Genomic DNA, 56,096 nt, shown 5'->3' with positions numbered 1-56,096 from the left:
GCTTCAACGATGCGCTGTACCAGCGGATGGCGCACGACGTCCTTGGGCTGGAAATGGGTGAAGCTGATCCCCGGCACTTCCTTGAGCACTTCAATCACATGGTGCAGGCCGGACTTGGTGCCGCGTGGCAGGTCGACCTGGGTGATGTCCCCGGTGATGACGGCCGTGGAACCGAAGCCGATCCGGGTCAGGAACATCTTCATTTGCTCGACCGTGGTGTTCTGGCTTTCGTCGAGAATGATGAAGCTGTTGTTCAGCGTACGGCCGCGCATGTAGGCCAGCGGCGCGACTTCGATCACCTGGCGCTCGATCAGCTTGGCGACGTATTCGAAGCCGAGCATTTCGTAGAGCGCGTCGTAGAGCGGGCGCAGGTACGGGTCGATTTTCTGCGACAGGTCGCCGGGCAGGAAGCCGAGCTTTTCACCCGCTTCGACCGCCGGACGCACCAGCAGGATGCGGCGAATCTGCTCGCGCTCCAGTGCATCCACCGCGCAGGCGACGGCGAGGTAGGTCTTGCCGGTACCGGCCGGACCAATGCCGAAGTTGATGTCGTTGCCGAGGATTTCTTTCACGTAGCGCAGCTGATTCAAGCCGCGGGGGCGAATCATGCCTTTCTTGGTGCGCAGCGCCACGGACGGTTCGGCGGGGGAGTGGTTGTCCAGCTGTTCCACGGCAGATTCCTGCAGGAACAGGTGCACCATGTCCGGCGACAGCTCGGTACCCTTGGTTTCCCGGTACAGGCGGCGCAGGAGGTTTTCCGCGGAGGTGGTGTGTTTGGGCTCGCCGATCAGCTCGAACTGATTGCCGCGATTGCGGATCTCGATGGTCAGGCGTTGTTCGATCAAGCGCAAATGCTCGTCGAATTGCCCGCACAGATTGGCGAAGCGGCGAGCTTCAAAAGGCTCGAGGATGAAACGATGTGGTTCTATGGGTGCGTTCAAGGTCGTATTTAGCCGCCCTGGGGCAATTGAGATGAAATCAAGGATAACGCCAGAGGGCTGGGTGCGAAAGCTCTTAAATGAGGCAACCCGATTCCCGCCTCTGGCGCTGTACCTGTGGGAGCGGGCTTGCTCGCGAAGACGGAGTGTCAGTCGACATTAATGGTGCTGACAGACCGCCTTCGCGAGCAAGCCCGCTCCCACAGGGATATTCGGTGTTATTGGATCAGCGAACCCCGCAGCGAATGCGGCTGCGCGGCATCGATGTGCACGTCCGCGAACTGGCCGATCAGGGTCGGATTGTCGCAGCGGAAGTTGACGATACGGTTATTCTCGGTCCGGCCTTGCAGCTCGCCCGGGTCTTTTTTCGAGTAATCGGTCACCAGGATCCGCTGGATCGAACCGACCATTTGTCGGCTGATCTCGAAACCTTGCTGGTTCAGGCGATGTTGCAGGGCATTCAGGCGCTCTTTTTTCAGTTCTTCCGGCGTGTCATCGGCCAGGTCGGCGGCCGGAGTGCCCGGGCGTTGGCTATAGACGAACGAGTAGGAAAAGTCGAAACCGACGTCGGCAATCAGCTTCATGGTCTGTTCGAAGTCTTTCTCGGTCTCGCCCGGGAAGCCGACGATGAAGTCCGAGCTGATGCAGATGCCCGGCACGGCGGCGCGCAGCTTGCGCAGTTTGGATTTGTATTCCAGTGCGGTGTGGTTGCGCTTCATCGCCGCGAGGATGCGGTCCGAGCCCGACTGCACTGGCAAGTGCAGGTGCTTGACCAGTTCCGGCACATCGGCGTGGGCCTGGATCAGGCTGTCGGAGAACTCCAGCGGATGCGACGTGGTGTAGCGGATGCGGTCGATGCCATCGACGGCGGCAACCACGCGGATCAGCTCGGCCAGATCCGCCAGGCGCCCGTCATGGGTGAGGCCGCGATAACCGTTGACGTTTTGCCCCAGCAGTGTCACTTCGCGCACGCCGTTTTCGGCCAGGTGAATGATCTCGGCAATCACGTCGTCGAACGGCCGGCTGACTTCTTCACCGCGGGTGTAGGGCACCACGCAGAACGTGCAGTACTTGCTGCAGCCTTCCATCACCGACACGTAAGCGCTCGGGCCGTCGATGCGCGGCTCGGGTAAATGGTCGAACTTTTCGATTTCCGGGAACGAGACGTCGACTTGCGGCAGCCTGGTGATGCGCGCGGCGTCGATCATTTCCGGCAGGCGGTGCAGGGTTTGCGGGCCGAACACCACGTCGACGTACGGCGCGCGATCGCGGATGGCCGCACCTTCCTGGCTGGCCACGCAACCGCCGACGGCGATCACCATGTCCGGGTTGGCCAGCTTCAGTTCGCGCCAGCGCCCGAGTTGGGAGTAGACGCGGTCCTGCGCACGTTCGCGGATCGAGCAGGTGTTGAGCAGGATGACGTCGGCGTCTTCAGCGCGCGCGGTGACTTCCAGGGCCTGATGTTCGCCCAGCAGATCGACCATGCGCGAGCTGTCGTACTCGTTCATCTGGCAACCGTGGGTTTCGATGTAAAGCTTCTTGGCCATGGAAAGAGTCATCACGTGATTCAAAGAACCGCGCATTATAGGGAACATGTCCCGTGGTTCCTACCATTGCGCGTCCGACGGCTGTGCTATAGTTTGCGCCCTCATTTTTACCCCGATGTGTTACCCGCCCACCATGACCAAACGTGAAGCTCCAATCTACAAGGTGATTTTCCTCAACCAGGGCCAGGTGTTCGAAATGTACGCCAAGCAGATCTATCAAAGTGATCTGTGGGGCTTTCTGGAAGTGGAAGAGTTCGTCTTTGGCGAGCGCACGCAAGTGGTCGTCGATCCGAGCGAAGAAAAGCTCAAGGCTCAGTTCGAAGGCGTGGTGCGCAGTTTTGTGCCGATGCATTCGATCGTGCGTATCGACGAAGTCGAGCGTCTGGGGACCCCGAAAATCAGCGAAGCCCGCGGCGCGGTCGGCAATGTCATGCCGTTTCCGATGCCGATGCCTGAGAAGTAAGGCTCAAGATCGAGTCGCCCTATCGCGAGCAAGCTCGCTCCCACATTTGACCGTATTTCCATGAGAAAACTCGGTTAACTGTGGGAGCGAGCTTGCTCGCGATGGGGCCAGACAGATCACGCAAAAATCAGGGAAGCGGCGCGAAAGGCGTACGCCCATCGGCGCTCTGCAGCTCCATCAGATACTTACGGAAAATTTGCCCGAGCACCTGGGTGGCAACTTCCAGTTCTTCGCGGGGCATTTTTTCGGTGACTTCGTCAGCGGTGTCCAGTGCATCTTCGGCGCCGTTGACCGCCGCCATCTTCAGCAGGATATACGCCTGAACGTTATTGGCCGGTACACCTTCGCCGTGGAAGAACATGGTACCGAGCTTGAATTGCGCCTGGGCGTGGCCTTGCAGCGAGGCCTTTTCGAAATAGCTCAGGGCTTGATTGAGGTCGCGCGGTGCGTTTTTGCCTTCGTAGTAGAACTCACCCAACTCGTATTGCGCTTGCGCATCCCCTTCATCCGACGCTTTCTGGCAGGCGGCGATCGCCTGTTCCAGGTCTTGCGGCTGGGTATTGAGGGTGCAGCGACCCATCGCTGGGATCAACAACGAGTTGCCGCCTGCTTGTGCGTGCGCGAGCAGGGGCTGAAGAAGCAACAGGCAGCCCAGTGCAAGGGTGCGGCCGGTGCGGTTCATGGGAATCGACTTACCTCTGAAGGGCGCGCGGACCCATCGAGGGATCCAATAAGCGCGCATTATGAAATAAGCAGGGCCAACCTTACAAAGTCTTTACTCGTTTTTCTGCTGCGCGGGAAATATATCTCCCGTTTTGCGGAGGATTTTTGCTGAAAGTGTAGGAATGCAGGCGGGCGTGTAGGTGAAAGCTGACGCTGGCAATGGCCAACGTCAGCGCTACAGCGTTATTTCAATGCAGCGAAGGCACGCTCGGCGGCGTCCAGGGTCAGTTTCAGTTCGGCTTCGCCGTGGGCGATCGAAGTGAAACCGGCTTCGAAGGCACTCGGTGCCAGGTACACGCCACCTTCGAGCATCAGGTGGAAGAAGCGGCCGAACAGGGCGGCGTCACTGGCCATCACGTCATCAAAAGTGACGATGTCGTCAGCACCACTGAAGTACAGGCCGAACATGCCGCCGGCTTGTGTGGTCACGAACGGAATGCCCGCCGCATCGGCGCGCTGTTGCAGACCGTCGAGCAGGCGAGTGGTGTAGTCGGTCAGCTCGGCGTGGAAGCCCGGACGGCTGATCAGGCGCAGGGTGGTCAGGCCGGCGGCCATCGCCAGCGGGTTGCCGGACAGCGTGCCGGCCTGGTAGACCGGACCCAGCGGGGCGATGCGCTGCATGATTTCACGCTTGCCGCCGAAGCAGCCGACCGGCATGCCGCCACCGATGATCTTGCCGAAGGTGGTCAGGTCCGGCGTCACGCCGTAGTACGCCTGGGCACCGCCGAGGGCGACGCGGAAACCGGTCATCACTTCGTCGAAAATCAGCACCACGCCGTGCTTGTCACACAGGGTCCGCAGGCCTTCGAGGAAACCCGGTGCCGGCGGCACGCAGTTCATGTTCCCGGCCACTGGCTCGACGATGATGCAGGCCACATCCAGGCCGACTTCGGCGAGCATGGTTTCAACGGCGTCGATGTCGTTGAACGGCAGGGTCAGGGTGTGTTTGGCGAATGCCGCCGGTACGCCGGCCGAGCTCGGTACGCCCTGGGTCAGTGCGCCCGAGCCGGCCTTGACCAGCAGGCTGTCGGAGTGACCGTGGTAGCAGCCTTCGAACTTGATGATGCTGTCGCGGCCGGTGTAGCCACGGGCCAGGCGAATGGCGCTCATGGTCGCTTCGGTGCCGGAGCTGACCATGCGCACCATTTCCATCGACGGCACGAGGGAGCAGACCAGGTCGGCCATCTGCGTTTCCATCTCGGTCGGCGCGCCGTAGGACAGGCCGTGCTCCAGCTGCTTGCGCACTGCGTCCAGCACATCCGGGTGGCTGTGGCCGAGGATCATCGGGCCCCAGGAGCCGACGTAATCCACATAGCGCTTGTTGTCCTCGTCGGTGACGTAGGCGCCTTCGGCGTGCTTGAAGAACAACGGCGTGCCGCCGACGCTCTTGAACGCGCGAACCGGCGAGTTCACGCCACCGGGAATGTGTTTCTGGGCATTGGCAAACAGCGTTTCGGAACGAGACATGATCGGGCTCTCAGATTTTAAGTAATTCGTTAAAGGCGCGGGCACGGCGGGTGACTTCAGCCGTGCTCTCGGCGCCGAACAGGCCATGCACCACGGCCAGCAGATCGACCCCATGGGCCACCAGCGGGGCGGCGTTGTCCAGGGTGATGCCGCCGATCGCGCAGATCGGCAAGTGCAGTTGCTGGCGGGCCTGATCGAGCAGTTCGAGGCTGCAGGTCGGTGCGCCGGGCTTGGTGTTGGAATTGAAGAAACGACCGAAGGCGACGTAACTGGCGCCTTCTTTTGTCGCTTGTTCGGCCAGTTCGAGTTGCGCGTGGCAAGTCGAGCCGATGATGGCTTTGGAACCGAGCAGGGCGCGGGTCGGTGACAGTGGGCCATCGGTCTGGCCCAGGTGCACGCCCACATTGAGGCGCGCGGCCAGTTCTGCATCGTCGTTGATGATCAGCTGGGTCTTGTAGCGTTCGCACAGCTCGCGCAAGGCTTCGGCCTCACGCAGGCGGCGGGCCTCATCGCTGCTTTTGTCGCGGTACTGCAGCAAGGTGACGCCGCCTTCCAGCGCCGCCTCCACGTACTTGAGCAACTTACCGTCCAGCAAATGGCTGTCGGTAATGGCGTACAGGCCACGTAGTTTCATCGGACAAGCCTCACCGCATTACAAATGGAAGTTACGAACAGAAATCCAGCGGCAGGCGGCGCGGCACAAACTGGCCTTTGCCCAGCTGCTCGGCGTCACGCAGGGTGCGCCATGTGTAGTTAAGCGCGCTCTGCACGGCGCTGGCGAGGTTTTCACCCTGGGCCAGACGACCGGCCAGCGCGCTGGCCAGGGTGCAGCCGGAACCGTGATAACTGCCAGGCAGGCGCTGGCAGGTAAAGGTTTCGCGCAGGCCGTCGCGACTGTACAGGCGATTGTGGATTTCGGTTTCGTCGCCATGGCCGCCGGTGATCAGCAGGTGTTTGACGAACGGCAAGAGTTTTTCAGCGCACTCGTCCGCGGTGCCTTCGGGCAGTTCGGCAAGGATCCGGGCTTCGGGAAGGTTGGGGGTGGCAATGATCGACAAGGGCAGCAGGCGTTCGCGCATGGCGTAGCCGACTTCGTCCTTGCCCAGGCGTCCGCCGCCGCCGGCGCGCAGCACCGGGTCGCAGACCACTGGCAAGTGCGGGTGCGCCGAAAGCAGTTCGACTACAGTGTCGACCATTTCCAGGGAACCGAGCATGCCCAGTTTTACCGCCGCGACTTCGGAATCGTTGAGCACGGCATTGGCCTGGGCCAGTACCCACTCACGGTCGAGGACGCGGAAGTCAGTGACATTGACGGTGTCTTGCACGGTCAGGGCGGTGACGGCCGGAGCCGCATGGCAACCCTGGGCGAGCAGGGCTTCGATATCTGCCTGCAAGCCGGCGCCACCACTTGGGTCGTGGCCGGAGAGACAGAGGACAACGGGGCGAGAGCTGTAGATATTCATGGTGCGCGAGCTTACCACCAAACAACGTTTTTCGGGTGTGCGTGCACGTCGGTGTGAGGCGTAGAAAAAGGCAAAAGATCGCAGCCTTCGGCAGCCCCTGCAAGAACGGCGGATCGACGCAAACCTGTAGGAGCTGCCGAAGGCTGCGATCTTTTGATCTTTTGCAAAAAAACAAACAGCTCTATCTCAATAATCTTCGCCGGAACGCCCGTCCTAGAGCCTTTTCATGAAAAATTTCAATGGTGTTTAATGGCCATCAACGGCTATGCTAGAGTGGATCCAAACCAATAACAGGTGATACCGGTTTTACGTCTGCTCAAAAGGAATGGGGGGCTTCCTGACAGAACCGGACAGGCCACGCTGGGGCTTCAATGCGCTATTTGCTGATGTTGCTGTTGTGTTTGCCCCTCCTGGCAAACGCCGTCGAGTTCGATGAGTTCACTCAGAGCCTCCCCTTGGGCCGAACCCTGCAGGTCTATGAGGACGCGGGTGGTCAGGCAACCATCGCGGATATCCGCGCGCAAGCGGCGGCCGGCAACTTCAAGGCGCACAACAAAGACACGCTCAACGCCGGGTACTCGCGCTCGGTGTTCTGGCTGAAAATCGACCTGCATTACCGCCCGACCGATCCGGCGGCGCAACGGACCTGGCTGCTGGAACTGGCCTATCCACCCCTCGATCATCTCGATCTCTATTTGCCCGATGCGGCCGGCAACTATCAGTTGGTCAGGCAGACCGGCGATGCCTTGCCCTTCGCCAGTCGCGAGATTCGTCAGAACAACTATCTGTTCGACCTGACGTTCAAACCTGAGCAGGCCGAAACCCTATTCCTGCGCTTGCAAAGCGAAGGCTCGATCCAGGCACCGGTAACCTTGTGGTCGAGCACCGCCTACCTCGAAGAGCAGCCCGTGCGCCTCTACGTACTGGGGCTGATCTACGGCGTGTTGCTGGGGATGCTGGTCTACAACCTGTTCATTTACCTCAGTGTGCGCGACACCAGTTACCTCTACTACATCTTCTATATCGCCTCGTTCGGCTTGTATCAGCTGTCGGTCAATGGCGCGGCGGTGCAGTATTTCTGGCCGGACAACCCTTGGTGGGCCAACGCCGCGACGCCGTTTTTCATCGGCTGCGCGGGCCTGTTCGGCAGTCAGTTCGCCCGCAGCTTCCTGCAAATGGCTACCCACAGTCGCTGGCTCGACCGCTTGTTGCTGGCGCTGGTTGCCTTCGGTGCGCTGGTGGTCGGCCTGTCTTTGATGACCAGCTACGCCCTGGCGTTGCGCCTGGCCACGGCCCTGGCGCTGACGTTCACGGTGGTGATTTTTGCCGCCGGGATCTTTGCCTGGCTGCGGGGTCTGCGCGTTGCGCGGTATTTCATCATTGCCTGGTCGGCGTTTTTGCTCGGTGGCATCGTCAATACGTTGATGGTGCTGGGATACCTGCCGAATGTGTTCCTGACCATGTATTCCAGCCAGATCGGCTCGGCCATCGAAGTGGCGTTGTTGTCCCTGGCCCTGGCCGACCGCATCAACGACATGCGCGAGCAGCAGGCGCAAACGCTATTCGACGCCGGCCAGAAGCTTGAAATCCTCAACCAGCAACTGGCTCGCAGTAACAAGCTCAAGGACGAATTCCTGGCCACTCTGACCCACGAATTGCGCACGCCCATGAACGGTGTGATCGGTTCCCTGGAGCTGATGCAGACGGTCGAAATGGACCCGGAGCTTGAGCAGTATCAGCAGACGGCTTCGGGGTCGGCGCGGGACATGATGCGCATGGTCAACGGCATCCTGACCCTCACCGAACTGCAGGCCGGCAAACTCCAGGCCTCGGCCGACACCTTCAGCTTGCGCGGCATGGTCGAGGCACTGCGCACGCAGTTCGAGGGCAACGCTTCGAGCAAGTCGCTGGACTTCAAGGTCGACATCGCATCCGGCGTGCCGGATCGCGTGCACGGCGACAACACCAAGATCGCGCAATGCCTGGAGTGCCTGCTGGACAACGCCATCAAGTTCACCCGGATCGGCGGCCTGGCCTTGCGGGTGACCGGCAAGGCCATTGAGCCCGACCGATTGGCGTTGAGCTTTGCGGTGATCGACACGGGCATTGGCTTCACCGATCTGGGAGAGGCCACGATGTATCAACGGTTCTTCCAGGTCGATGGCTCGATGACCCGTGAATACGGTGGTCTGGGTGTTGGCCTGGCGATTTGCCGACAGTTGGTCGAATTGCTCGGTGGACGCCTGACGCATCGCTCCGAGCCAGGACGCGGCAGCCGGTTTCAGCTGGATGTGGAAGTCGGGCTGCCGGTGGCCGAACGTCCGGTGACGCCGTTGATGACCCGGGATTTTCCGCGCCTGCGCCTGCCTCAGGATTGTGCCGTGTTGTTGGTGGATGACAACAGCATCAGCCAGTTGGTGATGCGCGGCATGTTGCTCAAGCTGGGTTTCCGCGTGCGTACGGCCGACGGAGCCGATGTCGCGCTCGATCTTCTGCAACGCGAAGTGTTTGACGCGGTGCTGGTCGATTGCCAGTTGCCGCGTCAGGACGGTGAGTCGCTGTGCTGCCGGATCCGTGCGTTGCCGGGCTATGGCGAGCTGCCGTTGTTCATGATCGCCCTGGGGGGTGACCGTGAACGCTGCCCGACCGGCGCATTGATTGATTACCTGAGCAAACCGGTGAAATTCGAAGACTTGCAGGCCGCGCTCTACCGTCGGGTGCTCTGCTCGCAACAGGGCGAAAGCGCCGACAGTTAGGCGGATATGACACTTTGTTCGGCTGAGGGGCGGTGCTTAACTGAAGTCCCTTGGCCGACCAAAGGAGCCCAGTCATGAACCTGCATCAGTTTGCCGAAACCCACGAAGTCACCAACCAGCCACCGTCACTGGACGGCGCCAACCTGTACCGCATCGACTTGCCGTTGCAGGAATGGTCGCGGCGGTTCGGGGCCGGTTGGGCCGAATCGCGGATCGACGCTTACGGCGCACTGGCCGGTGGCCCGTTGATGGAAGCCGGGTTCCTCGCCAATCAGAACAAGCCGGTATTCAATAGTCATGACCGTTTTGGTCATCGCATCGATCTGGTGGAGTTTCATCCGGCCTATCACCAACTGATGCGCACGGCAGTCGAACACGGCCTGACGTCGTTGCCCTGGGCGCACCCGCAGGACGGCGCTCATGTGGCCCGCGCCAGCATGTCGTATCTGCACAGCCAGGCCGAAGCCGGCAGCGGCTGCCCGCTGACCATGACCTTCGCCAGCGTTCCGGCCATGCGTCTGCAACCGGACCTGGCGCAAAAGTGGTTGCCGAAAATCCTCGCCACCGAATACGACCCGCGCAACGTCGGCATGGCCCACAAGGCCGGGGTCACCATTGGCATGGCCATGACCGAGAAACAGGGTGGCACCGATGTGCGGGCCAATACCACCAAGGCGTATCCGGTTGGAGCCAGCGGTCCGGGCCAGGCCTATGAGTTGGTGGGGCACAAATGGTTTTGCTCGGCGCCGATGTGCGACGCCTTCCTGACACTGGCGCAGACCGACAAGGGCCTGACCTGTTTCCTGCTGCCGCGCCATCGCCCGGACGACACACGCAATCAGTTCTACATCCAGCGCCTGAAGAACAAGCTCGGCAATTGTTCCAACGCTTCCAGCGAAGTGGAGTTCCGCGGCGCACTGGCGTGGATGGTCGGTGAAGAGGGGCGTGGCGTTCCGACGATCATCGAGATGGTCGCCATGACCCGCTTCGATTGCATGGTCGGTTCCAGTTCGCTGATGCGTCAGGCGCTGACCCAGGCCAGCCATCACTGCGCCCACCGTTCGGTCGGCGGCAAGCTGCTCAGCGAACAGCCGTTGATGCAGAACGTGCTGGCGGATCTGGCGCTGGAAAGCGAAGCCGCCCTGGCCTTGAGCCTGCGTATGGGCCAGGCGCTGGATCATCTGGACGACTCGCAGGAAGCCCGGTTCGCCCGGTTGGTAACGGCGGTGGGCAAGTACTGGATCTGCAAGCGCGCGCCGGCGATGATCAATGAAGCCGCCGAATGCATGGGCGGCACGGGTTATGTCGAAGACAGCATTCTGCCGCGGCTTTACCGCGAGGCGCCGGTGAATTCGACGTGGGAAGGTTCCGGCAACGTGCAGTGCCTGGACGTGTTGCGTGCCCTGTCGAAAGAACCGGGCGTGCTCGATGCACTGTTCAGCGAGTTGGGCGATGGCCATGGCGACAAGCGCCTTGCCGCGCACATCCAGCAATTGCAGGCAGCCTTCAAGGACACCAGCGACATCCAGTACCGCGCCCGGCAACTGACTGAAGACATCGCCTTGGGATTGCAGGCCAAGTTGCTGCTGGAAGCCGGGAATTCGGTGGTCAGTGATGCCTTCATCGCCAGTCGCCTGGACGGTGGCGGCCGAGTGTACGGCGCGTTGCCACGCGGCCTGGACGTGGAAGCGATTGTTGCCCGATCGACCCCGCAAGGTTTCTGATCCCAGGTGCGAGGTCACCACTGGGCCAATGTGGGAGCGGGCTTGCTCGCGAATACGGTTTCACATTCAACCTTGATGTGACTGACTGGCCGCTTTCGCGAGCAAGCCCGCTCCCACATTTGATCTGCGGTGCGCCCCGGGGTTTGTGTAGCAATCACTGTTCCCGTGAAGCGACGATGCAGGCAAGATGAAGGTCTGCAAGTCAGAACACAGGATGCTGATCGTGACCGAAGCTTTTATTGTCGTTCAAACCGCCGAGCAAGCCGTGGATCGGCTCGCACTCTTGCACAATCGTGCAACCACCGCGCTGAGTCAGGCGCTCAAGCGTTACCTCAAGGATCGCGTCGAGCCTGATGCCGAGCAGCGGGCGTTGTTCCGTTATCCCGAGCTGCGCCTGACCTACCACTGTCAGGGCGAAGTCCCGCAGACCACGCGTGCCTATGCCAAGGTCCAGCTGCCGGGCACCTACAGCGTCACCGTCACCCATCCGTCGGCTTTCCGTAAGTACCTGCTGGAACAACTGGTTCCGTTGATGCACGACTTCACCGTCACGGTGGAAGTCGGTGTCAGCCAGCAGAACATCCCGTATCCGTATGTGGTCGAGCAGGGCGATGAGCTGGGAGGTTCCGGCGTCACCGCCGCCGTGCTGGCGCGGGTGTTCCCGAGTACCGACCTGTCGGCCGCGACCGACGGCATTGCCGACGGTTTGTACGACTGGGAAAACACCGATCCGCTGCCCCTGGCGCTGTTCGATGCCGCACGGGTGGATTTCTCCCTGCGCCGACTGGTGCATTACACCGGCAGCGACTGGCGCCATGTGCAGCCGTGGATTCTGCTGACCAACTACCACCGCTATGTCGACCAGTTCATCGTCCACGGCCTGGAACAATTGCGCCAGGACCCGCGCTTCGTGCGCATGGTGCTGCCGGGTAACGTGATCATCGAAAAGAGCATGGATCACGGCGAAGCGTCGGCGATTGCCGCCGGCGTGGTCTGGCACCGTTACCAGATGCCGGCCTATCACCTGATCGCCAGTGACGGCCACGGCGTGACCCTGGTCAACATCGGTGTCGGCCCGTCCAACGCCAAGAACATCACCGACCATCTCGCCGTTCTGCGTCCGCATTGCTGGCTGATGATCGGCCACTGCGGCGGCCTGCGTCAGTCGCAGACGATTGGCGACTACGTGCTGGCCCACGCCTACATGCGCCGCGACGGCATTCTCGACCGGGTCGTGCCGCCGAACATTCCGATTCCGGCCCTGGCCGAAGTGCAGCTTGCGCTTCAGCAGGCGGCGGCCAACATCACCGGCGAGAAGGGTGACGAGCTGAAAAAGCGCCTGCGCACCGGCACCGTGCTGACCTACGACGACCGTAACTGGGAGCTGCGCTGGGCGCAGGAACGGCCGCTGATCAACCTGTCCCGCGCTGTGGCGGTGGACATGGAAAGTGGCACCATCGCTGCCCAGGGTTATCGTTTGCGGGTGCCGTACGGCACGCTGCTCTGCGTCTCGGACAAACCGCTGCACAGCGAAATCAAGTTGCCGGGCTCGGCCAACGCCTTCTATGAGCGCGCGGTCAGCCAGCACTTGAAAATCGGTATCGAGGCGGTGGATCTGTTGCGCACCGAGCTCAACTCACTGCACTCGCGCAAACTGCGCAGCTTCGACGAGCCACCGTTCCGCTAACGGTTGTCATGGTCATTTGACGGTTGGGGCACTAGCATTGGCAGCCCTGACCGTTAGATGTTTCCTTTCTCATGTCTCGTCCTCCTCAACGTCCCGTTTCCCGCCGCCCTGGCACGAAACCGTCGCCTGCAGCCCCGCGCCGTGTCGCCAAGGCACCACCGGCCGAGCCGAAGCTGATCCTGTTCAACAAACCCTTCGATGTGCTGACGCAATTCAGCGACGGCGAAGGGCGCGCGACGCTCAAGGACTACATCGATGTACCGGGAATCTATCCGGCGGGACGGCTGGACCGTGACAGCGAAGGCTTGTTGCTGCTGACCAACGACGGTCAGCTTCAGGCACGGATCGCCGACCCGAAGCACAAACTGGCCAAGACCTATTGGGTGCAGGTCGAGGGCGAGCCGAGCGCCGAGCAGTTGCAGCGTCTGCGTGACGGCGTTGAATTGAACGATGGCATGACCTTGCCCGCCGAGGCGCGGCAACTGGACGAGCCCGAGCTATGGCCGCGCAATCCGCCGGTGCGCTTTCGCAAAAGCGTGCCGACCAGTTGGCTGGAGTTGGTGATTCGCGAAGGGCGCAACCGGCAGGTGCGGCGCATGACCGCTGCGGTCGGTTTGCCGACCTTGCGTCTGGTGCGGGTCAGAATCGGTGACTGGACGATCGAAGGGCTCGATCAGGGCCAGTGGAAAGAAGTACCGGCGCGCTTATAAGGCGCCGGATTCGATCAGGCCGATCACCACGCTCTTGATGATGAACGCGGCCACGCCCAGGCCCAGGACGAAGAACAGGATGAACGAGCCAAAGCGCCCGGCCTTGGACTTCTTCGCCAGATCCCAGACGATGAAACCCATGAAAATGATCAGGATCGTGACCAGGCCGGTCATCATCCACTCTTCAAAGACTGCAGGATCCATCGAACATCTCCAGCGCGGGCGAGGCTAAAAGGGCGCGGGGAGTATACGCCTCGCTGGCTGCGTGCAGTATTGACCTGCGTCGGTGTGTCGCAGTCATTCGTCGCCTGTGCAGGCCTCTTCGCGGGCAAGCCACGCTCCCACAGGTTTTGAGTCGCTCACAAAATTGAGGTCAACACAAAACCTGTGGGAGCTGGCTTGCCAGCGATGGCGTATTTAGCTGCGCAGATGAGTCAGCGGCAGTTCGGTGCTGTTGAGCACCTGGTTCAGCACAAAACTCGAACGCACGCTGGTCACGCCTTCAATCCGGGTCAGATGCCCGAGCAGCAGTTTCTGGTAGTGATCCATGTCCGGCACCACGACCTTGAGTTGATAGTCGGCATCCATCCCGGTCACCAGGCTGCATTCGAGCACTTGGGGCAAGGTGCGGATGGCTGCTTCGAAGTTCTCGAAACGTTCCGGCGTATGACGGTCCATACCGATCAGCACGTAGGCCGTCAGGCTCAGGCCGAGCATTTTGCGGTCGAGCAGGGCGACCTGACGGGAAATGTAGCCGTCGTCTTCCAGTTGCTTGACCCGCCGCGAGCACGGCGAAGGCGACAGACCGATGCGCTCGGCCAACTCCTGGTTGGAGATGCGTGCGTCGCGCTGCAATTCCGCCAAAATACTCAGGTCGTAACGATCGAGCTTGCTCATCAATCAGTCCTTTGTCGTAACTATTGCGGCAGATTATGTATCCGGGGTTAAAAATTGCGCAAGTGATGTTTAATTGAGCAATCTTCGCAATCCTCTGTCGGCGCTTGCGGCCTATTCTTATCACCAGAATCACTGCTCGGACAAACAGTCCAGTGCGGCTCGCCCAATCAGGCCCGCCGCGGTCGCCACCCCCACCGGGGATGTGCCGGCCCCCGAGCTACACACTGTCCAGAAGACGGCGTGAGGTGAGCCGGCGCCACAAGCGTTGAGCCAGGACGAAGTTCTCCAAGGGGAGGCCGACGGGTCTCCCCTTTTTCTTGCGTGGAATTTGACCCTCCTGGCCTCAATAAATAAGTTTCGTGACTGATAACCTGTCGCAGAACCGGCCACTGCTTTCCCAGTCTTACGTACAGGCCCTGACCCGCAATGAGGATAAGCATGAAATCGCGCTTCTGGCGTTTGGCCGGTGTTGGTTTGCTGTGTGTCAGTGTCACTGCGCAAACGCTGGCCGATGAGCAGCAAAACCGTGGCCATGATGGCGGGCAGCACGGTCAGGATGGGCATCAGGGTGGTAACCAGGGGGGTAGTCAGGGCCATGGTGGCAACAACCAGCCACGCCCGCAGAACGGCCCGCCACAGAACCCGCCGCGTGCGCAGAACAACGACAACCGCCAGTACGAGCACAACGGCCAGAATCAACATCAGAACAATAGCCAGCGGCAGCCCCGTCCAGCGCCGGATTTCAACAGCCCGGTTCGCTCACCGCCGCCACCGCCGCAGGCACCGGCCACTGACATGCCGATCCAGCCGCGCCCGGACACCGTGCGCCAGACCCAGCCGCCGCGGCGCGGTGACTATCAGGATCAGCCGCATCGCAACGATTACAATCAGCGCTGGAAGGGCTATGTCGGTGCGCCGACCAATGACAATCACTGGGACGGACGCCCGAGCGGACACGGTAACGGCTGGGGGCCAGGTCCCAGGTATCGCCCCGGCCAGCTGATCGACCGCTTCCCCGAGCGTAACTTCCGCGTGCCTTACCGTGGCATGGATTACTACTATTCCGGTGGCTACTGGTATCGCCCGCTGGGCCCGCGTTATGAGGTGGTAGTGCCACCCCGCGGGATTCGCGTCAGCTACCTTCCTGATTATGCCGAGCAGGTGTGGATCGGCGGGGCGCTGCTGTTCCTCGCGGCCGGTTCGTATTACGCCTATCAGGAGAGCACCCGGGATTACGTCGTGGTCGAGCCGCCGGTTGGCCAACCACAGTCGCCACCACTGGCCGCCAGCAATGGTTATGACGTGGAGGCGTACCCGGCCAACGGCCAGTCGCCGGAGCAGGTCAATCGCGATGGCTACGAGTGTTATCAATACGCGGTGCAGCAGAGTGGTTTCGATCCACGTACCGCCACCTACCAGCCAGACCCGTCGGTGGTGCAAGCCTACCGGCAGGCCCAGGGCAGTTGCCTGAGCAGTCGTGGTTATCAGGTGAACTACTGAGTCCGAGCGTTTTTCACCACTTCCTGCGGGTCGGCGTGCACCAGCACTTCGGCTCGCGGGTAGGCGTCGTGAATGGCCGCGGCAGCCTGATCGCTGATGCCATGGGCCACTGACAGCGTCAATTCCCCCGGCAGCTCCAGATGCAATTGCACAAACCACTGGTTGCCGGAGATCCGCGTGCGCAGGTCATGGGCACCCAGCACGCCGGGCACGCTGCACGCCAATTCCAGCATGTGCTGGCTGACCTCCTGCGGCAGTTCTTCATCCATCAACACCGCAAAGCTCTCCCGGGCGATCTGCACTGCGCTCCACAGAATGTAGGCAGCGATTCCCAGACCGAACCAGGGGTCGACCTGATGCAGTCCAAACCCGGCCAGCACCAGCGCGATCAGAATGCTGCCGTTGAGCAGCAGGTCCGAACGGTAGTGCAGGGAGTCGGCGCGCACCGCGTTGGAGCCGGTGGCCTTGACCACCCGATGTTGAAACATCAACAACCCCAGGGTCAGTACGAGGGAGAACACAATCACGCCGATACTGATCCACGGCGCGCCGACCGGTTCGGGGTGTTTGAGCCGATCATAGGCCTGCAACGCAATCAGTACCGCACTGCCGCCAATGAACAACGCCTGGGCCATGCCCGCCAACGACTCGGCCTTGCCGTGCCCGTAGCGATGATCATTGTCGGCGGGGCGCAGGGCGTAATGCACCGCCAGCAGGTTGAGCAATGAGGTGACGCCGTCGAGTGCCGAGTCGGTGAGTCCGGCGAGCATGCTCACCGAGCCGCTCAGCCACCAGGCGATGGCTTTGGCGATGATCAACGTGCACGCCACCGCCACCGAGGCACGGGTCGCCAGCCGCAGCAGGCGGGCGTGTTCGGAGCTGGAGGTCATAGTGGTCATCGTTCCTTGAAGAGTCCTTCGTGCGCAGGGATTACGCGGCCGGTTGCAGGCCGAACATCGCCAGTTGTTGGGCGCTGCCTTTGCTCTGGATCAGGCGTGGATCGTCCAGCGGGAAGCTGCGGCCCAGCTCGCTTTCCAGAATAGTCTGCAACTTGCGGTTATCGACCTGGCCGTCGGGGCCGATGGCGTCCTTGAGTTTTTGCGGATCGACCTGGGCGGTCTTGCCCGGCTCGAAATAAATCGCGCCGGTGGCGAAGTCCACGGCAAACGCGATCAGGCCGGGGATGATGTAGAACAGCAGGCCCACGGCATCGAGCGCGGCGATGGCCGGGTCGATCTTGCCTTCGATCTGGCCACGGCGATCGGGATAGAAAATCGACCCGCAGGCGGTCACTTGAGTCAGCAGGGTTGCGACCAGAACACCGCCAATCAGGCGAAAGGGAGCACGCATATGAAATCTCCTGGGTAATCTCGAAACGAAACGTCGTCGGTATGAATTAAGACCCTGACGAACGCCTGGCAGTTCGCCGTTATACTCGGCCCTCTGTTTTGGAGCCAGCATGATTTCTTTGCCGATCGATGAAGTTTTACCCGCCCTGCGTGAAGCCCTCGCTACACGCCACGAAGCCGTGCTCGAAGCACCGCCCGGTGCCGGTAAAACCACCCGCGTACCCTTGGCCTTGCTCAACGAGCCGTGGCTCGCCGGGCAGACCATCCTGATGCTCGAACCCCGCCGCTTGGCCGCACGCGCAGCGGCGGAGCGGCTGGCCAGTGAGCTGGGGGAAAAGGTCGGCGAAACCGTGGGCTATCGCATTCGACTCGACAGCAAGGTCGGCCCCAATACCCGAATCGAAGTGGTCACCGAAGGCATCCTCACCCGGCGCCTGCAGGATGACCCGGCGCTGGAAGGCGTGGGCCTGCTGATCTTCGACGAATTCCACGAGCGCAGCCTCGATGCTGACCTGGCCTTGGCCCTGAGCCTCAATGGCCGCGAACTGTTCCGTGACGATCAGCCGCTGAAAATCCTCTTGATGTCCGCCACGCTTGAAGGCGAACGTCTGGCCGGGTTGCTCGACGACGCGCCGATCCTGCGCAGCGAAGGGCGCATGTACCCGGTGGCGATGCGCTGGGGTCGGCCGTTCCAGGCCGGTGAATTCATCGAGCCGCGCCTGGTGCAGACCATCCTCGAAGCCTTGAACGACGAGACCGGCAGCGTGCTGGTGTTTCTGCCGGGGCAAGCGGAAATCCGCCGCGTGCATCAGCAATTGGCCGATGCCTTGGGTGACAACCCACAGGTTCTGCTGTGTCCGTTGCACGGTGAACTGGACCTGACGGCGCAACGGGCGGCGATCGATCCGGCGCCGCCGGGCAAGCGCAAAGTGGTGCTGGCCACCAACATCGCCGAAACCAGTTTGACCATTGACGGCGTGCGCGTGGTGATCGATGCCGGGCTGGCGCGGGTGCCGCGTTTCGACCCGGGCAGCGGCATGACCCGTCTCGACACCCAGCGCATTTCCAAGGCCAGTGCGACCCAGCGCGCGGGCCGGGCCGGGCGTCTGGAGCCCGGTGTTTGTTATCGCCTGTGGTCCCAGGACCAGCACGAGCAACTGGCGGCTTATGGCAGCGCGGAAATCCTCTCGGCGGACCTTGCCGGGCTGGCCCTGCAATTGGCGCGCTGGGGTGTGGCACCCGGACAACTGGTGTGGCTTGACGTGCCACCGGCCGCCGCTTTTGCACAGGCTCAGGATCTGCTCGAACGCCTGGGCGCACTGGACGGCGAAGCGCTGACCCGTCACGGCCAGGCCATGGCCGAACTGCCGGCCCATCCGCGTATCGCGCATTTGCTGTTGCGCGGCCAGGCGCTGGGACTGGCGGATATGGCTTGCGACGTCGCCGCACTGCTCGGCGAGCGCGATATCTTGCGTGGCGGCGGGGCGGACTTGCACAGTCGCCTGGTATTGCTGTCTGGCGAAGAACGCGCCGCACGTGGCGCGCAGGGTGGCGTGCAACGCGCACGGCAACTGGCGCGGCAATACCGTGGTTACTTGCGCGGCAAAGCCTCGGAGCCGGTCAGCGATCCTGATCACCCGCGCTGGCTCGGTGCATTGCTGGCGTTGGCCTATCCCGACCGCGTCGCCCAACAACGGCGCGCCGGTGGTGCGGAATATCGCTTGGCCAACGGACGTGCCGCGCTGTTCGCCGAGGCCGACAGCCTGATGAAGCAACCGTGGCTGGTGATCGCCGATCTAGGCAGTCGTCAGGGGCAGCGTGAGGAGCGGATTTATCTGGCGACGGACTTCGACCCGGCGCTGTTCGACTCAGTGTTGGCCGAGCAGGTTCGCTGTGTCGATCAACTGGATTGGGACGAGCGCGAAGGCGTGCTGCGGGCCGAGCGTCAGCGCAAGGTTGGCGAATTGATCCTCAGCCGTGAGCCGCTGACAGGCCTCGACGAAACTGCCCGCAGCCAGGCACTGGTGAACCTGGTGCGACGCAAAGGCCTGGAGCTGTTGCCGTGGACCCCGGAACTGCGTCAGTGGCAGGCGCGGGTCGCGTTGTTGCGGCAACTGGACCTCGCCGGCAAGGGCGAGAGCGAGTGGCCGGATGTCAGCGATGCAGCGTTGCTCAAAAGCCTGGAACACTGGCTGATGCCGTATCTGGGCAAAGTCTCGCGGCTCAGTCACTTCGCCAATCTGGACCTGTCGAGCATCGTCCACAACCTGCTCCCGTGGCCGTTGCCGCAGCGGCTGGACGAGTTGGCGCCGCATCATTTGAGTGTGCCGTCGGGCTCATCGATTCGCCTGGACTACAGCGAACAGCCGCCGATTCTGGCGGTGCGGCTGCAGGAGTTGTTCGGCCTGGCCGAAACCCCGCGCATCGCCGGAGGGCGGCAAGTGGTCAAGCTGCATCTGTTGTCCCCGGCGCGGCGGCCGGTGCAGGTGACGCAGGACCTGGCGAACTTCTGGCGCAGCACCTACGCCGAAGTGAAGAAGGATCTGAAGGGACGTTATCCCAAGCATTACTGGCCGGATGATCCGCTGGTGGCCGAAGCGACTGCGCGGATCAAGCCGAGGAAGTAATCGCATCGCGATTACGTAGGAGCTGCCGCAGGCTGCGATCTTTTGATTTTGATTTTTTCAAGAGCAAAAGATCGCAGCCTGCGGCAGCTCCTACAGAGGGCGGTGTGATCGTTCGGATTTCGCAGTGAGTTGTTCGCGGCAATAGTCGGCAAACAACTGCGCCGGTTTGGTCAGTTGCCCGCGCTTGAGCCAGGCCGCCACCAGTCCTGAGCCAGTGACGTCTTCGGCGATGTCGACGCACACCACTTTCTGCCCGTCGTAGGTGCACTCCGAATGCGGCTTGGTCACCAGGATCGAGAAGCCGAATCCTTGTCCGACCATGCCCCGCACCATCTCGATCGATGGCGAGCTGAAGGCAATGCGCGGGGTCAGGTCCAGCTCTTCGAACAGGCTGACGAAATAGGTCCGGCTCGGCTGCACGTCCAAAAGAATCATCGGCTCCAGGCACAGGTCCCGCAGTGAGACTTGTGCCTGCTGGGCAAAACGGTGATCGGCCGGCAGCAGCGCGTAAGGCCGTTGCGCCGGCATCAAGGGTTCGGTTGCAATGGTGCCGTCGAGATCGTGCTCATAGAGGATCGCCAGATCGAAGGCGCCGGAGGTCAGGCCCTGCACCAGTTCTTGCTGCTCGCCGTCGCGGATGCGGATTTCCACCCCCGGGTACAACGCCGAAAACCCGGCGATCAATTGCGGCAGGTACAGCGGCGCGACGGTTTCGAAGCAGCCGATATCGATCTGCCCGGACACCACATCGTTGTCGGCCAGGGCGTTCTGCTCGAACTCCTTGGCCATGCGCAGCAGTTCCTGGGCCTTGCGGTAGAAGCGTGCACCGCTGGGCGTCAATGACACGCCCTGGGCGTGATGGCGAATCAGCAATTGCACACCGAAGCTGTCTTCCAGCCCTTTGATGGCCGTGGAGATCGACGGCTGGGCGATGTACAGCTTGCGCGAGGCCTCGGCGACGCTGCCGCACTCGACGGTGGTGATGAAGTATTTCAGTTGACGCAGATTGTAGGCAGCCACAGCAAACCTCGGGGGAGAACGAATCAGGCATCCAGGCAATTTGCGCGCCACCCCTATCCGCTCGGGTAGCGATTTGTTGTGGTTGAACAATAACCACATGCTGCGCCAGAAGGGAGATTGGCTACGTAGTTTTTTCTTGGCCTGCGAACACATTTTTACTGGTTTTCCACCGCTCGGGCCTGAGCGACTATCCAATACACAAGAATGTCCTCTGGAGCATCCGAACGTGTTCGAGCTTGAGTATTGGCAACGCAAAGCCGCTTCCCTGCGGTTTCCCGACCGGGCCGTGATCGATGGCCAGCGCCGAGCGGCGCAATCGGGGCAGACTTTCGCCGCGATCAACCCCGCCACCGGGCAATGCCTGGCCAATGTCGCAGCCTGTGGCGAGGAAGATGTGAACGCGGCGGTGCGCAATGCGCGGCAAGTGTTTGAAGCCGGCACCTGGTCGGCACGTTCGCCGACTGAACGTAAACAAGTGCTGTTGCGCCTGGCCGACTTGATCCTCGAAAACCGTGAAGAACTGGCCCTGCTCGATTCGCTGAACATGGGCAAGCCCGTCACGGACGCCTACAACATCGATGTACCGGGTGCCGCCGGGGTGTTCCGCTGGTACGCCGAGAGCCTCGACAAACTCTACGATCAGGTCGCACCGAGTGCGCAGAACGTGCTGGCGACCATCACCCGCGAAGCCCTCGGCGTGGTGGCTGCCGTGGTGCCGTGGAATTTTCCGCTGGACATGGCTGCGTGGAAACTCGCCCCGGCCCTGGCCGCTGGCAACTCGGTGATTCTCAAGCCGGCCGAGCAGTCACCGTTTTCGGCCTTGCGTCTGGCGGAGCTGGCGCTTGAAGCCGGTGTGCCTGCGGGTGTGTTGAACGTACTGCCGGGCCTGGGCGAGCAAACCGGCAAGGCCCTCGGCCTGCACCAAGACGTCGATTGCCTGGTGTTCACCGGCTCCACCGAAGTCGGCAAATATTTCATGCAGTACTCGGCACAATCGAACCTGAAACAGGTGTGGCTGGAGTGCGGCGGCAAGAGCGCCAACCTGGTGTTCGCCGATTGTCAGGACCTGGATCTGGCTGCCGAAAAAGCCGCGTTCGGCATCTTTTTCAATCAGGGCGAAGTCTGCTCGGCCAACTCGCGGTTGCTGGTGCAGCGCTCGATTCATGACGCGTTCGTCGAACGCCTCAAGGCCCAGGCCGAACGCTGGTTGCCGGGCGATCCGCTGGACCCGTCGAGCGCCGCCGGTGCCATCGTCGACAGCCGTCAGACCGCGCACATCATGAAGTTCATCCAGCAGGCCGAGCAGCAAGGTGCGACCAGGATCTGTGGCGGTCGACAGTCGATCTTCAACGGCTCCGACAACTTCATCCAGCCGACGATCTTTACCGGCGTGACGCCAGACATGCCGCTGTTTCGCGACGAAGTATTCGGCCCGGTTCTGGCTGTCACGGCGTTCGACGACGAGGCCCATGCATTGCAATTGGCCAACGACAGCGTCTACGGTCTGGCGGCTTCGCTGTGGACCGATGACCTCAACCGCGCCCACCGCGTGGCGCGACAATTGCGAGCGGGCACGGTGTCGGTCAACAGCGTCGATGCACTGGACGTGACCGTACCTTTTGGCGGCGGCAAGCAGTCCGGTTTCGGCCGCGACCTGTCCCTGCATTCATTCGATAAATACACCCAGTTGAAGACCACCTGGTTTCAATTGCGCTGATAACAAAACGGAGAACAGGCGATGACCACACCACGTGAAACCCGCGACTACCAGGCCGCCGACGCTGCGCACCACATCCATGCGTTCGTCGATCAGAAAGCCCTCAACGACGAGGGACCACGGGTGATGGTCCGTGGCGAGCGCCTGCACCTGTGGGACAACGATGGCCGCCGTTACCTCGACGGCATGTCCGGGCTGTGGTGCACCAACCTCGGTTACGGGCGCAAGGACCTGGCGGCCGCGGCGAGCCAGCAGTTGGAACAGCTGCCGTACTACAACATGTTTTTCCACACCACCCACCCGCAGGTGATCGAGCTGTCCGAGCTGCTGTTCAGCCTGCTGCCGGGTCACTACAGCCACGCGATCTACACCAACTCCGGCTCCGAGGCCAACGAGGTGTTGATCCGCACGGTGCGGCGTTACTGGCAGGTGCTCGGCAAGCCCGAGAAGAAAATCATGATCGGGCGCTGGAACGGTTACCACGGTTCGACCCTGGCCGCGACGGCACTGGGCGGCATGAAGTTCATGCACGAAATGGGCGGCATGATTCCGGACATCGAGCACATCGACGAGCCGTACTTCTTCGCTCACGAAGGCAACCTGACGCCGGCGGAATTCGGTCTGCGCGCGGCCCGGCAACTGGAAGCGAAGATTCTCGAACTGGGTGCGGACAAGGTCGCAGGCTTCATCGCCGAGCCGTTCCAGGGTGCCGGCGGGATGATCTTCCCGCCGGAAAGCTACTGGCCGGAAATCCAGCGCATCTGCCGCAAATACGATGTGCTGCTGTGCGCCGATGAGGTTATCGGTGGCTTTGGTCGTACCGGCGAATGGTTCGCCCACGAGTACTTCGGTTTCGAACCGGACACCCTGTCCATCGCCAAGGGCCTGACCTCGGGTTACATCCCCATGGGCGGCCTGATCCTGTCGAAGAAAATGGCCTCGGTGCTGGTGGAGCAGGGCGGTGTGTTTGCCCACGGCCTGACCTATTCCGGGCACCCGGTGGCGGCGGCGGTAGCGATTGCCAACCTCAAGGCCCTGCGCGATGAAGGCGTGGTGACGCGGGTCAAGGACGACATCGGCCCGTACCTGCAACAGTGCCTGCGCGAGGTGTTCGGCAAGCACCCGTTGGTGGGCGATATCCAGGGCACCGGCATGGTCGCGGCGCTGCAACTGGCCGAAGATAAATCCACTCGCAAGCGCTTCGCCAATGAGAACGACATCGCCTGGCGTTGCCGTACGATTGGTTTCGAGGAGGGGGTGATCATTCGCTCGACCTTGGGCCGGATGATCATGGCGCCGGCGTTGATTGCCAGCCGTGAAGAGATTGACGAACTGATCGCCAAGACCTTGAAAGCGGTGGATCGAACGGCGCAGGAATACGGCCGGCTCTGATCGTGTAGCGTTCTCTCGGACCTCTTCGCGAGCAAGCCCGCTCCCACATTGGATTTGTGTCTGACACGGATCCCCTGTGGGAGCGGGCTTGCTCGCGAATGCTATGGCCCATTCAACATAATTTCAGCACCTTGCACCCACCTCGGGCATCCCCGCCCACAACGCCCTTTTGCAGTGCGCGCTAGCGAGTTTTTTCATCGTTCGCATCCACATATTTCCTCATTTTCCTAATCCCGCCCTTGGGCCAACATCGATCTCGCCAGCCCGCCGAATGCTGCCCGCCGAAGGGGCCCTCAGAGACCACAGGTTGCAGCTCATTCAGGGCTCGCCGTACTGCCCATGACAAAACTAAATCAACAGCTTTGGGAGTGCTCCATGATCAAGTCCTTGCTTACGCGCGTTGTCCATCCACTGGCGGTCACCGCCATCGCCGCGACGGTCGCTACCAGCGCCCAGGCCGGCACCCTGTCCATCGGCCATACCACCTGGGTCGGCTACGGCACCCTGTACCTGGCCCAGGACCTGGGCTACTTCAAGGAAAACGGTTTGACCGTCGAATTGCCGGTGGTCGAAGAAGCGGCGATGTACATGGCCGCACAAGCGTCCGGCGAGTTGTCCGGCTCGGCGTCGACCATCGACGAGGTGCTCAAGTACCGTCCGCAATTCTGCTTCAAGGCCGTGGCCGCGCTGGACGACAGCCATGGTGGTGACGGCGTGCTGGTGGGCAAGGACGTCAAGAGTCTGCAAGAGCTCAAAGGCAAGGCCGTTGCGGTCAACGAAGGTTCGACCTCGCAGTTCTGGTTGTCGTATCTGCTGAAAAAGAACGGCATGAAAATGAGCGACATCACCGTGCAGAACATGACGGCCGACGATGCCGCCACCGCGTTCATCGCCGGTCGCGTACCCGCTGCCGTGACCTGGGAGCCGCACCTGTCGATGGTGCGCGACAAGCAGCAGGGCAAGGTACTGATCGACAGCAGCAGCACGCCGGGCGTGATCGTCGACGTGGTGGCGCTGAACTGCAGCGTCATCGAGAAACAGCCGGAAGACGTCAAGGCACTGGTGGCCGGTTTGTACAAAGCCGTGCAGTACACCAAGGATCATCCGCAGGAAGCCTACAAAATCATGGCCAAGGGTGTCGGCGGTTACCTGGCCGATCCGAAGGAAATGGAAGCGGCCGCCCAGGGCGTGCGCTTCTACGATCAGGCCATGAGCGAAAAGCTGCTGGGTTCGCCGGGCAAGCCGGGTGACAGCGCACCGCTGATCAAACTGGCCAACGAGACCGCCAGCGAGCTGCAAGGCAAACCCTACAACGTCAGCAATGACGACCTGATCGACAACCGCTTCGTCACCCCGCTCTAGGAGGCTGCATGTTCAAGCGCAATTCGTGGCTGAGCCGCTGCATCACGCCCAAGACCGGTTTGCCGGTCTCGGTGATCTGGAGCGCGAGCGGCCTGGCCTGGGTGCTGTTGGTCGGCCTGTGGGCCGGGTTGTCCTACGGCGGTGTGGTGCCGGGCATGTTCCTGCCGACCCCGGGCGCGGTGGTCGAGGCCGCCGTGCGCCTCGGTCGCGACGGCACCCTCGGCCAGCACGTGTGGGCCAGCGTTGAAGTGGTGATGGTCGGTTTCATTGTCTCGTCCCTGGTGGCGGTGCCGCTGGGGCTGTTGATGGGCAGCTTCCGCATCGTCCAGGCGTTCCTGGAGCCGATGGTCAACTTCATTCGCTACCTGCCGGTGACTTCGTTCGTACCGCTGTTCATCCTGTGGATCGGCATCGGTCTGGAGCAGCGGGTCTCGGTGATCATTTTCGGCGTGTTCTTCCAGCAACTGGTGATGATCGCGGACGTGTCCAAAGGCATCTCCAAGGACCTGATCAACGCCTCCTATACCCTCGGCTCGAACCGTCGTGATGCGGTGCTACACGTGATCGCTCCAGCTTCGCTACCCGGCGTGCTCGATACCCTGCGCGTCACCATGGGCTGGGCCTGGACTTACCTGGTGGTGGCTGAACTGGTCGCCGCCTCCAGTGGCCTGGGTTACCTGAGCCTCAAGGCCATGCGCGGCTTCCAGGTGGATGTGATTTTCCTCGCCATCGCGATCATCGGCCTGCTGGGCCTGGTCACCGATCAACTGTTCCGTTTCCTTCGTCTGAGGATTACCGCATGGGCTCAGTAACCGCCGCCACTCATCGTTTTGTCGCCCCTCAGGCTGCCCCGGTGAACGCGCCTCGGCTGCAGGTGGACAAGGTCAGCCTGCGTTACAAGAAGCCGGATGGCGGGACCTTTACCGCGTTGGAAGAAGTGTCGTTCGAGGTCCCGGACCAGCAGTTCGCCGTACTGGTAGGCCCTTCGGGCTGCGGCAAGTCGAGCCTGCTGTACCTCACCGCCGGCCTGGCCGAACCTACGTCGGGGGCGATCTACGTCGGCGGCCAACAGGTGGAGGGCCCCGGCGCGGATCGCGGCATGGTGTTCCAGAGCTACACGCTGTTCCCGTGGCTGACCGTGCGGCAGAACGTCGAATTCGGCCTCAAGCGGCGCGGCATGCCGGCGGCGCAGCGCAAGGATATTGTCGACTACTACGTCAATGAAGTGGGCCTGAGCGGCTTTGCCGACAACTACGCCAAGCAGCTGTCCGGCGGGATGATGCAGCGCGTCGCCATCGCCCGCGCGCTGGCCAACGACCCGCAGATCCTGCTGATGGACGAACCCTTCGGCGCCCTCGACAGCCAGACGCGCCTGCAAATGCAGCAGTTGTTGCTGCGGGTTTGGGGCAACAGCAAGAAGACCGTGTTGTTCGTGACCCACGACATCGACGAGGCGATTCTGCTCGGCGACCGGGTCTATGTCATGGGCGCCAGGCCGGGGCGGATCAAGCAGATCCTCGATGTGCCGATCGATCGTCCGCGTAACCTGGACATGGTCATGGAGCGCTCGTTCATCGAGATGAAGCGCGAGATCTTCGGGCTGCTGCATGATGATCTGGAAGAGGTGCATTAAGCCTGATTCCAGCCCATGCACCATCCCTGTGGGAGCGAGCTTGCTCGCGATAGCGATTTGTCATTCAACAATGATGTCGACTGACACGACGCCATCGCGAGCAAGCTCGCTCCCACAGGTTTTGCATCTGACTTGAATGAGGGGCTAGGGTGTTGCGGGTAGAAGGAACCGCGCAATCACCGGCAAGTGATCGGAGATACGCAACGTATCGTCCTGCCGCACCATGGCCTCCACCCGTTTGATCCGCGGACTGTAGAACAGGTAGTCGACGGTCCGGTCCGGGCCGTTCAGCCCGGGGTCGTTCGGGTAGTGGGTCAGCCAGCGCTCGCGGTCGATCCCGCTGGCTTCGTTGTTGGTCGGGATCATCGGGTATTTGTCCCACAGCAGGTGCAACGGGCTGTCGGCGGAGTAGGGTGCGCGTTGTGCATCGGACAGGCGTCGATATTGACCCAGCGGCAACAGGTTGAAATCCCCGCCGATCAACCACGGTGTGCCACGGCTTTCGAGTTTATCGAGGGTCCTGGCCACGGCGTTCACCTGGTTTTGCAAGGTGTTGTCGGCATGTGTCGCACGTTCCAGATGGGTATTGAGCACCGCCATCTGCCCACCGTCACTCAACGGCAAGTAGCTCACCAGCAAGGCGTTTCTGGGGTTGAATTGGCGGCTGAGCGGATTGCCCGAGGCGACGGGCAGTTGCAGGCGTTGGGCATGTTCGATCCGGTAACGGCTCAGGGTTGCCAGTTGCCGGCCGACGCTGCCGAAGATATGCGGGTCCGGTACGAAGTCGGCCTTCCAGTCGAAGGCGCTGACACTGCATGGGTACAAATCGGCGAGCCGTTCCTGCAGCAGTTTGAACTGGTGCTGGTAATCGCTGGTCTTGGCGCCGTCGTCCAGCTCCTGCAACAGCACGACATCCGGTTGTTCGTCGCGAATCACCCGCGCCACTTCGTCGAGGCTGAAGGCCATGTCTTCCGTTGTGGGGCGTTCGTCGGTACCGGCGGCCAGGTCATTCCAGAACACGTAACGCTTGCCGGCCAGGAACTGGACGTTCCAGGTCATCACTTTCAGTGCCTGGCCGGGGACCAGGGTGGGTGCCTGGGGACTGCAACTGACGGGCAACTCTTCTTTGGCGTCGGGGCGCCAGGTCAGGCTGTAGGTCATCACGGCGATCAGGCCGATCACGATCAGCAGGCCCAGCAGGGTGTGGCGCAGTAGACGGGTCATGGCTCGGCTTATTGGCGTTGCAAAATTGTTCCCGAGCATACCCGAGAGCGATGGGCGCGCCTAACGTCAGAGCGAGCTGTCATTGCTCTCAGGTAACGGGTTGATCAGCATGAACAGACGGAACAGCACCACGCTGGTAAACAGCTGCAGGAAACTGTGGGCGCTGTCGATCAGCAGCGAGATCACCGGGTTCTGCGGTTCGGGGTACACCGCCAGGGTCGCCCCCTTGAGCAGCCACAGCGGCCCCATCACACACAGAATGCACAGCAGGATGCGCAGGAAGTGACCTTGGGTCATGCGCAGGCTTTCCTTCATGGCCGCCAGCGGCGCCATGCCGCGCAGCACCAGCAGGTATTCGCCAAACGCCAGGGTCACCATCAGATAGATACCCGGCAGGAAATACAGCGACAGGCCCAGCAGAATCAGCACGGTATTGAGCGCCGTCAGCAGGGCGAAACGCGGCCACAGGCTCGCCGCCATCGCCAGCAGGTCGCGGTTGCGCGGCGACTCGCCCCGGCTGCGAGCATCGAGAAACAGAATCAGCGCGGCGGTGTACAACGGGTACACCAGCAAGCCGACAATCACGCTGATGCCGGGGAAACTGTCCGGCTCGGTGGAGTGGTCGACCACTTGTTGCAGCAACGCCTCCAGGATCACCAGCGGCAGGCACAGCTGCGCGATCTGGCCCAGATTGCGCTTGAAGAAATACAGGGAGTCACGCAGCACATCTAACGGATTCATCGATTGGTATCGCAGGTTGAAAGCAGTGGCCCACTTTAACCGATCAAGTGCCGGGAGACGCAAACGTAAACGTTCAGTAAAGGTCATTGAAACAGTTTGTTTCAGCCTCCATTAAGGTCGGGCACCTTATCCTCATTGGATAAAGGCAACGATTTTCCCGGCAATCTACGAGGTCGCCATGAACAGCGAAGAACAAACCCTGATCGATGGACTGTTTTCCCGGCTGCAACAGGCCGAAACGGACTCAGCCCCGCGCGACGCCCAGGCCGAGGCGCGGATCAAGGAACACCTGACGCGCCAGCCTGCGGCAGGATATTTCATGACCCAGGCGATTCTGGTGCAAGAGGCAGCGATCAAGAGCCTCGATGAGCAGAACCAGCAACTGACCCGGCAAGTCCAGCAATTGCAGGCCGAACTGCAACAGGCCAAGGCCCAGGCGACCCCGGCTCCGGCGTCGGGCAGCGGTGGCTTTTTGTCGAGTATCTTTGGCGGCGCTTCCCGTGATCCACAACCGGCACCGACCCAGAGCTCGACGCCATCGAGCGGTGGCTGGCGTGAACCGGGACGCTCGTCGTTCGGCTCGCAAGCGCCACAGCAGAACTTCGGTGCCCCGCAACAGAATTTTCCACAACAGGGCTATGCCCCGCAGCAGCAAGCACCGGCAGCGGCCGGCAGCAGTTTCCTCGGTGGTGCGCTGAAAACCGCCGCTGGCGTGGCGGGTGGCGTGATGCTGGCACAAGGCATCAGCAGCCTGTTCCATCACAATCAGCAACCGGAAGTCGTCGAAGTGATCAAGGAAGAGCCGGCCCAGGTCAACGACCAGGGCAACAATGGCTGGGGCGATGACCAGCGCATGGCCGGCAATGATTCCTGGAGCAACGATCAGGGCGGCTTCAGCGACGCTGACTACAGCGATGACTCGCTGTTCGGCGGCGACGACGATTCCTTCGTCTGACACCCAGTGGCGAGGGAGCTTGCTCCCGTTGGACTGCGTAGCAGGCCCCCTCGGACTCCAAAGTAACGGGGCTGCTTCGCACCCCAACGGGAGCAAGCTCCCTCGCCACATAGCCGATTATTCGCGGAACAATCCTCTGGGCTGGCATACTGGGCGACCTTTCGGGCCTGGTGCCTGATTCAGCCTTGAGGAAAGCCGGTGAAAAAAATCGCAGTGTTCGCCGATGTCCAGAACCTCTACTACACCGTGCGTCAGGCTTATGGTTGCCACTTCAACTATGCCGCGCTGTGGGCTGACATCAGCCAGCAGGGCGAGATCGTCGAAGCCTACGCCTACGCCATCGACCGTGGCGACAGCAAACAGCAGCAGTTCCAGCAGATCCTGCGCAACCTCGGTTTCACCGTGAAGCTCAAGCCGTACATCCAGCGCAGCGATGGTTCGGCCAAGGGTGACTGGGACGTGGGCATCACGCTCGACATCATGGATGCCGCCGACCATGTCGATGAAATCGTCCTGGCCTCTGGCGATGGCGATTTCGACATGCTGCTCGAGCGGATCATCAGCAAGCATGGCGTGCAAGCCGTGGCCTACGGCGTACCGGGGCTGACCGCCAACTCGCTGATCCGCGCCGCCAGCCGCTACGTGCCGATCGAAGGCGCGTTGCTGCTCAAGAATTGATTTTTACGGAGTTGAACCAGGTTTGGAACGCATCGCAGTCATCGACTTTGAAACCACCGGGATCTCCCCGAGCAGCAGCTGCCGGGCCACGGAAATTGCCGTGGTGATCCTTGAACAGGGGCGCATCGTCGAGCGTTACCAAAGCCTGATGAATGCCGGCGTGCGCGTCCCGGCTTTCATCGAGCAGCTCACCGGCATCAGCAACGCCATGCTGCGCACCGCGCCGTCGGCGGAGCAGGTGATGAACGAAGTGAATGAGTTCGTCGGCACCACACCCTTGCTCGCGCACAACGCCGCGTTCGACCAGAAATTCTGGGACTTCGAACTCGGGCGAATCAAGCGCACCCGCTTGCAGAACTTTGCCTGCTCGCTGCTGTTGGCCCGCCGCCTGATGCCCGCCGCGCCGAACCACAAACTCGGCACCCTCACCACGTTTGCCAACCTGCCGCACACCGGCAAGGCCCACCGGGCCATGGCCGATGCCGAGATGGCGGCCAACCTGACGGCGCACCTGGAGGAAGAGTTGCTGCAGAAGCATGGCCTGCGCGAGCTGTCCCATGACTTGCTGTGCAAGTTGCAGAAGGTGCCGGCGGCGAAGGTGGGTGAACATCTCAAGCGCTATCGCTGATCCCGAATTCACCACAAGTCCCCTGTAGGAGCGAGCCTGCTCGCGACGGGGTGTCAGGTTTCCCGCGTTATCGTTGGCGACCATCGCGAGCAGGCTCGCTCCTACAGGTTCCGCGTTCGATCAAAGCTTGCCATTCCCTTCGATATGCCCCAACGGCACTCGCTTCTCTATCGCACTCGACAACACGATCGACGTCTTGCTGAACCCGAACGTGGCGATCCGGTTGATCAGTTCTTCCAGCTCCGGCATCGAGCCCACCGCGGCTTGCATGATCACGCACGGATCGCCGGTCACCCGATGGCATTCGGTCAATTGCGGGATTTTGATCAGGTCGTCGTAGGCCTTCTGGTTGCCGTGCTGGTTCAGGCGCAGTTCGATCACGCACTGGATCGGCAGGCCGAGCTTGGCCATGTCGACCTTTGCCTGATAGCCGGTGATCACGCCACTGGCTTCGAGCTTGGCCACGCGCTCGGCCACGGCGGGGGCCGACAGATTGACCTTGCGTGCCAGGTCCGCGTAGGACGCGCGACCGTTTTCCAGCAGGGCGCTGAGCAGCATGCGGTCGTATTTGTCCATGGGGCGACTCCTGAAAGTGGTCGACTTTCGAAAACACGGTTTATAGCGCTGAACTCCGTGTTTTGAAAAGTGTACTGGCGCTTTAAACAGGTTTTGTAACTTATTTTCCGTCGCCAGCCTTTCTAGAATAGCCGTTCACTTGTCCTTGCCTGTGAGCTGCCCCCCATGTCCGGCCTTCGTCGCTTTCCCTTACCTTTGATCGCTGCCTTTTTCGCCTTGTACGTGATTTGGGGCTCGACTTACCTGGTGATCCGCATCGGTGTGGAATATTGGCCACCGCTGCTGCTCGCCGGGATCCGCTTCGTCATTGCCGGGACCTTGATGTACGCCTTCCTGCGCTGGCGCGGGGCGCCGGCACCGACCTGGGCACAGTGGAAAGCCGCCGGGGTCATTGGCGTGTTGCTGCTTGCCTGTGGCAATGGCGCAGTCAGTGTCGCCGAGCACACCGGGGTGGCTTCTGGCGTCGCCGCATTGGCGGTGGCGACGGTGCCGCTGTTTACCTTGCTGTGCGGATATTTCTGGGGCGCACGTAATACCCGTCTCGAATGGGCCGGGATTGTGCTCGGGCTGATCGGCATTGCCATGCTCAACCTGGGTTCCAACCTGCAATCGAGTCCATTGGGGGCGGCGTTGCTGATCTTTGCGGCGGCGACCTGGGCGTTCGGCTCTGTTTGGAGCAAACACCTGCCGTTGCCTCAGGGCGCGATGGCCAGCGCTGTGGAAATGCTGGTGGGCGGCGTCGTGTTGCTGTTTGCCAGCGCAGTCAGCGGTGAACACCTGGAAAAGGTGCCGCCCATCGAAGGGTGGGCAGCCCTGGCGTACTTGACCGTGTTCGGCTCGATCATCGCCTTCAACGCCTACATGTACCTGTTGAAACACGTGCGCCCGGCGGCGGCTACCAGTTATGCCTACGTCAATCCTGCGGTGGCGGTGTTGCTGGGGATCGTGTTTGTCGGCGAGACCATCGGCATCGAAGAAGCACTGGCGATGGCGGTGATCATCAGCGCCGTGGTCTTGATTGGCCTGCCGCAGTGGCGTCGCGCGCCAGAGCGGCCGGTGGTGACGTCGGCAGTACCGACAGAATCCCGAGTGAATTAGGGTAAACTGCGCGGCATTGCATCTTGTTTTGCACACTTGTTTTGAACAACCCGCGCTGAATTTTCCTACGGTACTCCCATGACTTTCGCCACCCTTGGCCTGATCGAACCCTTGCTGCGCTCCCTTGAGACGCTCGGCTACCAGACTCCGACGCCGGTTCAGGCGCAAGCCATTCCGGCGGTGCTGGCCGGTCGAGACCTGATGGCCGCCGCCCAGACCGGCACCGGCAAGACGGCCGGTTTCGCCCTGCCGCTGTTGCAACTGCTGGCCATGGAAGGGCCGAAAGTCACCGCCAACTCGGTCCGCGCGTTGATCCTGGTACCGACCCGCGAGCTGGCCGAGCAGGTTCACGAAGCCGTGCGCCAGTACGCCGAAAACCTGCCGCTGCGTACTTACGCGGTGTACGGCGGCGTCAGCATCAACCCGCAAATGATGAAGCTGCGCAGCGGTGTCGATCTGCTGGTGGCAACCCCGGGCCGCTTGCTCGACCTGTTCCGCCAGAACGCGCTGAAGTTCAACCAGCTACAAACCCTGGTGCTGGACGAAGCCGACCGCATGCTCGACCTGGGCTTTTCCGAGGAGCTGGCGAACATTTACCGCGCGCTGCCGAAGAAACGTCAGACACTGCTGTTCTCCGCGACCTTCTCCGATGACATCCGCCTGCTGGCCGGGCAGATGCTCAACGACCCGCTGAGCATTGAAGTCAGCCCGCGCAACGTGGCGGCCAATACGGTCAAGCAATGGATCGTAACGGTGGACAAGAAGCGCAAGCCGGAACTGTTCGTGCACCTGATGCGCAAGGGTAAGTGGAAGCAGGTGCTGGTGTTCGCCAAGACCCGCAACGGCGTGGATGCGCTGGTGGAAAAACTCCAGGGCCTGGGCATCAACGCCGACGGCATCCACGGCGACAAACCCCAGGCGACCCGCCAGCGCGCGCTCGACCGCTTCAAGGCGAGTGAAGTGCAGATTCTGGTCGCTACCGACGTGGCGGCCCGCGGCCTGGACATCGAAGACCTGCCGCTGGTGGTCAACTTCGACTTGCCGATCGTCGCCGAGGATTACATCCACCGCATCGGTCGTACCGGCCGCGCGGGCTCGACCGGCGAGGCGATTTCCCTGGTGTGCGCCGATGAAGTGAATCTGCTGTCGGCCATCGAGATGCTGACCCGCCAGACCTTGAAGCGGCAGAACGAGCCGGACTTCGAACCGGAGCACCGCGTACCGGACACCGATGCCAGCGGTCAGGTCGTCAAGAAGCCGAAGAAACCGAAGAAGCCCAAGGCTTCCGGTGGTGGCGGTGGTAAACGCAATCTTGGCAAGTGGGTGGATAGCGGAGAGGTTGCACCGGCGGAGCCTTCGATCAAACCGGTGCGCAAGGTACCGGTGTTCAATACCGGGCCGCGTAAGCGCAAACCTTAATAATCGCGGCGCCTGTTAATCCGCCATCGCGAGCAAGCTCGCTCCCACAGGATCCATGTCGTACACAAATTATGTGTTCACTGAAGATCAATGTGGGAGCGAGCCTGCTCGCGAAGGGGACGCCTCGGTCTTCAGTCCTCGCGCCGCAACCACTCCACCATCCCCAACCCAGCCGCTCGCCCACTGGCGAAACACGCGGTCAGCAGATAACCGCCTGTCGGCGCTTCCCAATCAAGCATTTCCCCGGCGCAAAACACGCCAGGCATTTGCTTGAGCATCAATCGCTCATCCATCGCCTCGAACAACACACCGCCAGCGCTGCTGATGGCCTCGTCCAGTGGACGGGTTTTCACCAGTGACAGTGGCAATGCCTTGATCGCCTTGGCCAGCAAGGCCATATCGGCAAAGCAATCGGCGCTGGTCAGTTCACGCAGCAGCGCCGCTTTCACCCCATCGATGCCGAGCTGACTGTGCAGATGCTTGGCCATCGAGCGTGAACCTCGTGGTTTGCTCAACGCCGCCAGAACTTTATCCACAGGCCGGCCGGGCAGCAGGTCCAGATGAATCGTCGCCGTACCGTGCTGATTGATCGCTTCGCGAATAGGCGCCGACAGGGCGTAGATCAAACTGCCCTCGATCCCGGTGGCAGTGATCACACATTCGCCGAGCCGGGGCACATCATCATTGAGACCGATGGCGATATTTTTCAGCGGCGCGCCGGCGAATTTGCTGACCATCAATTCGCTCCAGGCCTGCACCTCGAAGCCGCAATTGCTCGGTTGCAACGGCGCCAGTCCTACGCCGTGCTGCTCCAGTGCCAGCATCCAGGCGCCGTCCGAACCCAATCGTGACCAACTGCCGCCACCGAGGGCGAGCAGGGTGGCATTGGCTTGAACGGACTTTTCGCCTTCCGGGCTGTCGATGCGCAAACCGCCATGCTCGTTCCAGCCGAGCCAGCGATGGCGGGTGTGGATAACTACGCCGCTGTCGCGCAGGCGCTTGAGCCAGGCGCGCAGCAGCGGTGCGGCTTTCATGTCGGTGGGGAATACCCGGCCGGAGCTGCCGACGAAGGTCTCGATGCCTAGCCCGTGAATCCACTGGCACAGCGCTTCGGCGCCGAAGCCGCGCAACAGTGGGGCGATTTGCGGGGCGCGTTCGGCGTAGCGCGAGAGAAATGCCGGGTAGGCTTCGGAGTGAGTGATGTTCATGCCGCCGACACCAGCCAGGAGGAATTTTCGTCCAACCGAAGGCATGCCGTCGTACAGGTCGACCTTGATCCCGGCCTGGCTCAACACTTCAGCGGCCATCAAACCGGCAGGACCGCCGCCGATGATGGCGACGCGGGAAGGGGAGGCGGTTGAGGGCTGGGTCATGATGAGAGCTGCGGCCTGGCTGGATAAGCCGCGCATTCTAGCAGCCCGGATCCCTGTGGGAGCGGGCTTGCTCGCGAAAGCGGAGTGTCAGTCGAAATCCATGAATCTGATACACCGCCTTCGCGGGCAAGCCCGCTCCCACAGGGTTCGGTGGTGTTTGTCAGTGCTGGTTAAAAAACAACCACCGTTCTGTACCCTATACGCCGTGTGGGCTGCAGACCCTTTCACTCAGGTTATCCACAGGCAGTTCCACAGGCATTGTGGGTAAAGCATCCACAACTCAGTGACAGCCTGATGACTGCCAGACACGCTGCGCGCTGTGATGGAGGATGCCGTGGCGCCGGGCCAGGGCCTGGCGGTCCTTGCTGTAGCCGCCGCCGATCACCCCGACCAGCGGGATGTCGCGGCCCAGGCAATGGCGCATCACGCTTTCATCGCGGGCGGCGACGCCTTCGTCTGTCAGCTTCAGATAACCCAGGGCGTCGTCCTTATGCACATCGACCCCGGCGTCATACAGCACCAGGTCCGGTTGGTAGAGCGGCAGCAGGTAGTTAAGCGCATCGTCTACTACCTTCAGGTAGTCGGCATCGCCCATGCCGTTGGGCAGCGGAATGTCCCAGTCACTTTCGGCTTTGCGTGCAGGAAAGTTCTTTTCGCAGTGCAGGGAAACGGTTACCGCTTCCGGGGTGTGGTGCAGGATTCGTGCGGTCCCGTCGCCTTGATGCACGTCGCAATCGAAGATCAGCACCCGGTTCACCCGACCACTTTCCAGCAGGTAGTGGCTGATCACCGCCAGGTCATTGAAGATGCAGAACCCGGCCGGGTAGTCGTAGTGCGCATGGTGGGTGCCGCCCGCCAGGTGACAGGCCAGGCCATGCTCCAGCGCCTGCTCGGCCGCCAGCAGCGAGCCGCCGACTGCCCGCACCGTGCGCCGGGCCAGGGCTTCGCTCCAGGGCAGGCCGAGGCGGCGCTGGTCTTCGCGGGACAATTCGCCACTCATGTAGCGTTCGATATACGAAGGGTCATGGGCGAGGGCGAGAATGTCTGCCGGACACAGATCCGGGCGCAGCAGGTCGGCGTCGCGGGTCAGGCCGCTGTCCACCAGGTGATCGCGCAGCAGGCGGAACTTGTCCATGGGGAAGCGGTGATCCGCCGGAAACTCGGGACTGTAGTCTTCGTGATAAATCAGCGGCAGTGGCATGGTCATTTCATGTAGGAATGAGAGAAGGATCCTACCAGCGTTGTAGACTGGCGACATTGTAATGGAGGGGCGGGGCACGATGGAGCCAATACTGGAGCTTGAAAGCGCTCGGCTGCTGTTGCGCCAGTGGCGCGATGAAGATTTGGCGGACTTTGCGGCGATGTGTGCCGATCCGCAGGTGATGCGCTATTTTCCAGGCACCTTGAGCCGCCTGGAAAGTGCGTCATTGATCGGGCGAATCCGTGGTCATTTCGCCGAGCATGGTTATGGGCTCTGGGCCTTGCAGCGAAAGGATTCTGGCCAGTTCATCGGGTTTACCGGGCTCAATGTGGTCGGATTCGACGCGCCATTCACTCCCGCGACGGAAATCGGCTGGCGCCTGGCCCGCGAGCACTGGGGCCTCGGATATGCCAGTGAAGCGGCGTGGACCGCTCTGCGCTGCGGGTTCGACCGCTTGCCGCTGAAAGAGGTGGTGGCCTTCACGACACAAACCAACCTGCCGTCAGAGAAAGTCATGCAGGCCATCGGCATGCACCATGACCCGGCGGATGACTTCGATCACCCGCGACTCGAGGCCGATCATCCGTTGCGTCGGCACGTTCTGTATCGCATCAGCCGCGAACAATGGCTGCAAACCTTGCATGGATAAGCTGGCACGGACGTTTACAATGGCCCCATGCTGGCCCGGGCCGGAAACTGAATCGACCGTTGCAGCCAAGACTGCGCGGCAATGTTTTGCGTGAGGAGAGTCTGAATGAGCCAAGTGTTGGAAGATCTGGTCGACTTGCTGACCCTGGAACCGATCGAGGAAAACCTGTTCCGCGGCCGTAGCCAGGACCTGGGTTTTCGTCAGCTGTTCGGTGGCCAGGTACTCGGCCAGTCGCTGTCGGCGGCGAGTCAGACGGTAGAAGAGGCGCGCCATGTGCATTCGATGCACGGCTATTTCCTGCGTCCGGGTGATGCCGGGTTGCCGGTGGTGTATCAGGTTGACCGGGTGCGTGACGGCGGCAGTTTCAGCACGCGCCGGGTGACGGCGATCCAGAAGGGCCACCCGATCTTCACGTGCAGTGCATCATTCCAGTACGACGAGGAAGGCTTTGAGCACCAGAGCAAAATGCCGGTTGTGGTTGGCCCGGAAAATCTGCCCTCGGAGCTGGAACTGACCCAGCAGCGCGCGCACCTGATTCCCGAGAAAATGCGCGAAAAGCTGTTGTGCCCCAAGCCGATCGAATTCCGCCCGGTGACTGAAAAAGATCCCTACAACCCGCTGCCGTCCGATCCGGTCAAGTACGTCTGGTTCCGCGCCGACGGGGCTTTGGCCGATTCGCCGGCGCTGCATAAATACCTGCTGGCCTATGCATCGGATTTCGGTCTGCTGGTCACTTCGATGCAGCCCCATGGCAAATCGGTCTGGCACAAGGACATGCAAGTCGCCAGCCTCGATCACGCACTGTGGTTCCACCAGAATCTGCGTGCCGATGACTGGCTGCTCTACGCGATGGACAGTCCGTGGGCCGGCAACTCGCGCGGATTCTCCCGAGGCAGCGTGTTTAATCGCGCCGGGCAACTGGTGGCCTCGGTCACCCAGGAAGGCTTGATCCGTCACCGCAAGGATTGGGCGTGAGCCTGGCTGACGTGCGTCACTGGGTGTTCGACATGGACGGCACCCTGACCGTGGCCGTGCACGACTTCGCAGCGATTCGCGTAGCCTTGGCGATTCCTGCCGAAGCCGACATCCTGACCCACCTCGCCGCACTGCCGGCCGATGAAGCCGCTGCCAAGCATGCGTGGCTGCTGGAGCACGAACGGGACCTGGCCCTCGGTTCGAAACCGGCGCCGGGCGCGGTGGAGTTGGTGCGTGAGCTGGCCGGGCGCGGTTATCGCCTGGGCATTCTCACGCGCAATGCCCGGGAGCTGGCGCATGTCACGCTGGAGGCCATTGGCCTGGCCGACTGCTTTGCGCTGGAAGATGTATTGGGCCGCGATGATGCACCGCCCAAACCGCATCCGGGCGGGCTGCTGAAATTGGCCGAAGCGTGGAAGGTGCCGGCGAGCGAGATGGTGATGGTCGGCGATTACCGCTTTGATCTGGATTGCGGGCGAGCGGCGGGTACGCGGACGGTGCTGGTGAACCTGCCGGATAATCCTTGGCCTGAATTGACCGATTGGCATGCGGCGGATTGTGTCGAGTTGCGGCAGATGCTGTCGGCTTGAGTGCTTCGTTGCCAGGTCAACCGCTTTCGCGAGCAAGCCCGCTCCCACAAGGGATTTGTGAACGACACAGATCCAATGTGGGAGCGGGCTTGCTCGCGAAGAGGCAGGCCCAGGCACTACAAGAGTCATTCCCCAAACAACGCCTTCTGCCCCTCCGGCGACGTAAACATCCCGTCCCCGTCATGCCCGACTCCGGGCACTTCTATCAATTGCTGCTTCAACCCTTGCGGTTGCAGCCGCTTCAGATAATCAAAGTAAAAACGCCCGCGCGCCAACCGATACGGCCCTTGCGCCTTGGCCTCACAGCTCTTGTCCAGCGCCGGATGATTCGGGTCGGTGTCCTGCTGGCCCAGAAGGTAAACGATGTCACGCTTAAGGTACTTTTCCTGCAGTTGTGTGGGCGTTTGTCCTTCGGCGTAGGCGGGCAAATCCGCTAGCCCATATTTCCAGCGATTGAATTGCGGGCAACCGGCGTGGCTGAACGCCACGGGCCGGCGCTCATCGAAATAGGCGTAGGACGACGGGTTGGCAATCACGTATCGAACCTGTACGCCGGCCGCCTCGAGGGCCGGCTGATCATGACCGAGCACTGCATAGCGCTGAACCACCTGCGCGCCACCGGAGTGACCGGCGATGACAATTTGCTTCACATCCGGAAACTGCTGGCGGTCACCCAAGCGAGCGATGATTTCGTCGAGCGCGGCATAGGAACTCAGCCGAAACGGTGCCGTGGATTCGCCCCCGGCCATCCATTCATTGCCTTGCCAGCGCAAAACGGTGTCGGCCACCGGATGAACCGCAACATCGGTTTCATTGAGGAATTGCGGGGCGATCACCAGGGTCGTTGCACTTTGCCCGGCCAGTTCGGCCGCGTGCTCACCGCTCTGCAGATAGGTTTGCGCGTTGCGCAAGCGACCGTGGAGGATGATCAGCACCCGTTCGATTTTTGCCGGGGCGGGGCTGATGCCCACCGCGATTTCACCTGATTTCAACAGCAGGCGTCCGGGACTGAGCTCCTTGACCTCATGCTCGGCAGCCTGGGACGTTGCGCAAGTAAACAGAACAACCAACAACCATTTCTTCATTTACAGATTTTTCGTCGCAAAGGTATCGCACTGGCTTACCTGGCCTTGGGCGAAACCGGTTTTGAACCAGCGCACCCGTTGCGCCGACGTACCGTGGGTGAACGAGTCCGGGACCACGCGGCCCTGACCCTGTTGCTGCAAACGATCGTCACCGATAGCGTTCGCTGCGTTCAGTGCTTCTTCGATGTCACCCGGCTCCAGCCAGTTCAGACGCTTCTGCGCATTGTTGGCCCAGACACCGGCCAGGCAATCGGCTTGCAGTTCCTGACGAACCAGCAAACCGCCGTCGCCTTCCATCTGCCGGCCTTGTTGGCGGGCTGCCTGGATTTTTGCGGACACCCCAAGCAGGGTCTGCACATGGTGTCCGACTTCGTGAGCGATTACGTAAGCCTGGGCGAAGTCGCCCGCGGCAGAAAAACGTTGGGACATTTCCTGGAAAAACGCCATGTCCAGATAGACCTTCTGGTCCGCCGGGCAATAGAACGGCCCGGTGGCCGAGGTGGCCAGACCGCAGGCCGAATTCACGCGGTTGCTGAACAGCACCAGGGTCGGTTCTTTGTACTGACGGCCGGCCTGCTGGAATATCGTGCCCCAGGTGTCTTCGGTGTCGCCGAGGATCGAGCGCACGAACTCCGCGCCTTCGTCATTGGCCGGTGGTGCCTTGCGGCTCTGGTTGGTGGCGGGCGCCGATTGCTGGTCCATTTGCCCGGTCAGTTGTCCGAGGATTTGCAGCGGATCCTGGCCGGTGATCCAGCCGATGCCGACGATCAGCAGGATCGCCGTCAGGCTCAGGCCCTTGCCACCGCCGAAGCGCATCCCGCCGCCGCCACTGCCGACATCATCACCACGGGCATCGACCACGTTGTCGCTGCGTCGGCCTTTTTTCCATAGCATGTGGGAATCCTCTTCTGTTCCGGGTAACGAGCCGTGCGATGAGTGTTGCTGCCAAGTGGGAGCCGCGCCAGTCCGGTCGTCAGACTGCCGGTTGCGCGACTGGTTCCACATTTTGCTTCGTGGGGCTTCTCTTCTAGAATCAGCCAAATTTTGTTTGGGACATACCATGGCTGGCAGTCAGATCGAACGTGTTTTCAGCGTGCTGGAAAGCCTGACCGGTGAACCGCAGGGTTTGCCGATGCAGACGTTGGCCGAGCAACTGGAGATCCCTAAAAGCGCGACTCATCGTTTGCTCGCTGAACTGATTCGCCTGGGGTACGTGCGGCAGAATCCGGACAACCTGCGCTATCACCTGTCGACCAAGCTGGTGGCCATGGGCTTTCGATACTTGTCCGGCAGCGGTGCGGATATCATCCAGCCGGTGCTCGATCGTCTGGCCGGGGAAACTGGCGAACTGGTGCGTCTGGGGGTGATCCAGGGGGAACGCCAGGTGTGGATCGCCAAGTCCCAGGGAGCCCGTTCCGGCTTGCGCTACGACCCGGACATGGGGCGCGATGCGCCTTTGTTCTACACGGCTTCCGGGCACGCGTGGCTGGCGTGCATGAGCGATGCCGAGGCGCTGTCGCTGGTCGAACGGCAAGGGGCGAAATTGCCTCGGGACGTCGGGCCTAATGCGCCGCGTTCGAATATTGAACTGCTGGAGCGCTTGCGTCTGGCGCGGGAGCAAGGTTATGCCTGGGTCGAGGAAAGTTCGGCGGTGGGCACCTCGGCGATTGCCGGCGTGGTGCGTCATCCACTGGATGGCCGGGTCATCGGCGTGCTCAGTATTGCCGGGCCAAGTGCGCGAATGCCCGGAGCGCGATTGCATGAGCTGGCGCCGACCTTGTTGAAATACGCCGATGAGCTTTCACTGGCGAGCCAGGCATCAGAGTTGTTCAGTTGAACCTGAAGTCTGCTTGAATAAACAGTGTGCGGTATTCGCCCACTTTATTGAGTCGTCGATATCATAAAGTGGAACCAGGTTCTAAATTATTCATGTCTCGCCTCAATCGATAAAAGGACTTTGTCTTGACGTCGCCCAGCAGTACCCCGCTTTCCGGCGTCAATCAGCCCTTCAAAGGGATCCTGCTGATCGTTGTCGCGACTTTCCTGTTTTCCAGCCATGACGCCTTTTCCAAATACCTCTCCGGTTTCTATCCCATTGTCATGGTGGTCTGGGCGCGTTACGTGGTTCACACCTTGCTGATGGCCGGGATTTTCCTGCCGCAATCCGGGCTGCGAGTGCTGCGTACCAAGCGGCCTTTTCTGCAACTGACCCGGGCATTGTGCCTGCTGGGCACCAGTCTGTTTTTCACCACGGGGCTGATGTACATCCCGTTGGCCGAGGCCACGTCGGTCAACTTCCTCGCTCCGGTGCTGGTCACCGCGTTGTCGGTACCGCTGCTTGGCGAGCGGGTGACGCGAGGGCAATGGTTGGCGGTGATTTTCGGTTTCGGCGGGGTGCTGATCATCGTTCACCCCGGTGGTGATCTGTTTACCCCGGCGGTGTTGCTGCCGTTCTGCTCGGCGCTGTTTTTCTGCTTTTATCAACTGCTGACGCGCAAGCTCAGCGAGATCGACAGCCCGACCACCAGCAACTTCTTCGCAGGCTTGTGCAACACGCTGGTGATGAGTGCGCTGGTGCCGTTCTTCTGGCAGACGCCGAACCTGGTGCATGGCGCGATGATGCTGGCGCTGGGGGCCTGCGGGATGACGGCGCACCTGTTCCTGACCCAGGCGTTTCGACTCGCCGCACCGGCATTGCTGGCGCCGTTCAGCTATTGCCAGATCATCTTCGCTGGCCTGCTGGGCTGGCTGCTGTTTTCCCATACGCCGACACTGACCACCGTGCTCGGTATTGCCGTGATCTGTTGCAGCGGATTGGCGGCCGCGTGGCAGCAAAGCCGCCGGTAGGAGGGCAACGATCAGAGACCTGTGGGAGCGAGCCTGCTCGCGAAGACGGACTGTCATTCAACATTGACGTTGGCTGACGTACCGCTTTCGCGAGCAGGCTCGCTCCCACAGGGACTGATGACTTCTTTAGTCGGTGATGGCTGGAATCTTGCGCGGTGCCATGAAGTACATCCAGGTCAGCGCAATGAAGTACATCGCCGGTATCAGCGTGAACAGCACGGTGTAGTTGTTGTTGGTGACGGTCAGGATATGGCCGACCAACTGGGTCATGAACATCCCGCCAATCGCCGCACACATACCGCCGAAGCCGAACACCGTACTCATCATGTGCTTGGGCGTGTAGTCCATCACCAGGCTCCAGATGTTTGCGGTCCAGGCCTGGTGCGCGCCGATGGCCAGGGAGATGGCGGCTACGGCGACCCACAGATTGCTGGAGCCGGCCGCCATGACCACGCCGATGATGCAGCAGGCGAACAGCAGCATCGACACTAGCCGCGCCTTGATCGGGTTGACGCCGCGACCGATCAGGAACGAGGAGAGGATGCCGCCGCCAACGCTGCCGAAGTCGGCGGTGAGGTAAATGATGATCAGCGGAATGCCCATCTGGGTCACGTTGATGCCCAGGTTGTATTGCTGATTGAGGAACGGCGGCAGCCAGTACAGGTAGAACCAGAACACCGGCGCGGTCATCGAGTAGGCGAGGGCGAAGGCCCATGTGCCGCGCATGCGCAGGATCTTCGAGAACGGCACGCGGGTTTGTTCCGGCTCGACTTCCTTCTGGATGTAGTCCAGTTCCGATTGTTTGACGCTCGGATGCTCTTCCGGGTTGAAGTATTTCAGGCCCCAGAACAGCAACCAGATCCCGCCCAGTGCCGACATGCACAGGAACGCGGCTTGCCAGCCCCAGACGTGCAGGATCAGTGGCAGCAGCATAGGGGTGAACATCGCACCGACGTTGGTCCCGGCATTGAATATCCCGGTGGCCACGGCGCGCTCGCCGGCCGGGAACCACAGGCGCGTGGTTTTCACGCAGGCCGGGTAGTTGGCGGCTTCGGTAAGGCCGAGGATGAATCGGCAGACCATGAAGCCGACCGCCGAAGTGGCCAGGCCGTGGGCGCCGGTCGCCAGACTCCAGAGCAACACAGCGCAGAAGAACACGCGCTTGACGCCGACCCGGTCGATCAACCGGCCCTGCAGCACGAAACCAATGGCATAGCCGACCTGGAACCAGAAGTTGATGTTGGCGTAATCCATCGCCGTCCAGCTCATTTCCTTGGCCAGGATGGGCTGCATCACGCCCAGTGCGGCGCGGTCGATGTAGTTCAGGGTAGTGGCGAAAAACACCAGCGCCAGCATGCCCCAACGGGTTTTGCCGACAGCCATGGCGCCGCGGATCTTGTCGCCGATACCACCGGCAGTGACGCTAATGGCCGGAGCCATGCGTGAGCTTTGGGAAGGAAGCATATGTACCACCCGTTTTTTTGAATTTGTTATTTGGTGTTTTGGACATCGCGGCCGGTGCTGCGAGTCCGGACTCAATGTGGGGTCGATGTTGGGCAGTGGACAAAAAATCGTCAATTCGCCAACCACCATTGTGTTCGATAATCGAACACAAAACTAACCGGATAGTACACTTTGAATTGCTGTGCGGGATCGCCAAGCCAATAATTTACCCAAGACAAACGCTACCCCCTGTAGGAGCTGCTGGAGGCTGCGATCGTTTGATCTTGAAAAGCAAAATCAAAGGATCGCAGCCTCCGGCAGCTCCTACAAGGATCCGTGCGTGCGATGCCCCCTAACAAGATGGTCCCCATTACCGGGAGTCGAAATATGCAGCGTTCCATTGCCACCGTATCCTTGAGCGGTACCCTGCCGGAAAAACTCGAAGCCATTGCCGCCGCCGGGTTCGACGGTGTGGAGATTTTCGAGAACGACCTTCTCTACTACGACGGCAGCCCACGGGAAATTAAACAGATGTGCGCCGATCTCGGGATCGCCATCACCCTGTTTCAACCTTTCCGTGATTTCGAAGGCTGCCGGCGTGATCGGTTGTCGCGCAACCTGGAACGCGCCGAGCGCAAATTCGACCTGATGCAGGAACTGGGTACCGACCTGGTGCTGGTGTGCAGCAACGCCTCGGCCGACTCCATCGGTGATGAACAGATTCTGGTCGACGATTTGCGACTGCTGGCAGAACATGCCGGGGCCCGTGGTCTACGCATCGGTTATGAAGCGCTGGCCTGGGGCCGGCACGTGAATACGTATCAACAGGTGTGGAACATCGTGCGTCAGGCCGATCATCCAAGCCTTGGCGTGTTGCTGGACAGCTTTCACACCCTGTCGCTCAAGGGCGATCCCAGTGCCATCGCCGAGATTCCCGGCGACAAGATCTTCTTCGTGCAAATGGCCGACGCACCGATCCTGGCCATGGACGTGCTGGAGTGGAGCCGGCATTTTCGCTGCTTCCCGGGGCAGGGGGAGTTCGACTTGCCGGGGTTCCTCGCGCCGATCATCCAGAGCGGCTACACCGGGCCATTGTCGCTGGAAATCTTCAACGACGGCTTCCGCGCCGCGCCGCCAAGGGCCAATGCCGCCGACGGCTTGCGTTCGTTGTTGTATCTGGAAGAGAAGACCCGCGAGCGTCTGGCGCAGGAAACCAGACCTGCGGCCAACCCCGGGATTCTGTTCGAAACACCCAAGGCCAGCGAGTACAACGGCATCGAATTTCTCGAATTCGCCGTGGATGAAAGCCTCGGCGCCAAGCTCTCCCATTGGCTGGAGCGACTGGGTTTCGTCAAGGCCGGGCAACATCGCTCCAAGAGCGTCAGCCTGCTGCGCCAGGGCGATATCAACCTGATCCTGAACTCGGAGCCTTACTCATTCGGCCACAGCTTTTTCGAAGCCCACGGCCCTTCGCTGTGCGCTACGGCCGTGCGGGTCAAGGACAGCGCCAGCGCACTGGCCCGCGCCGTGGCCTACAAGGGCCAGCCCTATCGCGGGTTGGTCGGCCCCAACGAACTGGAGCTGGCGGCGGTGCGTGCGCCGGATGGCAGCCTGATTTATCTGGTGGATCAACACGCCGATGTTTATGGCACGGACTTCAATCTGTACCCGCAAGCGCCGGCCAGCGGCGGCCTCAAGCGCATTGACCACATGGCCATGGCACTGCCGGCCGACAGCCTCGACAGCTGGGTGCTGTTCTACAAGAGCCTGCTGGATTTCGAGGCGGACGATGAAGTGGTGCTGCCAGATCCTTATGGTCTGGTGAAGAGCCGTGCCTTGCGCAGTCGCGACAGTTCGATCCGCTTGCCGCTGAACATTTCCGAAAACCGCAACACCGCGATCTCACATGCGCTGTCGAGTTATCGCGGGTCCGGAGTGCATCACATCGCCTTTGATTGTGATGACATCTTTGCCCAGGTCAGCCGTGCAAAAGAGGCGGGCGTGCCGCTGCTGGATATCCCGCTCAACTACTACGATGACCTGGCGGCGCGCTTCGATTTCAACGATGAGTTCCTCAGTGAGCTGGCCTATTTCAACGTGCTGTATGACCGTGACGCCCAAGGTGGCGAGTTGTTTCACGTGTATACCGAGCCGTTCGAGGGGCGGTTCTTCTTTGAGATCATCCAGCGCAAAAACGGGTATGCCGGCTACGGCGCGGCCAACGTGGCGGTGCGGCTGGCGGCCATGGCCAAATCCCGAAGCGGAGCCATCCGTCAGGCCAAGTTGTAGGAAATTCGTAAACGCGGGATTAAACACGGGCCGCGCGGCTTCCTTCACCGTGCCGCGCAGCCCATAATCGCCAGCCTGTGCAGTGATGGCCGTGAGCCCGCAATGACAATGACTTCAGAACTCCCCGCAGCCTCCGTAGAACCCGGGACCGAGCCGCGCAAGAGTCGCAAGAACAACCCGGAAAAGACCCGCGAAAACATCCTGCAGGAGGCGATTGTCGAATTCGTCCAGCAGGGGCTTTCCGGGGCCCGCGTCGATGCCATCGCCGAGCGCATCCACACCTCCAAGCGCATGATCTACTACTACTTCGGCAGCAAGGAACAGCTCTACGTCGAGGTGCTGGAGAAGCTTTACGGCGATATCCGCAACACTGAAAGCCGTTTGCACCTGACCGAACTGGCACCGGTGGACGCGATTCGGCGGCTGGTTGAATTCACATTCGATCACCACGATCGCAACGTCGATTTCGTGCGCATCGTCAGCATCGAAAACATTCACAACGCCGAGTACGTGAAGCGCTCCGAAGCGATCCGGGCGATGAACAACACCGTTCTCGATTCCCTCGATGTGATCCTGCGTCGGGGTGTTGAAGAGGGTGTATTCCGCGCCGGCCTGGTGCCGCTGGATGTGCATCTGCTGATCAGTTCGTTCTGCTTTTATCGCGTATCGAACCGCCATACCGTGGGTGAGATTTTCCAGATCGACTTGCCGGATGAGCGCATCAAGCAGCGTCATCGGGAGATGATTTGCGAGTCGGTGCTGCGTTATTTGCAGGCTTGAAAAGATCGCAGCCTTCGGCAGCTCCTACAGATCAATGCGATTGACGTAGGCGCTGCCGAAGGCTGCGATCCTTTGATCTTCAGTCATTCATGCCCTGGAAATGTTCAAGCATTCTCTGGGCATCCGGCACCACGCCGCTGAACAACTCGAATGCCTTCACCGCCTGAAACACGGCCATGTTGCCGCCGTCCAGCGTCCGGCAACCGAGGGCGCGGGCGTTGCGCAGCAGTTCGGTTTCCAGCGGGAAGTAAACGATCTCCGCCACCCACAACTCGGCTCGAAGCAACTCGACCGGCACCGGCATGCCGGGCAGTTTTTTCATGCCCATCGGCGTCGTGTTCACCAGGCCGTCAGCCTGGGCCAAGGCGCTTGGCAGGTCATACCCGGCCACCGCCAGAGCGACCCCGAAATGCTGATTGAGGTTGTCGGCCAGATCCTGGGCGCGACGGATGTCCACGTCAAAAATGCTCAGTTGTTGTACGCCTTCGCTCAACAGGGCGTGGGCCACCGCCGCCCCTGCGCCGCCAGCGCCCATCTGGACGACACGTTCAACGGCAACGCCTTTCAGACCCCGTCGAAAGCCCTCGGCAAAGCCCAGGCAATCGGTGTTGTGGCCGATGCGTTTGCCATTCTTGAGCACCACCGTGTTGACCGCACCGATACCGCGGGCCTCCGGCGAGAGTTCGTCCAGCAGCGGGATGATTGCCTGCTTGCAGGGAAAGGTGATGTTCAAACCGGTGAAGTTCATGCGCTCGGCGGCCATCAACAGGTCAGGCAGGGCGTTGCTGTCGAGTTTCAACTGATCAAGATCAATCAGGCGATAGAGGTAGCGCAGCCCTTGGGCATCGCCTTCATGCTCGTGCAGGGCCGGTGTGCGGGAAGCCTGGATGCCGGCGCCGATCAGCCCGGCCAGTACCACGTTGTTCTGAGTCACGGCGATCACCCCTTCAAACGATGACTGAAGTGTTCCAGCGCCAGGCGATAGCCGTGACTGCCGAAGCCGGCCATCACCGCCGTTGCAATAGCGGATACGAACGAGTGGTGGCGGAAGGGTTCGCGGGCGTGCACGTTGGACAGGTGGACTTCGATGACCGGTAGCTCGCTGGCGACCAGGGCGTCGCGGATGGCGACCGAGGTGTGAGTCCACGCGGCGGGGTTGATGACGATCCCGGCGCAGCGACCGCGGGCGGCGTGAATCCAGTCGAGCAATTCGCCTTCATGGTTGGTCTGGCGAAACTCCAACGCCAGGCCGAACTCTTCGGCGGCGCGTCCGCACAGGGCCGAAATGTCTGCCAGGGTTTCGTGGCCGTAAGTCGCCGGTTCACGGGTGCCGAGCAGGTTCAGGTTCGGGCCGTTTAGCACCAGAACGATAGGGGACATCGGAATCTCTCCACTTTTTATTGTTGGAATCGGCCATGGTTCTCAGCCTGTGGAGGTAAATTGTACTAACTAGTTAATTCGGTCAATTGAAGAGAGGGCACACTGGCGGTTTGTGGGCGATGATCGGACACTTTCTGTGTTCAGCGCGGCAAATGCTCCACCAGAAAATCAATGAATGCCCTCAAGCGCAGCGGTACATGTCGACTTTGCGGGTACAGCAGGGTGAAGGGTCGCGAGCGCCCGCCATAGGGCTTGAGCACCTCCACCAGTGAGCCGTCGGCCAGTTCCTTTTCCACGATAAAACGATAAGTCTGAAACAACCCTGCCCCGTGTTTGGCCAGTGTCACCCCACCCAGTACATCATCGGAACAACTGAGGTTGCCCTCGGCCAGAATCTCCCGGGGCACGCCTTCATCGTTGAACAACCAGGCAATGCGCCGGCCGCTGCTGGGCAATTCATACTGAATGCATTCGTGGTTTTCGAGGTCGTCGAGGGATTGCGGAATGCCGGCCTGTTTCAGGTAATCAGGGCTGGCAATCAGTACCAGGGCGGCATCTTCCAACTGGCGGGCGATCAGACCGGAATCCGGGATGGCTCGCACGCGAATCGCCATGTCGTAGCCTTCGCCGACGAAATCGATGTTGCGATTGCTGATATGCGACTCGACTTTCACCGCGGGATAGCGCGCCCGGAATTCGGGCAGCAGCGGCAGGATTCGATGATGCGCGTAGGTGGTCGGAATACTGATGCGCAAAGTACCGGACGGCACTTGCTGCTGGCCCATGACCTCGCGCTGGGCCTCGACCAGTTGCGCAAGGGCCTGGCGACATTCTTCGTAATAACGGCGACCACTGTCAGTGAGCTTCACGCTACGCGTGGTGCGCGCGAACAGCCGCACGCCCAGGCGTTCTTCCATGCGCGACACCGATCGGCTCACGGCAGCGGGTGTGACACCTGCCACCAGCGCCGCGGCAGTAAAACTGCCAGCCTCGGCGGCCAGGCAAAACAGCTCAATGCTGCCCAACTGAAGATCGTCGAATTGTCGCTGCATGATTGATTACACCGGGGATCAGATGAAGAAGCTGGATCAGTAATTATCAGGTGCCAGCGCTGTAAAGAAAGGATTTCTTACCAATTCGCGTGGTGTTCCGCAGGTCCGGGAATTGCCGGGACGCTAGCCTGAGGACAGAAGAAATGATTCGGCTGCCAATGCCAGCGGTCGGATTCTCCAGGGAATGCCGGATTCTGGGATTCAAAAACCTAACGGATGGGTTAGCATGAAGGTATGCAGTTTCAAAGGACTGTCGGTAGTGATCATGTTGCGAGACGAGCATTGTCCGCCTCATGCGCATGTGGAAGCGGGTACGTGGAGCGCGAGATTCAGGTTCAGCTTTTGGCACAACGGTGTCGAGCTCTGGGATGTCGTTCCGCTATCGCGTCGGCCACCATTGGCGGTGCTTGAGGGTTTGCGCCAATCGCTCAAGCAACCTGCCCATTTGCGACGTGCCCGCGGCATCTGGTGGCGAAAACTACAAACGGCCTGTCTTGATAATCAACTGTGGGACTGGCAAAGCAACGAAGTCGTTGTGGTGAAAAGGGTTGTCAGCACGACCAATATGATTGGATCGGCTTGCTACGTACCTGAATCGAACAAGACATTGCTGTCCCTGATCGGTGCACAGGAAAGTGTGGAGATCGAGTTATGAAAACGATAAAAGCCAAGGTTCAGGCCGATAATCCCGTAACGGAAAGTAGCCTGGACAAGGCCATTGAACGTGGTGAGTTACGTAGAAAAAATAGCCTGCAAGCGACAGCGGTTACCTACCTGGCTCCCAGGCTGGCAGTGCTCTTCGAAGACGGCAGCGGCGTATTGTTGCCCGTGGCCAACTATCCGGAGTTCGATGGTTTTGAGCTGGAGGACTACGCCAGCCTGACTGTCGGCTATGCGGGGACTGCGCTGTGCCATGAAGGCAAGGACCTGCATGTGTCTATCGCCGGGATGATTTCAGCGAGCAAGCCGCTGATGGCCATGGCGGCCTCGGTCGTCGCTTCGCGCAATGGTCGCCAGAGCAGTGCCGCAAAGTCTGAAGCCGCGCGGGCGAACGGCAGGAAAGGCGGGCGCCCGCGCAAGGTCGATGTTGTCGTGTAAGTGCCTACAAAAAAGCCGTCGTGAAGACGGCTTTTTTGTGCGTGGCAGCTGACATCAACGCCGGGTCAACATCACCCCGGATTCCATGTGATGGGTCCACGGGAACTGGTCGAACATCGCACACCGGCTGATCCGGTGAGTGTCGTGCAGTTGGGCGATGTTGGCTGCCAGAGTCTCCGGATTGCAGGAGATGTACAGGATGTTATCGAAGCGCCGGGTCAGCTCGCAGGTGTCCGGGTCCATGCCGGCGCGGGGCGGGTCGACGAACACGCTGCCGAACTCGTAGCTCTTGAGGTCGATGCCGTGCAGGCGGCGGAACGGACGCACTTCGTTCAGGGCTTCGGTCAGCTCTTCGGCGGACAAGCGCACCAAGGTGACGTTATCCACCGCGTTTTCGCTGAGATTGCTCAGCGCCGCGTTGACCGAGGTCTTGCTGATTTCGGTGGCCAGCACTTTACGCACGCGGGTGGCGAGCGGCAGGGTGAAGTTGCCGTTGCCGCAATACAGCTCCAGCAAATCATCGGAGCGATCCCCGAGCGCATCGTACGCCCAGTTGAGCATCTTCTGGTTCACCGTACCGTTGGGCTGGGTGAACGCGCCTTCCGGCTGGCGGTAGCTGAAGGTGCGACCGCCGACGTCCAGTCGCTCGACCACGTAATCGTGACCGATGACTTCGCGCTTGCCCTTGGAGCGGCCGATGATGCTGACGTTCAGGTCCGTCGCCAGTTTCGCAGCCGCCGCGTGCCAGTGCTCGTCCAGCGGGCGGTGATAGCACAGGGTGATCATCGCGTCGCCGGCCAGCGTGGTCAGGAATTCCACCTGGAACAGCTTGTGGCTCAGGGCCGCACTGGCTTGCCACGCTGCCTTGAGCTGCGGCATCAACTGGTTGATGCGCAGGCTGGCGATCGGGAACTCTTCGATCAGGATGGGCGTGCGTTTGTCTTCCTGGGAAAACATCGCGTAATGCCGCTCGCCGGCCTCGCGCCACAGGCGGAACTCGGCGCGCAGGCGGAAGTTTTTCAGCGGTGAATCGAAAACGGCCGGCTCGGGTGCATCGAACGGGGCCAGCAGGTCACGCAAACGCGTGACCTTTTCTTCGAGTTGAACGGCATAGGCCTGGGAATCAAAAGTCATGCGTTGAACCAACCCAGCTTGATCACGAACAGAATCGACAGGATCACCAGCGCCGGATTCAGCTCACGGCCACGACCGGACATCAGCTTGATGGCGGTCCAGGAAATGAAACCGAAGGCGATGCCATTGGCGATGGAGTAAGTGAACGGCATTGCCAGCGCGGTGATCACCACAGGCGCGGCGACGGTAATGTCGTCCCAGTCTATTTCGGCCAGGCCGGATGTCATCAGCACGGCGACGAATAGCAGGGCCGGTGCCGTGGCGAAGGCTGGAACGCTGGCGGCCAGTGGCGAGAAGAACAGCGCCAGCAGGAACAGGAACGCCACCACGATGGCGGTCAAGCCAGTGCGGCCACCGGCACTCACGCCAGCGGCGGATTCGATGTAGCTGGTGGTGGTCGAGGTGCCCAGCAGGGAACCGGCCATGGCGGCGGTACTGTCGGCGATCAGGGCACGGCCCATTTTCGGCATGTGACCGTCCTTGCGCATCAGGCCGGCGCGCTTGGCGACGCCGATCAAAGTGCCGGAGTTATCGAACAGGTCGACGAACAGGAAGGCGAAAATCACGCTGACCAGACCGATGTCCAGTGCGCCCTTGATATCCAGTTGCAGGAAGGTCGGGGCCAGGGACGGTGGCATCGACATCACGCCGCCGAACGGGGTGAAGCCCATCACGATGGAAATGATGGTCACCACCAGAATGCCGATCAGCACCGCACCGCGCACGGCAAGGGCTTCGAGGGCAACGATCAGGGCAAAACCGAGGGTGGCGAGGATCGGAGCCGGTTGTTTCAGGTCGCCGAGGCCGACCATGGTCGCCGGGTTGCTGACCACGATGCCGGCGTTGTGCAGGGCGATCAGCGCCAGGAACAGGCCGATACCGGCAGCGATCGCCGAACGCAGTGGCAGGGGGATGCTGTTGATGATCCATTCACGGATGCGGAAGATCGACAGCAGGAAGAAACACACGGCCGAGATGAACACCGCGCCGAGCGCCACTTGCCAGGTATGGCCCATGTGCAGGACCACGGTGTAGGTAAAGAAGGCGTTCAGGCCCATGCCTGGTGCGAGGGCGATCGGGTAGTTGGCGATCAGGCCCATGGTCGTCGAGCCGATGGCAGCTGCCAGACAGGTGGCGACAAACACCGCGCCCTTGTCCATGCCGGTCTCGCCGAGGATACTCGGGTTGACGAACAGAATGTAGGCCATGGCCAAAAAGGTCGTGACGCCCGCCAGAATCTCGGTCCGCACGTTGGTGTTGTGTGCCTTGAGTTGAAACAGCCTTTCCAGCATGTCTGCTCCCCGTGGCGCGCCGGGCGCCGTGAATGTATCGACCTCAACAGCAAAGCACAGGCAGCAGAACGCGCCTGGAAATTACTGTGGGCCGGAAAAAGCCGCGCATCATACCAGTAGCTTGGGCATATGGCTGCTTATGGCGGTGATCGTCGTCGATGTTTTGCGACAAAGCCAAGTGCGCCATACTGCGCGCTGGTTTTTCGGGGTGGAAAGCACTGCATGAAAAGGCGTCTGGTTAGCGTGTTCGGCGTATTGATGGCGTTGCTTCTCGGGGCCCAAACGGCCACGGCGGCATCGGCCCCGCCATTGAGTCAATTGAAAGTGCTCAAAGTCGCGTCGCCTTCCTGTGGCGTTGAAAATATCGACGAAGGGCAAACCCGCACGCGCTGCGATCACAATGGCCCGAACATCACGGTGTACGTGCTGGAGGTGGGTTACGGGCGTGAGGCCCATGTCGCCATCGACGGTTTTGAGGTGAACGGAACACGGACGCCGGTCTGCGCGTTCAAGAATGGCAACCTGACCAGTTGCACCCCCGGAGAAAAAACCGTCGGCTATTTGTATGTACTCGATCTGGCTGGCAAGCAGGAAGGCACTCTGACCTTCAGCAATACCTCGATCAATGCGCCCGGCAATACGATGTCGACGCAGCTTTACATCCAGTAGCCACATGTCTCGAACAAGGCGCGGGAAAGCTGACTACGCTTAAAAGATCATTCCGTGGACAGTGCCCGATGACTTTTAGAGCCTTGATTGCCCTCGCCGAGGGTACCGATGACCTGCAGACCGTGACCCTGATCGACGTACTGCGCCGCGCCAAAATTGAAGTGGTGGTGGCCAGTATCGAAGGGCGGCGCATGCTCACTTGCGCCCGCGGCACTCGGCTGACGTCCGATGCCATGCTGGTGGACTTGCTGGCGCAGCCTTTCGACCTGATCGCCTTGCCGGGGGGCGCGGTGGGGGCGCAGCACTTGGCCGCCCACCAACCCCTGCAACAATTGATCAAGGATCAGGCGGCAGCCGGTCGCCTGTTCGCCGGCATCGCCGAAGCGCCCGCCGTGGCACTGCAGGCCTTTGGCGTTTTGCGTCAACGGCGCATGACCTGTCTGCCATCGGCCAGCCATCAACTGTTGGGCTGTAACTTCGTCGATCAACCGGTGGTGGTCGATGGCAACTGCATCACCGCCCAGGGCTCGGCTGGCGCATTGGCATTTGCCCTGGCGCTGGTGGAGCAACTCTGCGGCAAAGCCACACGTGCGGCGGTGGCAGGGGAGTTGTTGGTTTAGCCTGCTTAGGCTTTCGCTACTTCCTTCTCTTCATCTTTAGCCACGTGCATGCGATCGCGGCTGGCCAGGGTCGGGAATAGTTTGACCCACACCCCAGTCACCACCAGCGTGCCGATCCCGCCCATGACCACGGCTGGCACGGTGCCGAACCAGTGGGCCGTCAGGCCCGATTCGAATTCGCCCAACTGGTTCGAGGCACCGATGAACAGACCATTCACGGCACTGACCCGGCCGCGCATTTCGTCCGGGGTTTCCAGTTGCACGAACGAGGCGCGGATCACCATGCTGATCATGTCTGCCGCGCCCAACACCACCAACACCGCCAGGGAAAACCAGAATGAGGTCGACAGGCCGAAGGCGATGGTTGCTACGCCGAAGATGCCCACGGCGGTGAACATGACCCGCCCGACATTGCGCTCCACGGCAAACCGCGCCAGGAACAGCGACATCAGCAGCGCACCCACTGCCGGTGCCGAGCGCAACAGGCCCAGTCCCCATGGGCCGGTGAGCAGAATGTCCTTGGCGAACACCGGCAACAGTGCCGTGGCTCCCCCCAATAGCACCGCAAACAGATCGAGGGAGATCGCCCCGAGAATGTCCGGACGACTGCGGATGAAGCGGATGCCCGCGAGCAGTGAATCCAGCGTGGCCTTGCCTTTGTTCAGCGGCGTCTGCCGGGCTGGCAGGTTGAGCATCAGCGAACAGGCGATGACATACAGCAGCACCGTCGGGCCATACACCCAGACACTGCCGAAGGCGTAGAGCAAACCACCGAGGGCCGGGGCAACGATGGTGGCTGATTGCTGGGCCGATTGTGCGGCGGCCACTGCCCGGGGAAACAGCGCGCTGGGCACGATGCTTGGCAACAGGGCCTGGGTGGTCGGCATTTCAAAGGAACGCGCGGCACCGAGCAGGAAGGCCAGGATAAAGATCATTTCCCGGGTGACATGGTCGGTGGCGCTGCCGATGGCCAGCGACAGGGCGATCAATGCCTGCAGGGACTGGCAGATCGCCGCGACCTTGCGCCGGTCATAGCGGTCGGCGACGTGACCTGTGTGCAGCATGAACAGCACGCGCGGGGCGAACTCGACCAGGCCGACCAGACCCAGGTCGAGCACGTTGCCGGTCAATTGATACAGGTTCCAGCCGATGGCCACGGTGAGCATCTGGAAGCCGCTGGCGGTAAAGATCCGGGCCAGCCAGAACGCGAGAAAAGGGCGGTGGTGACGTAACAGCAAGGTCTCTTGGCTGGGCATCTGCGGGGAAATCTGGGGAGAGGGGAACCGCGAGATTATCACCAACCTGTAACAAGAAGTTGCCATGAC

At 61.3% G+C, this 56,096-nt stretch carries 53 protein-coding genes (1 of these 53 running past the window's edge); 28 read left to right on the top strand and 25 right to left on the bottom strand.

The annotated features are described in order from the left end of the window. Together KW838_RS19345 and miaB are read right to left on the bottom strand one after the other, a co-directional pair. Positions 1 to 941: the 5' portion of a PhoH family protein gene (locus tag KW838_RS19345; RefSeq protein WP_102700943.1), read on the bottom strand. 67 nt of this gene lie to the left of the window's left edge; the window shows 941 of its 1,008 coding nt (coding positions 1-941); the start codon lies at positions 939 to 941; its stop codon lies off the left edge, out of view. Between the two features lie 215 nt (positions 942 to 1,156). Beyond that, positions 1,157 to 2,485 (bottom strand): tRNA (N6-isopentenyl adenosine(37)-C2)-methylthiotransferase MiaB, encoded by a 1,329-nt coding sequence (gene miaB, locus KW838_RS19340; protein ID WP_102700944.1) that lies wholly within the window; start codon positions 2,483 to 2,485, stop codon positions 1,157 to 1,159. A 133-nt stretch (positions 2,486 to 2,618) separates the two neighbouring features. Here miaB and KW838_RS19335 point away from each other — a divergent pair, with 133 nt between their 5' ends. Then, positions 2,619 to 2,948 carry a DUF1820 family protein gene (locus tag KW838_RS19335; RefSeq protein WP_003185742.1) on the top strand — a complete coding sequence of 110 codons (330 nt, stop codon included), beginning with the start codon at positions 2,619 to 2,621 and terminating at the stop codon, positions 2,946 to 2,948. Positions 2,949 to 3,075: 127 nt separating this feature from the next. Here the strand turns inward: KW838_RS19335 and KW838_RS19330 are convergent, their stop codons facing one another. The 4 genes from KW838_RS19330 to KW838_RS19315 all read right to left on the bottom strand — a co-directional run bounded on the left by KW838_RS19330 (position 3,076) and on the right by KW838_RS19315 (position 6,601). Beyond that, positions 3,076 to 3,630: a tetratricopeptide repeat protein gene (locus KW838_RS19330; RefSeq protein WP_007975852.1), complete on the bottom strand. Its 555-nt coding sequence runs from the start codon at positions 3,628 to 3,630 to the stop codon at positions 3,076 to 3,078. A gap of 224 nt (positions 3,631 to 3,854) precedes the next feature. Then, the gene (gene hemL, locus KW838_RS19325; RefSeq protein ID WP_218502612.1) at positions 3,855 to 5,138 is read right to left on the bottom strand and encodes a glutamate-1-semialdehyde 2,1-aminomutase; all 1,284 of its coding nucleotides are present in this window, start codon (positions 5,136 to 5,138) and stop codon (positions 3,855 to 3,857) included. A gap of 10 nt (positions 5,139 to 5,148) precedes the next feature. After that, positions 5,149 to 5,772: a thiamine phosphate synthase gene (thiE, locus tag KW838_RS19320; RefSeq protein ID WP_102700945.1), complete on the bottom strand. Its 624-nt coding sequence runs from the start codon at positions 5,770 to 5,772 to the stop codon at positions 5,149 to 5,151. A gap of 31 nt (positions 5,773 to 5,803) precedes the next feature. Then, positions 5,804 to 6,601 carry a hydroxymethylpyrimidine/phosphomethylpyrimidine kinase gene (locus KW838_RS19315; RefSeq protein ID WP_218502610.1) on the bottom strand — a complete coding sequence of 266 codons (798 nt, stop codon included), beginning with the start codon at positions 6,599 to 6,601 and terminating at the stop codon, positions 5,804 to 5,806. Between the two features lie 371 nt (positions 6,602 to 6,972). Here KW838_RS19315 and KW838_RS19310 point away from each other — a divergent pair, with 371 nt between their 5' ends. The 4 genes from KW838_RS19310 (at position 6,973) to KW838_RS19295 (ending at position 13,478) form a co-directional block, all read left to right on the top strand. Next, positions 6,973 to 9,357 carry a hybrid sensor histidine kinase/response regulator gene (locus tag KW838_RS19310; protein WP_218502607.1) on the top strand — a complete coding sequence of 795 codons (2,385 nt, stop codon included), beginning with the start codon at positions 6,973 to 6,975 and terminating at the stop codon, positions 9,355 to 9,357. A 74-nt stretch (positions 9,358 to 9,431) separates the two neighbouring features. Further along, positions 9,432 to 11,081, top strand: a complete 1,650-nt coding sequence (locus KW838_RS19305) for an acyl-CoA dehydrogenase family protein (protein ID WP_218502605.1) — start codon at positions 9,432 to 9,434, stop codon at positions 11,079 to 11,081. A gap of 187 nt (positions 11,082 to 11,268) precedes the next feature. Further along, positions 11,269 to 12,768 (top strand): AMP nucleosidase, encoded by a 1,500-nt coding sequence (gene amn, locus KW838_RS19300; protein WP_172435715.1) that lies wholly within the window; start codon positions 11,269 to 11,271, stop codon positions 12,766 to 12,768. Positions 12,769 to 12,839: 71 nt separating this feature from the next. Beyond that, on the top strand, positions 12,840 to 13,478 hold the full coding sequence (locus tag KW838_RS19295; RefSeq protein ID WP_095965705.1) for a pseudouridine synthase: 639 nt from the start codon (positions 12,840 to 12,842) through the stop codon (positions 13,476 to 13,478). Here the strand turns inward: KW838_RS19295 and KW838_RS19290 are convergent. Together KW838_RS19290 and KW838_RS19285 are read right to left on the bottom strand one after the other, a co-directional pair. Continuing rightward, on the bottom strand, positions 13,473 to 13,682 hold the full coding sequence (locus KW838_RS19290) for a DUF2788 domain-containing protein (RefSeq protein WP_007975837.1): 210 nt from the start codon (positions 13,680 to 13,682) through the stop codon (positions 13,473 to 13,475). The two genes, KW838_RS19295 and KW838_RS19290, sit on opposite strands and share 6 nt — an antisense overlap. Positions 13,683 to 13,895: 213 nt before the next feature. After that, positions 13,896 to 14,375, bottom strand: a complete 480-nt coding sequence (locus tag KW838_RS19285; RefSeq protein WP_007937367.1) for an Lrp/AsnC family transcriptional regulator — start codon at positions 14,373 to 14,375, stop codon at positions 13,896 to 13,898. Between the two features lie 438 nt (positions 14,376 to 14,813). Here KW838_RS19285 and KW838_RS19280 point away from each other — a divergent pair, with 438 nt between their 5' ends. Then, the gene (locus KW838_RS19280) at positions 14,814 to 15,875 is read left to right on the top strand and encodes a DUF6515 family protein (protein WP_102700948.1); all 1,062 of its coding nucleotides are present in this window, start codon (positions 14,814 to 14,816) and stop codon (positions 15,873 to 15,875) included. On the opposite strand, the gene KW838_RS19275 is transcribed toward KW838_RS19280, so the two are convergent. Together KW838_RS19275 and KW838_RS19270 are read right to left on the bottom strand one after the other, a co-directional pair. After that, complete coding sequence (locus KW838_RS19275) at positions 15,869 to 16,765, bottom strand: cation diffusion facilitator family transporter (protein ID WP_218502594.1); 897 nt, start codon at positions 16,763 to 16,765, stop codon at positions 15,869 to 15,871. The genes KW838_RS19280 and KW838_RS19275 overlap by 7 nt on opposite strands. Positions 16,766 to 16,805: 40 nt before the next feature. Continuing rightward, complete coding sequence (locus tag KW838_RS19270) at positions 16,806 to 17,225, bottom strand: hypothetical protein (protein WP_007975830.1); 420 nt, start codon at positions 17,223 to 17,225, stop codon at positions 16,806 to 16,808. A gap of 109 nt (positions 17,226 to 17,334) precedes the next feature. Here KW838_RS19270 and hrpB point away from each other — a divergent pair, with 109 nt between their 5' ends. After that, positions 17,335 to 19,851 carry an ATP-dependent helicase HrpB gene (gene hrpB / locus KW838_RS19265; protein WP_218502586.1) on the top strand — a complete coding sequence of 839 codons (2,517 nt, stop codon included), beginning with the start codon at positions 17,335 to 17,337 and terminating at the stop codon, positions 19,849 to 19,851. 90 nt (positions 19,852 to 19,941) lie between these two features. Here hrpB and KW838_RS19260 read toward each other — a convergent pair whose 3' ends face one another. Continuing rightward, positions 19,942 to 20,871 (bottom strand): LysR substrate-binding domain-containing protein, encoded by a 930-nt coding sequence (locus KW838_RS19260; RefSeq protein ID WP_102700951.1) that lies wholly within the window; start codon positions 20,869 to 20,871, stop codon positions 19,942 to 19,944. 226 nt (positions 20,872 to 21,097) lie between these two features. Here KW838_RS19260 and KW838_RS19255 point away from each other — a divergent pair, with 226 nt between their 5' ends. The 5 genes from KW838_RS19255 (at position 21,098) to KW838_RS19235 (ending at position 26,975) form a co-directional block, all read left to right on the top strand. After that, positions 21,098 to 22,588, top strand: coding sequence for an aldehyde dehydrogenase (locus KW838_RS19255; protein ID WP_218502584.1), 1,491 nt, complete (start codon positions 21,098 to 21,100; stop codon positions 22,586 to 22,588). A 21-nt stretch (positions 22,589 to 22,609) separates the two neighbouring features. After that, positions 22,610 to 23,980 carry an aspartate aminotransferase family protein gene (locus KW838_RS19250; protein WP_015096948.1) on the top strand — a complete coding sequence of 457 codons (1,371 nt, stop codon included), beginning with the start codon at positions 22,610 to 22,612 and terminating at the stop codon, positions 23,978 to 23,980. A gap of 375 nt (positions 23,981 to 24,355) precedes the next feature. Beyond that, complete coding sequence (locus KW838_RS19245) at positions 24,356 to 25,342, top strand: ABC transporter substrate-binding protein (protein WP_102700954.1); 987 nt, start codon at positions 24,356 to 24,358, stop codon at positions 25,340 to 25,342. 8 nt (positions 25,343 to 25,350) lie between these two features. Next, the gene (locus KW838_RS19240; protein ID WP_007975817.1) at positions 25,351 to 26,154 is read left to right on the top strand and encodes an ABC transporter permease; all 804 of its coding nucleotides are present in this window, start codon (positions 25,351 to 25,353) and stop codon (positions 26,152 to 26,154) included. Next, the gene (locus KW838_RS19235) at positions 26,142 to 26,975 is read left to right on the top strand and encodes an ABC transporter ATP-binding protein (RefSeq protein WP_218502582.1); all 834 of its coding nucleotides are present in this window, start codon (positions 26,142 to 26,144) and stop codon (positions 26,973 to 26,975) included. Before KW838_RS19240 ends, KW838_RS19235 begins: the two co-directional genes overlap by 13 nt. A 144-nt stretch (positions 26,976 to 27,119) precedes the next feature. Here the strand turns inward: KW838_RS19235 and KW838_RS19230 are convergent, their stop codons facing one another. Continuing rightward, positions 27,120 to 28,199 carry an endonuclease/exonuclease/phosphatase family protein gene (locus KW838_RS19230; RefSeq protein WP_102700956.1) on the bottom strand — a complete coding sequence of 360 codons (1,080 nt, stop codon included), beginning with the start codon at positions 28,197 to 28,199 and terminating at the stop codon, positions 27,120 to 27,122. 66 nt (positions 28,200 to 28,265) lie between these two features. Next, complete coding sequence (locus tag KW838_RS19225; RefSeq protein WP_218502579.1) at positions 28,266 to 28,940, bottom strand: YciC family protein; 675 nt, start codon at positions 28,938 to 28,940, stop codon at positions 28,266 to 28,268. Between the two features lie 178 nt (positions 28,941 to 29,118). On the opposite strand from KW838_RS19225, the gene KW838_RS19220 reads away from it, so the two are divergent. From KW838_RS19220 to KW838_RS19210, 3 genes are all read left to right on the top strand, one after another. After that, positions 29,119 to 29,895, top strand: a complete 777-nt coding sequence (locus KW838_RS19220; protein WP_218502577.1) for a DUF2076 domain-containing protein — start codon at positions 29,119 to 29,121, stop codon at positions 29,893 to 29,895. A 198-nt stretch (positions 29,896 to 30,093) separates the two neighbouring features. Continuing rightward, entirely contained in the window at positions 30,094 to 30,573 is a 480-nt protein-coding gene (locus KW838_RS19215; protein ID WP_015096943.1) for an NYN domain-containing protein, read from the top strand. A 22-nt stretch (positions 30,574 to 30,595) separates the two neighbouring features. After that, complete coding sequence (locus KW838_RS19210; protein WP_007975805.1) at positions 30,596 to 31,201, top strand: PolC-type DNA polymerase III; 606 nt, start codon at positions 30,596 to 30,598, stop codon at positions 31,199 to 31,201. 120 nt (positions 31,202 to 31,321) lie between these two features. On the opposite strand, the gene KW838_RS19205 is transcribed toward KW838_RS19210, so the two are convergent. Next, the gene (locus KW838_RS19205) at positions 31,322 to 31,777 is read right to left on the bottom strand and encodes an Lrp/AsnC family transcriptional regulator (RefSeq protein WP_007994028.1); all 456 of its coding nucleotides are present in this window, start codon (positions 31,775 to 31,777) and stop codon (positions 31,322 to 31,324) included. Between the two features lie 165 nt (positions 31,778 to 31,942). On the opposite strand from KW838_RS19205, the gene yedA reads away from it, so the two are divergent. Both yedA and KW838_RS19195 read left to right on the top strand, forming a co-directional pair. After that, positions 31,943 to 32,875, top strand: a complete 933-nt coding sequence (gene yedA / locus KW838_RS19200) for a drug/metabolite exporter YedA (RefSeq protein WP_218502574.1) — start codon at positions 31,943 to 31,945, stop codon at positions 32,873 to 32,875. 78 nt (positions 32,876 to 32,953) lie between these two features. Further along, positions 32,954 to 34,294, top strand: coding sequence for a DEAD/DEAH box helicase (locus KW838_RS19195; protein ID WP_015096940.1), 1,341 nt, complete (start codon positions 32,954 to 32,956; stop codon positions 34,292 to 34,294). 131 nt (positions 34,295 to 34,425) lie between these two features. On the opposite strand, the gene KW838_RS19190 is transcribed toward KW838_RS19195, so the two are convergent. Together KW838_RS19190 and KW838_RS19185 are read right to left on the bottom strand one after the other, a co-directional pair. After that, the gene (locus KW838_RS19190) at positions 34,426 to 35,667 is read right to left on the bottom strand and encodes a TIGR03862 family flavoprotein (RefSeq protein WP_218502572.1); all 1,242 of its coding nucleotides are present in this window, start codon (positions 35,665 to 35,667) and stop codon (positions 34,426 to 34,428) included. Positions 35,668 to 35,947: 280 nt separating this feature from the next. Then, complete coding sequence (locus tag KW838_RS19185) at positions 35,948 to 36,868, bottom strand: histone deacetylase (RefSeq protein WP_218502569.1); 921 nt, start codon at positions 36,866 to 36,868, stop codon at positions 35,948 to 35,950. A gap of 79 nt (positions 36,869 to 36,947) precedes the next feature. On the opposite strand from KW838_RS19185, the gene KW838_RS19180 reads away from it, so the two are divergent. The 3 genes from KW838_RS19180 (at position 36,948) to KW838_RS19170 (ending at position 39,082) form a co-directional block, all read left to right on the top strand. After that, positions 36,948 to 37,517 (top strand): GNAT family N-acetyltransferase, encoded by a 570-nt coding sequence (locus KW838_RS19180; RefSeq protein WP_102702085.1) that lies wholly within the window; start codon positions 36,948 to 36,950, stop codon positions 37,515 to 37,517. A gap of 105 nt (positions 37,518 to 37,622) precedes the next feature. Next, a complete protein-coding gene (gene tesB, locus KW838_RS19175) occupies positions 37,623 to 38,492 on the top strand; it encodes an acyl-CoA thioesterase II (RefSeq protein ID WP_007975794.1) in 870 nt (289 codons plus the stop codon). Further along, positions 38,489 to 39,082 (top strand): HAD family hydrolase, encoded by a 594-nt coding sequence (locus tag KW838_RS19170; RefSeq protein ID WP_218502567.1) that lies wholly within the window; start codon positions 38,489 to 38,491, stop codon positions 39,080 to 39,082. The genes tesB and KW838_RS19170 overlap by 4 nt, the downstream gene beginning before the upstream one ends. A 125-nt stretch (positions 39,083 to 39,207) precedes the next feature. Here the strand turns inward: KW838_RS19170 and KW838_RS19165 are convergent, their stop codons facing one another. Together KW838_RS19165 and KW838_RS19160 are read right to left on the bottom strand one after the other, a co-directional pair. Next, a complete protein-coding gene (locus KW838_RS19165) occupies positions 39,208 to 40,167 on the bottom strand; it encodes an alpha/beta hydrolase (protein WP_218502565.1) in 960 nt (319 codons plus the stop codon). Further along, entirely contained in the window at positions 40,168 to 41,061 is an 894-nt protein-coding gene (locus tag KW838_RS19160; protein ID WP_218502562.1) for a neutral zinc metallopeptidase, read from the bottom strand. Positions 41,062 to 41,227: 166 nt separating this feature from the next. Here KW838_RS19160 and KW838_RS19155 point away from each other — a divergent pair, with 166 nt between their 5' ends. After that, the gene (locus KW838_RS19155) at positions 41,228 to 42,004 is read left to right on the top strand and encodes an IclR family transcriptional regulator (protein ID WP_218502552.1); all 777 of its coding nucleotides are present in this window, start codon (positions 41,228 to 41,230) and stop codon (positions 42,002 to 42,004) included. A 125-nt stretch (positions 42,005 to 42,129) separates the two neighbouring features. Continuing rightward, the gene (locus KW838_RS19150) at positions 42,130 to 43,014 is read left to right on the top strand and encodes a DMT family transporter (RefSeq protein WP_218502550.1); all 885 of its coding nucleotides are present in this window, start codon (positions 42,130 to 42,132) and stop codon (positions 43,012 to 43,014) included. Between the two features lie 126 nt (positions 43,015 to 43,140). Here the strand turns inward: KW838_RS19150 and KW838_RS19145 are convergent, their stop codons facing one another. After that, entirely contained in the window at positions 43,141 to 44,478 is a 1,338-nt protein-coding gene (locus KW838_RS19145) for an MFS transporter (RefSeq protein WP_218502548.1), read from the bottom strand. A gap of 366 nt (positions 44,479 to 44,844) precedes the next feature. Here KW838_RS19145 and quiC point away from each other — a divergent pair, with 366 nt between their 5' ends. Together quiC and KW838_RS19135 are read left to right on the top strand one after the other, a co-directional pair. Beyond that, on the top strand, positions 44,845 to 46,746 hold the full coding sequence (gene quiC / locus KW838_RS19140; protein WP_218502546.1) for a 3-dehydroshikimate dehydratase QuiC: 1,902 nt from the start codon (positions 44,845 to 44,847) through the stop codon (positions 46,744 to 46,746). 102 nt (positions 46,747 to 46,848) lie between these two features. Next, the gene (locus KW838_RS19135) at positions 46,849 to 47,526 is read left to right on the top strand and encodes a TetR/AcrR family transcriptional regulator (protein ID WP_218502537.1); all 678 of its coding nucleotides are present in this window, start codon (positions 46,849 to 46,851) and stop codon (positions 47,524 to 47,526) included. A 79-nt stretch (positions 47,527 to 47,605) separates the two neighbouring features. Here KW838_RS19135 and KW838_RS19130 read toward each other — a convergent pair whose 3' ends face one another. From KW838_RS19130 to KW838_RS19120, 3 genes are all read right to left on the bottom strand, one after another. Next, entirely contained in the window at positions 47,606 to 48,460 is an 855-nt protein-coding gene (locus KW838_RS19130) for a shikimate dehydrogenase (protein ID WP_218502535.1), read from the bottom strand. Positions 48,461 to 48,465: 5 nt separating this feature from the next. Beyond that, on the bottom strand, positions 48,466 to 48,906 hold the full coding sequence (gene aroQ / locus KW838_RS19125) for a type II 3-dehydroquinate dehydratase (RefSeq protein WP_218502532.1): 441 nt from the start codon (positions 48,904 to 48,906) through the stop codon (positions 48,466 to 48,468). A 140-nt stretch (positions 48,907 to 49,046) separates the two neighbouring features. Further along, on the bottom strand, positions 49,047 to 49,958 hold the full coding sequence (locus KW838_RS19120) for a LysR family transcriptional regulator (RefSeq protein ID WP_218502528.1): 912 nt from the start codon (positions 49,956 to 49,958) through the stop codon (positions 49,047 to 49,049). 226 nt (positions 49,959 to 50,184) lie between these two features. Here KW838_RS19120 and KW838_RS19115 point away from each other — a divergent pair, with 226 nt between their 5' ends. After that, positions 50,185 to 50,613 carry a hypothetical protein gene (locus KW838_RS19115; protein WP_015096924.1) on the top strand — a complete coding sequence of 143 codons (429 nt, stop codon included), beginning with the start codon at positions 50,185 to 50,187 and terminating at the stop codon, positions 50,611 to 50,613. Next, the gene (locus tag KW838_RS19110; RefSeq protein WP_218502517.1) at positions 50,610 to 51,056 is read left to right on the top strand and encodes a DUF2442 domain-containing protein; all 447 of its coding nucleotides are present in this window, start codon (positions 50,610 to 50,612) and stop codon (positions 51,054 to 51,056) included. Before KW838_RS19115 ends, KW838_RS19110 begins: the two co-directional genes overlap by 4 nt. Positions 51,057 to 51,110: 54 nt before the next feature. On the opposite strand, the gene trmA is transcribed toward KW838_RS19110, so the two are convergent. Both trmA and KW838_RS19100 read right to left on the bottom strand, forming a co-directional pair. Next, positions 51,111 to 52,190, bottom strand: coding sequence for a tRNA (uridine(54)-C5)-methyltransferase TrmA (gene trmA / locus KW838_RS19105; RefSeq protein WP_218502515.1), 1,080 nt, complete (start codon positions 52,188 to 52,190; stop codon positions 51,111 to 51,113). Then, complete coding sequence (locus tag KW838_RS19100; protein WP_008050771.1) at positions 52,187 to 53,482, bottom strand: NCS2 family permease; 1,296 nt, start codon at positions 53,480 to 53,482, stop codon at positions 52,187 to 52,189. Before KW838_RS19100 ends, trmA begins: the two co-directional genes overlap by 4 nt. 222 nt (positions 53,483 to 53,704) lie before the next feature. On the opposite strand from KW838_RS19100, the gene KW838_RS19095 reads away from it, so the two are divergent. Together KW838_RS19095 and KW838_RS19090 are read left to right on the top strand one after the other, a co-directional pair. Next, on the top strand, positions 53,705 to 54,151 hold the full coding sequence (locus KW838_RS19095; RefSeq protein ID WP_218502512.1) for a DUF4879 domain-containing protein: 447 nt from the start codon (positions 53,705 to 53,707) through the stop codon (positions 54,149 to 54,151). Between the two features lie 68 nt (positions 54,152 to 54,219). Next, positions 54,220 to 54,771 carry a DJ-1 family glyoxalase III gene (locus KW838_RS19090; protein ID WP_007975779.1) on the top strand — a complete coding sequence of 184 codons (552 nt, stop codon included), beginning with the start codon at positions 54,220 to 54,222 and terminating at the stop codon, positions 54,769 to 54,771. 5 nt (positions 54,772 to 54,776) lie between these two features. Here KW838_RS19090 and KW838_RS19085 read toward each other — a convergent pair whose 3' ends face one another. Next, entirely contained in the window at positions 54,777 to 56,027 is a 1,251-nt protein-coding gene (locus KW838_RS19085) for an MFS transporter (protein WP_218502510.1), read from the bottom strand. Between the last annotated feature and the right edge of the window lie 69 nt (positions 56,028 to 56,096).

Origin of the sequence: Pseudomonas sp. PDM27, assembly GCF_019219205.1 — a bacterium.
In the GTDB taxonomy this organism is placed as follows: domain Bacteria; phylum Pseudomonadota; class Gammaproteobacteria; order Pseudomonadales; family Pseudomonadaceae; genus Aquipseudomonas; species Aquipseudomonas laurylsulfatiphila.
This window is presented reverse-complemented; position numbering and strand designations above follow the sequence as displayed.

Bases quoted from the DNA above. Each gene is read 5' to 3' on its own strand.
- miaB (WP_102700944.1), bottom strand. From the start codon at position 2,485: ATGGCCAAGAAGCTTTACATCGAAACCCACGGTTGCCAGATGAACGAG.
- KW838_RS19335 (WP_003185742.1), top strand. From the start codon at position 2,619: ATGACCAAACGTGAAGCTCCAATCTACAAGGTGATTTTCCTCAACCAG.
- KW838_RS19330 (WP_007975852.1), bottom strand. From the start codon at position 3,630: ATGAACCGCACCGGCCGCACCCTTGCACTGGGCTGCCTGTTGCTTCTT.
- hemL (WP_218502612.1), bottom strand. From the start codon at position 5,138: ATGTCTCGTTCCGAAACGCTGTTTGCCAATGCCCAGAAACACATTCCC.
- thiE (WP_102700945.1), bottom strand. From the start codon at position 5,772: ATGAAACTACGTGGCCTGTACGCCATTACCGACAGCCATTTGCTGGAC.
- KW838_RS19315 (WP_218502610.1), bottom strand. From the start codon at position 6,601: ATGAATATCTACAGCTCTCGCCCCGTTGTCCTCTGTCTCTCCGGCCAC.
- KW838_RS19310 (WP_218502607.1), top strand. From the start codon at position 6,973: ATGCGCTATTTGCTGATGTTGCTGTTGTGTTTGCCCCTCCTGGCAAAC.
- KW838_RS19305 (WP_218502605.1), top strand. From the start codon at position 9,432: ATGAACCTGCATCAGTTTGCCGAAACCCACGAAGTCACCAACCAGCCA.
- amn (WP_172435715.1), top strand. From the start codon at position 11,269: ATGAAGGTCTGCAAGTCAGAACACAGGATGCTGATCGTGACCGAAGCT.
- KW838_RS19295 (WP_095965705.1), top strand. From the start codon at position 12,840: ATGTCTCGTCCTCCTCAACGTCCCGTTTCCCGCCGCCCTGGCACGAAA.
- KW838_RS19290 (WP_007975837.1), bottom strand. From the start codon at position 13,682: ATGGATCCTGCAGTCTTTGAAGAGTGGATGATGACCGGCCTGGTCACG.
- KW838_RS19285 (WP_007937367.1), bottom strand. From the start codon at position 14,375: ATGAGCAAGCTCGATCGTTACGACCTGAGTATTTTGGCGGAATTGCAG.
- KW838_RS19280 (WP_102700948.1), top strand. From the start codon at position 14,814: ATGAAATCGCGCTTCTGGCGTTTGGCCGGTGTTGGTTTGCTGTGTGTC.
- KW838_RS19275 (WP_218502594.1), bottom strand. From the start codon at position 16,765: ATGACCTCCAGCTCCGAACACGCCCGCCTGCTGCGGCTGGCGACCCGT.
- KW838_RS19270 (WP_007975830.1), bottom strand. From the start codon at position 17,225: ATGCGTGCTCCCTTTCGCCTGATTGGCGGTGTTCTGGTCGCAACCCTG.
- hrpB (WP_218502586.1), top strand. From the start codon at position 17,335: ATGATTTCTTTGCCGATCGATGAAGTTTTACCCGCCCTGCGTGAAGCC.
- KW838_RS19250 (WP_015096948.1), top strand. From the start codon at position 22,610: ATGACCACACCACGTGAAACCCGCGACTACCAGGCCGCCGACGCTGCG.
- KW838_RS19245 (WP_102700954.1), top strand. From the start codon at position 24,356: ATGATCAAGTCCTTGCTTACGCGCGTTGTCCATCCACTGGCGGTCACC.
- KW838_RS19240 (WP_007975817.1), top strand. From the start codon at position 25,351: ATGTTCAAGCGCAATTCGTGGCTGAGCCGCTGCATCACGCCCAAGACC.
- KW838_RS19235 (WP_218502582.1), top strand. From the start codon at position 26,142: ATGGGCTCAGTAACCGCCGCCACTCATCGTTTTGTCGCCCCTCAGGCT.
- KW838_RS19230 (WP_102700956.1), bottom strand. From the start codon at position 28,199: ATGACCCGTCTACTGCGCCACACCCTGCTGGGCCTGCTGATCGTGATC.
- KW838_RS19225 (WP_218502579.1), bottom strand. From the start codon at position 28,940: ATGAATCCGTTAGATGTGCTGCGTGACTCCCTGTATTTCTTCAAGCGC.
- KW838_RS19220 (WP_218502577.1), top strand. From the start codon at position 29,119: ATGAACAGCGAAGAACAAACCCTGATCGATGGACTGTTTTCCCGGCTG.
- KW838_RS19205 (WP_007994028.1), bottom strand. From the start codon at position 31,777: ATGGACAAATACGACCGCATGCTGCTCAGCGCCCTGCTGGAAAACGGT.
- yedA (WP_218502574.1), top strand. From the start codon at position 31,943: ATGTCCGGCCTTCGTCGCTTTCCCTTACCTTTGATCGCTGCCTTTTTC.
- KW838_RS19195 (WP_015096940.1), top strand. From the start codon at position 32,954: ATGACTTTCGCCACCCTTGGCCTGATCGAACCCTTGCTGCGCTCCCTT.
- KW838_RS19190 (WP_218502572.1), bottom strand. From the start codon at position 35,667: ATGACCCAGCCCTCAACCGCCTCCCCTTCCCGCGTCGCCATCATCGGC.
- KW838_RS19185 (WP_218502569.1), bottom strand. From the start codon at position 36,868: ATGCCACTGCCGCTGATTTATCACGAAGACTACAGTCCCGAGTTTCCG.
- KW838_RS19180 (WP_102702085.1), top strand. From the start codon at position 36,948: ATGGAGCCAATACTGGAGCTTGAAAGCGCTCGGCTGCTGTTGCGCCAG.
- tesB (WP_007975794.1), top strand. From the start codon at position 37,623: ATGAGCCAAGTGTTGGAAGATCTGGTCGACTTGCTGACCCTGGAACCG.
- KW838_RS19165 (WP_218502565.1), bottom strand. From the start codon at position 40,167: ATGAAGAAATGGTTGTTGGTTGTTCTGTTTACTTGCGCAACGTCCCAG.
- KW838_RS19160 (WP_218502562.1), bottom strand. From the start codon at position 41,061: ATGCTATGGAAAAAAGGCCGACGCAGCGACAACGTGGTCGATGCCCGT.
- KW838_RS19155 (WP_218502552.1), top strand. From the start codon at position 41,228: ATGGCTGGCAGTCAGATCGAACGTGTTTTCAGCGTGCTGGAAAGCCTG.
- KW838_RS19145 (WP_218502548.1), bottom strand. From the start codon at position 44,478: ATGCTTCCTTCCCAAAGCTCACGCATGGCTCCGGCCATTAGCGTCACT.
- quiC (WP_218502546.1), top strand. From the start codon at position 44,845: ATGCAGCGTTCCATTGCCACCGTATCCTTGAGCGGTACCCTGCCGGAA.
- KW838_RS19135 (WP_218502537.1), top strand. From the start codon at position 46,849: ATGACAATGACTTCAGAACTCCCCGCAGCCTCCGTAGAACCCGGGACC.
- aroQ (WP_218502532.1), bottom strand. From the start codon at position 48,906: ATGTCCCCTATCGTTCTGGTGCTAAACGGCCCGAACCTGAACCTGCTC.
- KW838_RS19120 (WP_218502528.1), bottom strand. From the start codon at position 49,958: ATGCAGCGACAATTCGACGATCTTCAGTTGGGCAGCATTGAGCTGTTT.
- KW838_RS19115 (WP_015096924.1), top strand. From the start codon at position 50,185: ATGAAGGTATGCAGTTTCAAAGGACTGTCGGTAGTGATCATGTTGCGA.
- KW838_RS19110 (WP_218502517.1), top strand. From the start codon at position 50,610: ATGAAAACGATAAAAGCCAAGGTTCAGGCCGATAATCCCGTAACGGAA.
- trmA (WP_218502515.1), bottom strand. From the start codon at position 52,190: ATGACTTTTGATTCCCAGGCCTATGCCGTTCAACTCGAAGAAAAGGTC.
- KW838_RS19100 (WP_008050771.1), bottom strand. From the start codon at position 53,482: ATGCTGGAAAGGCTGTTTCAACTCAAGGCACACAACACCAACGTGCGG.
- KW838_RS19095 (WP_218502512.1), top strand. From the start codon at position 53,705: ATGAAAAGGCGTCTGGTTAGCGTGTTCGGCGTATTGATGGCGTTGCTT.
- KW838_RS19090 (WP_007975779.1), top strand. From the start codon at position 54,220: ATGACTTTTAGAGCCTTGATTGCCCTCGCCGAGGGTACCGATGACCTG.
- KW838_RS19085 (WP_218502510.1), bottom strand. From the start codon at position 56,027: ATGCCCAGCCAAGAGACCTTGCTGTTACGTCACCACCGCCCTTTTCTC.